Annotated in this window: 45 protein-coding genes and 1 pseudogene; 23 read left to right on the top strand and 23 right to left on the bottom strand. The window is 64.2% G+C overall.

The genetic code is table 11. The annotated features are described in order from the left end of the window. The 4 genes and pseudogenes from NKI73_RS27420 to NKI73_RS27405 all read left to right on the top strand — a co-directional run. Positions 1-677, top strand: a pseudogene (locus NKI73_RS27420) (hypothetical protein); the annotation flags it as partial. Between the two features lie 222 nt (positions 678-899). After that, complete coding sequence (rpe, locus tag NKI73_RS27415; protein WP_352634313.1) at positions 900-1,577, top strand: ribulose-phosphate 3-epimerase; 678 nt, start codon at positions 900-902, stop codon at positions 1,575-1,577. 333 nt (positions 1,578-1,910) lie between these two features. Continuing rightward, positions 1,911-2,657, top strand: a complete 747-nt coding sequence (locus NKI73_RS27410) for a GntR family transcriptional regulator (RefSeq protein ID WP_352634311.1) — start codon at positions 1,911-1,913, stop codon at positions 2,655-2,657. 172 nt (positions 2,658-2,829) lie between these two features. Then, the gene (locus NKI73_RS27405) at positions 2,830-4,344 is read left to right on the top strand and encodes a malonate--CoA ligase (protein ID WP_352634309.1); all 1,515 of its coding nucleotides are present in this window, start codon (positions 2,830-2,832) and stop codon (positions 4,342-4,344) included. Between the two features lie 131 nt (positions 4,345-4,475). Here NKI73_RS27405 and NKI73_RS27400 read toward each other — a convergent pair whose 3' ends face one another. The 5 genes from NKI73_RS27400 to NKI73_RS27380 are packed head-to-tail and all read right to left on the bottom strand — an operon-like array spanning position 4,476 to position 9,500. Further along, positions 4,476-5,588, bottom strand: a complete 1,113-nt coding sequence (locus NKI73_RS27400; RefSeq protein WP_352634307.1) for an NAD(P)/FAD-dependent oxidoreductase — start codon at positions 5,586-5,588, stop codon at positions 4,476-4,478. A 9-nt stretch (positions 5,589-5,597) separates the two neighbouring features. Then, the gene (gene nagA, locus NKI73_RS27395) at positions 5,598-6,776 is read right to left on the bottom strand and encodes an N-acetylglucosamine-6-phosphate deacetylase (RefSeq protein ID WP_352634305.1); all 1,179 of its coding nucleotides are present in this window, start codon (positions 6,774-6,776) and stop codon (positions 5,598-5,600) included. Next, complete coding sequence (locus NKI73_RS27390) at positions 6,773-7,807, bottom strand: SIS domain-containing protein (protein WP_352634317.1); 1,035 nt, start codon at positions 7,805-7,807, stop codon at positions 6,773-6,775. The genes nagA and NKI73_RS27390 overlap by 4 nt, the downstream gene beginning before the upstream one ends. A 32-nt stretch (positions 7,808-7,839) precedes the next feature. Next, positions 7,840-8,622, bottom strand: coding sequence for a GntR family transcriptional regulator (locus NKI73_RS27385; RefSeq protein ID WP_352634303.1), 783 nt, complete (start codon positions 8,620-8,622; stop codon positions 7,840-7,842). After that, complete coding sequence (locus tag NKI73_RS27380) at positions 8,619-9,500, bottom strand: glucosamine kinase nucleotide-binding domain-containing protein (protein WP_352634302.1); 882 nt, start codon at positions 9,498-9,500, stop codon at positions 8,619-8,621. The genes NKI73_RS27385 and NKI73_RS27380 overlap by 4 nt, the downstream gene beginning before the upstream one ends. A gap of 198 nt (positions 9,501-9,698) precedes the next feature. Here NKI73_RS27380 and NKI73_RS27375 point away from each other — a divergent pair, with 198 nt between their 5' ends. The 6 genes from NKI73_RS27375 to NKI73_RS27350 all read left to right on the top strand — a co-directional run bounded on the left by NKI73_RS27375 (position 9,699) and on the right by NKI73_RS27350 (position 16,442). Next, positions 9,699-10,658: an N-acetylmuramic acid 6-phosphate etherase gene (locus NKI73_RS27375; protein WP_352634301.1), complete on the top strand. Its 960-nt coding sequence runs from the start codon at positions 9,699-9,701 to the stop codon at positions 10,656-10,658. A 2-nt stretch (positions 10,659-10,660) separates the two neighbouring features. Then, positions 10,661-11,920 carry an ABC transporter substrate-binding protein gene (locus tag NKI73_RS27370; protein WP_352634299.1) on the top strand — a complete coding sequence of 420 codons (1,260 nt, stop codon included), beginning with the start codon at positions 10,661-10,663 and terminating at the stop codon, positions 11,918-11,920. 242 nt (positions 11,921-12,162) lie between these two features. After that, the gene (locus NKI73_RS27365) at positions 12,163-13,092 is read left to right on the top strand and encodes a carbohydrate ABC transporter permease (RefSeq protein WP_352634297.1); all 930 of its coding nucleotides are present in this window, start codon (positions 12,163-12,165) and stop codon (positions 13,090-13,092) included. A gap of 227 nt (positions 13,093-13,319) precedes the next feature. Further along, positions 13,320-14,159, top strand: a complete 840-nt coding sequence (locus tag NKI73_RS27360) for a carbohydrate ABC transporter permease (RefSeq protein ID WP_352634295.1) — start codon at positions 13,320-13,322, stop codon at positions 14,157-14,159. Then, positions 14,156-15,217 (top strand): Gfo/Idh/MocA family protein, encoded by a 1,062-nt coding sequence (locus NKI73_RS27355; protein WP_352634293.1) that lies wholly within the window; start codon positions 14,156-14,158, stop codon positions 15,215-15,217. The genes NKI73_RS27360 and NKI73_RS27355 overlap by 4 nt, the downstream gene beginning before the upstream one ends. Before the next feature lie 226 nt (positions 15,218-15,443). After that, positions 15,444-16,442, top strand: coding sequence for an ABC transporter ATP-binding protein (locus NKI73_RS27350; protein WP_352634291.1), 999 nt, complete (start codon positions 15,444-15,446; stop codon positions 16,440-16,442). Positions 16,443-16,591: 149 nt separating this feature from the next. Here the strand turns inward: NKI73_RS27350 and NKI73_RS27345 are convergent, their stop codons facing one another. From NKI73_RS27345 to NKI73_RS27325, 5 genes are all read right to left on the bottom strand, one after another. Continuing rightward, positions 16,592-17,437, bottom strand: coding sequence for a fumarylacetoacetate hydrolase family protein (locus tag NKI73_RS27345; protein ID WP_352634289.1), 846 nt, complete (start codon positions 17,435-17,437; stop codon positions 16,592-16,594). A gap of 261 nt (positions 17,438-17,698) precedes the next feature. Then, positions 17,699-18,430, bottom strand: coding sequence for an SDR family oxidoreductase (locus NKI73_RS27340; protein ID WP_352634288.1), 732 nt, complete (start codon positions 18,428-18,430; stop codon positions 17,699-17,701). 190 nt (positions 18,431-18,620) lie between these two features. After that, a complete protein-coding gene (locus NKI73_RS27335; protein ID WP_352634287.1) occupies positions 18,621-20,993 on the bottom strand; it encodes an aldehyde dehydrogenase family protein in 2,373 nt (790 codons plus the stop codon). 233 nt (positions 20,994-21,226) lie between these two features. After that, positions 21,227-22,273, bottom strand: coding sequence for a deoxyribose-phosphate aldolase (gene deoC / locus NKI73_RS27330; RefSeq protein ID WP_352634285.1), 1,047 nt, complete (start codon positions 22,271-22,273; stop codon positions 21,227-21,229). A gap of 153 nt (positions 22,274-22,426) precedes the next feature. Continuing rightward, on the bottom strand, positions 22,427-23,254 hold the full coding sequence (locus NKI73_RS27325; RefSeq protein ID WP_352634283.1) for a ferredoxin--NADP reductase: 828 nt from the start codon (positions 23,252-23,254) through the stop codon (positions 22,427-22,429). 220 nt (positions 23,255-23,474) lie between these two features. On the opposite strand from NKI73_RS27325, the gene NKI73_RS27320 reads away from it, so the two are divergent. The 4 genes from NKI73_RS27320 to NKI73_RS27305 all read left to right on the top strand — a co-directional run bounded on the left by NKI73_RS27320 (position 23,475) and on the right by NKI73_RS27305 (position 28,501). Beyond that, positions 23,475-25,559, top strand: coding sequence for a hydantoinase/oxoprolinase family protein (locus tag NKI73_RS27320; protein WP_352634281.1), 2,085 nt, complete (start codon positions 23,475-23,477; stop codon positions 25,557-25,559). A gap of 1 nt (position 25,560) precedes the next feature. Then, positions 25,561-27,303, top strand: a complete 1,743-nt coding sequence (locus tag NKI73_RS27315) for a hydantoinase B/oxoprolinase family protein (RefSeq protein ID WP_352634279.1) — start codon at positions 25,561-25,563, stop codon at positions 27,301-27,303. 84 nt (positions 27,304-27,387) lie between these two features. Then, positions 27,388-27,801: a hypothetical protein gene (locus NKI73_RS27310; RefSeq protein ID WP_352634277.1), complete on the top strand. Its 414-nt coding sequence runs from the start codon at positions 27,388-27,390 to the stop codon at positions 27,799-27,801. Then, positions 27,773-28,501, top strand: coding sequence for an aminomethyl transferase family protein (locus NKI73_RS27305; RefSeq protein ID WP_352634275.1), 729 nt, complete (start codon positions 27,773-27,775; stop codon positions 28,499-28,501). The genes NKI73_RS27310 and NKI73_RS27305 overlap by 29 nt, the downstream gene beginning before the upstream one ends. Before the next feature lie 285 nt (positions 28,502-28,786). Here the strand turns inward: NKI73_RS27305 and NKI73_RS27300 are convergent, their stop codons facing one another. From NKI73_RS27300 to NKI73_RS27275, 6 genes are all read right to left on the bottom strand, one after another. Beyond that, positions 28,787-29,443 (bottom strand): methionine ABC transporter permease, encoded by a 657-nt coding sequence (locus NKI73_RS27300; protein WP_352634274.1) that lies wholly within the window; start codon positions 29,441-29,443, stop codon positions 28,787-28,789. Beyond that, entirely contained in the window at positions 29,424-30,521 is a 1,098-nt protein-coding gene (locus tag NKI73_RS27295; RefSeq protein WP_352634272.1) for a methionine ABC transporter ATP-binding protein, read from the bottom strand. Before NKI73_RS27295 ends, NKI73_RS27300 begins: the two co-directional genes overlap by 20 nt. A 91-nt stretch (positions 30,522-30,612) precedes the next feature. Beyond that, positions 30,613-31,467, bottom strand: coding sequence for a MetQ/NlpA family lipoprotein (locus NKI73_RS27290; RefSeq protein WP_352634270.1), 855 nt, complete (start codon positions 31,465-31,467; stop codon positions 30,613-30,615). A 252-nt stretch (positions 31,468-31,719) separates the two neighbouring features. After that, complete coding sequence (locus NKI73_RS27285) at positions 31,720-33,207, bottom strand: aldehyde dehydrogenase (RefSeq protein ID WP_352634268.1); 1,488 nt, start codon at positions 33,205-33,207, stop codon at positions 31,720-31,722. Further along, entirely contained in the window at positions 33,204-34,406 is a 1,203-nt protein-coding gene (locus NKI73_RS27280; RefSeq protein WP_352634266.1) for a cytochrome P450, read from the bottom strand. The genes NKI73_RS27285 and NKI73_RS27280 overlap by 4 nt, the downstream gene beginning before the upstream one ends. 47 nt (positions 34,407-34,453) lie before the next feature. After that, a complete protein-coding gene (locus NKI73_RS27275) occupies positions 34,454-35,899 on the bottom strand; it encodes an APC family permease (protein WP_352634264.1) in 1,446 nt (481 codons plus the stop codon). A 155-nt stretch (positions 35,900-36,054) separates the two neighbouring features. On the opposite strand from NKI73_RS27275, the gene NKI73_RS27270 reads away from it, so the two are divergent. The 6 genes from NKI73_RS27270 to NKI73_RS27245 are packed head-to-tail and all read left to right on the top strand — an operon-like array spanning position 36,055 to position 42,500. Continuing rightward, on the top strand, positions 36,055-36,825 hold the full coding sequence (locus NKI73_RS27270; protein WP_352634262.1) for an IclR family transcriptional regulator: 771 nt from the start codon (positions 36,055-36,057) through the stop codon (positions 36,823-36,825). After that, a complete protein-coding gene (locus NKI73_RS27265) occupies positions 36,825-38,111 on the top strand; it encodes a Tm-1-like ATP-binding domain-containing protein (protein WP_352634261.1) in 1,287 nt (428 codons plus the stop codon). Before NKI73_RS27270 ends, NKI73_RS27265 begins: the two co-directional genes overlap by 1 nt. Beyond that, entirely contained in the window at positions 38,108-38,770 is a 663-nt protein-coding gene (locus tag NKI73_RS27260) for an HAD family hydrolase (RefSeq protein ID WP_352634259.1), read from the top strand. Before NKI73_RS27265 ends, NKI73_RS27260 begins: the two co-directional genes overlap by 4 nt. A 19-nt stretch (positions 38,771-38,789) precedes the next feature. After that, positions 38,790-40,139, top strand: a complete 1,350-nt coding sequence (locus NKI73_RS27255; protein ID WP_352634257.1) for an aminotransferase class III-fold pyridoxal phosphate-dependent enzyme — start codon at positions 38,790-38,792, stop codon at positions 40,137-40,139. A gap of 34 nt (positions 40,140-40,173) precedes the next feature. After that, on the top strand, positions 40,174-41,481 hold the full coding sequence (locus tag NKI73_RS27250; protein WP_352634256.1) for an aminotransferase class III-fold pyridoxal phosphate-dependent enzyme: 1,308 nt from the start codon (positions 40,174-40,176) through the stop codon (positions 41,479-41,481). Further along, on the top strand, positions 41,478-42,500 hold the full coding sequence (locus tag NKI73_RS27245) for a phosphotransferase enzyme family protein (RefSeq protein ID WP_352634254.1): 1,023 nt from the start codon (positions 41,478-41,480) through the stop codon (positions 42,498-42,500). The genes NKI73_RS27250 and NKI73_RS27245 overlap by 4 nt, the downstream gene beginning before the upstream one ends. Before the next feature lie 25 nt (positions 42,501-42,525). On the opposite strand, the gene hpaH is transcribed toward NKI73_RS27245, so the two are convergent. The 5 genes from hpaH to NKI73_RS27220 all read right to left on the bottom strand — a co-directional run bounded on the left by hpaH (position 42,526) and on the right by NKI73_RS27220 (position 47,349). Further along, a complete protein-coding gene (hpaH, locus tag NKI73_RS27240; protein ID WP_352634252.1) occupies positions 42,526-43,332 on the bottom strand; it encodes a 2-oxo-hept-4-ene-1,7-dioate hydratase in 807 nt (268 codons plus the stop codon). Further along, entirely contained in the window at positions 43,329-44,201 is an 873-nt protein-coding gene (locus NKI73_RS27235; RefSeq protein ID WP_352634251.1) for a fumarylacetoacetate hydrolase family protein, read from the bottom strand. The genes hpaH and NKI73_RS27235 overlap by 4 nt, the downstream gene beginning before the upstream one ends. Positions 44,202-44,438: 237 nt before the next feature. Then, positions 44,439-45,419 carry a 3,4-dihydroxyphenylacetate 2,3-dioxygenase gene (gene hpaD / locus NKI73_RS27230; protein WP_352634249.1) on the bottom strand — a complete coding sequence of 327 codons (981 nt, stop codon included), beginning with the start codon at positions 45,417-45,419 and terminating at the stop codon, positions 44,439-44,441. 14 nt (positions 45,420-45,433) lie between these two features. Further along, positions 45,434-46,951, bottom strand: coding sequence for a 5-carboxymethyl-2-hydroxymuconate semialdehyde dehydrogenase (gene hpaE / locus NKI73_RS27225; protein WP_352634247.1), 1,518 nt, complete (start codon positions 46,949-46,951; stop codon positions 45,434-45,436). An 11-nt stretch (positions 46,952-46,962) separates the two neighbouring features. After that, on the bottom strand, positions 46,963-47,349 hold the full coding sequence (locus NKI73_RS27220) for a 5-carboxymethyl-2-hydroxymuconate Delta-isomerase (protein WP_352634245.1): 387 nt from the start codon (positions 47,347-47,349) through the stop codon (positions 46,963-46,965). Between the two features lie 214 nt (positions 47,350-47,563). Here NKI73_RS27220 and hpaR point away from each other — a divergent pair, with 214 nt between their 5' ends. Further along, complete coding sequence (gene hpaR / locus NKI73_RS27215; protein ID WP_352634315.1) at positions 47,564-47,959, top strand: homoprotocatechuate degradation operon regulator HpaR; 396 nt, start codon at positions 47,564-47,566, stop codon at positions 47,957-47,959. A 273-nt stretch (positions 47,960-48,232) separates the two neighbouring features. On the opposite strand, the gene NKI73_RS27210 is transcribed toward hpaR, so the two are convergent. Beyond that, the gene (locus NKI73_RS27210) at positions 48,233-48,742 is read right to left on the bottom strand and encodes a flavin reductase (protein ID WP_352634243.1); all 510 of its coding nucleotides are present in this window, start codon (positions 48,740-48,742) and stop codon (positions 48,233-48,235) included. A 6-nt stretch (positions 48,743-48,748) separates the two neighbouring features. After that, positions 48,749-50,293, bottom strand: coding sequence for a 4-hydroxyphenylacetate 3-hydroxylase N-terminal domain-containing protein (locus tag NKI73_RS27205; RefSeq protein ID WP_352634241.1), 1,545 nt, complete (start codon positions 50,291-50,293; stop codon positions 48,749-48,751). Between the two features lie 91 nt (positions 50,294-50,384). On the opposite strand from NKI73_RS27205, the gene NKI73_RS27200 reads away from it, so the two are divergent. After that, complete coding sequence (locus NKI73_RS27200) at positions 50,385-51,254, top strand: helix-turn-helix domain-containing protein (RefSeq protein ID WP_352634240.1); 870 nt, start codon at positions 50,385-50,387, stop codon at positions 51,252-51,254. Positions 51,255-51,472: 218 nt separating this feature from the next. Then, positions 51,473-51,961 (top strand): hypothetical protein, encoded by a 489-nt coding sequence (locus NKI73_RS27195; protein WP_352634238.1) that lies wholly within the window; start codon positions 51,473-51,475, stop codon positions 51,959-51,961. Positions 51,962-52,097: the final 136 nt, after the last annotated feature.

The raw sequence follows: 52,097 nt of genomic DNA, 5'->3' as shown, positions 1-52,097 counted from the left end.
CCGAGCAGTGCACCATCCGGGGCCAGGTCCACAATTCGGACGGCGATTGTGTCTGCCCGAGAGGGACCGAGGTGCGCAATGGCGCCTGCCGTCCGATCCGGCCGAAGCCCGAGCAATGCACGATCCGTGGCCAGGTCCACAATTCGGACGGCGATTGTGTCTGCCCGAGAGGGACCGAGGTGCGCAATGGCGCTTGCCGTCCGATCCGGCCGAAGCCGGAGCAGTGCACCATTCGTGGCCAGGTCCACGACGCCAACGGCAATTGCGTCTGCCCGAGGGGTACCGAGGTGCAAGGCAATGCCTGCCGGCGCAAGCAGCCGACGCAGGAGCAGTGCGACATACGCGGCCAGGTTCATAACAAGCGCGGCGAGTGTGTCTGTCCGCGTGGGACCGAGGTGATCAACGGTGCATGCCGCAAGCCCAGGCAGGAGGTGGAATGCGCACCGGGCTCGCAGATGATCAATGGCCAGTGCCAGCCGATCATCAGGCGGCGCTGCCCGGAAGGCACGATCGGGCGCTATCCGAACTGCCGGCCGGTCCGCGGGCAACCGTCGCTGGAGCTCAATCCGGGCCTGCTGAACCCGAATGTGCTGCAGCTGCTGCCGCGGCGCAAGCCGCAGGTCGATCAGCAGCAGGATCCGGTTCCAGACAGAATCCTGAAACTCCAGCAGCAATAACCATCTGCTGGACGCCAGACCAGAAACCCGCCGGAGCAATCCGGCGGGTTTTTCTTTATGGCTCCGGGGCAAGCGGAAATTGGTCGCAACACGATCGGAGCCGCCGCAACGCCACCCCGGCCCATGCAGCCGCCACGCCTGCGCCCTCGACAAGTCGGCTGGAGCGCATTAGGCAGTCGATAGAGTGGCCTGACGAAAAGGGCGCTCGGAAAGGCCGCACCCATGAGCAAAAAGACCCTGATCGCACCCTCGGTGCTGGCGTCGGATTTTTCCAAACTCGGTGATGAGGTCGAAGCGGTGGTGGCGGCCGGCGCCGACTGGATTCATCTCGATGTGATGGACGGGCATTTCGTCCCCAACATCACCTTTGGTCCGCCGGTGATCAAGGCGATCCGCAACCGCACCAAGGCCTTCTTCGACTGCCATCTGATGATTGCCCCGGCCGACCCCTATCTGGCCGCTTTTGCCGAGGCCGGCTGCGATGGCTTGACGGTGCATGCCGAGGCCGGGCCGCATCTCGACCGCTCCCTGCAGACCATCAGGAACCTTGGCAAGAAGGCTGGTGTGTCGTTCAATCCGGCGACGCCGGAAAGCGCGGTCGAATACGTGCTCGACCGGCTCGACCTGATCCTCATCATGACCGTCAATCCGGGCTTCGGCGGCCAGGCCTTCATTCCGGCGATTGTCGACAAGGTGAAGCGGGTCAAGGCGCTGATCGGCAGCCGGCCGATCCGCATCGAGATCGACGGCGGGGTTTCGGCCGAAACCGCGCCGCTGGTCACCGCCGCCGGCGCCGACGTGTTGGTGGCGGGCGCCGCCATCTTCAAGGGCGGCAGCATCGAAGCTTACCGGGCAAACATTCAAGCGATCAGGACGGCAGCCGACAACGCAGCCGGCTAACTCACTGCCTTCTCCCTCGTCAATCCGGAGCTGCGATCTGATTCGATTCGTGGGTTCGCCGCCTATCGCACGGCAGAATAGATAATTGCGCGCGTACAAAAGGACGGATGATTCTGCGTGCATACAAAACATGTTAAGTTTCCGCAGGTTGTGAGAATGCGCGAAATTACAGCATCGCACGCCGGAATGCCGCATATTCCTTTGTGCTAAAGTACAATAGCGTGATCTTCTGCTTGAGCACGCGACGGCGCGCGTTATAGGGTACAAGTACGAAAAGGCCGATACTGTCGGACTCGAATTGCCCGAGACAAGTCTTGGGGACAAGGAGTCACTATGACATACGGAGCTGCCAATCTGAACGACGACGCTGCAGGACCCAAAAGCACACTTGCCAGCACGGTCTATCAGCAATTGCGCGACGATCTTCTCGGTGGTGTTCTTGAAGCCGAGAGCAAGCTGCGGGTCGAATGGGTGGTCTCCAAATATGGGGCTGGCGCGTCCCCGGTCCGCGAGGCTCTCAATCGCCTCGCCTCGGAAGGGCTTCTCGGCCGCCACGACCAGCGCGGCTTCTTCATCATGCCGATCAGCGCGTCTGAGCTTGAGGAGCTGACGCGCACCCGCTGCTGGCTCGAGGAGCGCGCGCTTCGCGAATCCATCGCCCACCGCACCGCCGAATGGGAAGAACAACTCGTGCTGGCGCTGCATCGCCTGGGCCGCGCCTCACGGCTTTCGCCGCAAAGTCTCTTCTCGCTCAATCCGGATTGGGAGCGGCTGCATCGTATCTTTCACCGGGCGCTGATCTCGGCCTGCCGGTCGCAATGGCTGGTCGGGTTCTGCGATCAGCTTTCCGATCACGCCTATCGCTACCGGCAAATGGCCAATGACGGCGAAGGCGTCCAACGCGATGATTTCGGTGAGCATCGCCTGATCGCCGAACGTGCCCTGGACGCCGATGCCGACGGCGCCGTCGAGGCATTGATCAACCACTACCAACTGACCGCCGCCATGTGCATGAAACGCCTCGAGCAGGACGAAGTTACAAAGGCGATCGCCGGCAAGGCCGAACGCGCCCGGCGATAGCAGTCATTTTTCCTGCGGTCTTTTACACCCCATTGCCGGCAAACCGGCCGGCGTGAACCGTGTCTGCGGGCTTGACGGCGCGGCCAGGAACCGCGAACTCTTCGCCGCCAAGGCATGCCGCTCCAGGCGCATGCGCCAGGCCCGCCGTTCCGCCATCCCAAGGGAAGCCTTCATGAGCAATCATCTGTTCGATGCGTTCCGGTCCCGGATGCCGGCGCCTGGGCGCCTGCTTATGGAAACCGATGACGGCCGCTCGCTCACCTATGGCGATATGCTGGAGCGCTCGGCACAGCTCGCGCATGCTCTTTTGCAACTGGATGTCGAACCCGGCGACCGGGTCGCCGTTCAGGTCGAGAAGAGCCCGGAAGCAGTCCTGCTCTATCTCGCCTGCCTGCGTGCCGGCGCCGTCTTCCTGCCGCTCAACATCGCCTACACACTGACCGAACTGGAGTATTTCTTCGGCGATGCCGAACCACGGCTGGTCGTCTGCGATCCGGCAAGGGCCGCCGACATCGGCGCGCTGGCGGAAGAAACGGACGCTGCCTCCGTCACGCTCGGGCGCAATGGCCAGGGATCGCTGACCGATCAGGCTTCTCGGCTGCCAACGGATTTTCATGACGTGGCGCGCGGGCCGGATGACCTCGCGGCGATCCTCTACACCTCGGGAACCACCGGCCGCTCGAAAGGCGCCATGCTCAGCCACGAGAACCTTGCTTCCAACGCGCGCGTGCTGGTCGAGCACTGGCGCTTCACCGGAGACGACGTGCTGATCCACGCGCTGCCGATCTTCCATACGCACGGCCTTTTCGTCGCCATCAACGTCATCCTGATGGCCGGCGCCTCGATGCTGTTCGAGCAGAAGTTCGATCCGGCCAGCATCGTCTCGCTTTTGCCGCGCGCCACGGCCCTGATGGGCGTGCCGACCTTCTACGTGCGCCTGCTGCAGCAGGATGGACTGGACCGTGAGGCGACGAAAAATATCCGTGTGTTCATTTCCGGTTCGGCGCCGCTGCTGGCTGAGACGCACAAGGCCTGGCGCGAGCGCACCGGCCACGCGATCCTGGAACGCTACGGCATGACCGAGACCAACATGAATACCTCGAATCCCTATGAGGGCGAGCGGCGCGCCGGTACGGTCGGTTTCCCCTTGCCCGGCGTCGCCCTTCGCATCGCCGATCCCGACAGCGGGGCAGCGCTTGCCCAAAGCGAGGTCGGCATGATCGAGGTGAAGGGTCCAAACGTCTTCGGCGGCTATTGGCGCATGCCGGAGAAGACCAAGGCGGAATTCCGCGCCGACGGTTTCTTCATCACTGGCGATCTCGGCATCATCGATGCCGACGGCTACGTCCACATCGTCGGGCGCGGCAAGGACCTGATCATTTCCGGCGGCTACAACATCTATCCGAAAGAACTCGAAAGCGAGATCGACGCGCTTGACGGGGTTAGCGAAAGCGCCGTCATCGGCGTTGCCCATCCGGATTTCGGCGAAGGCGTCACCGCTGTCGTCGTGCGGTCGCCGGCATCGCAGATCACCGGGGCCGAAATTCTCGGCGCCATCGCCGGGCGCGTGGCAAAATACAAGCACCCGAAGCGGGTGATCTTCGTCGACGATTTGCCGCGCAACACCATGGGCAAGGTGCAGAAGAACCTGCTGCGCGACACCTACAAAAACCTTTATGCCTCCTAACGCAATTCTAGGAACAGTGAAGCGCGGAGCGCTTCCCCTTGGGAATTGCGCGGAAACAAAGTGATAGAGCGGTAGGCGGGTCCGTGAAACGATGGATCGCTCTGGAATCGAGAGCCGCGTGGGCACTCGGGTCAGCCTGGGTACAACAGCTCGGAAACATGCTCGGCGATCGCTAGGCTGGCCGTCAGGCCGGGGCTTTCGATGCCGAACAAATTGACGATGCGGTCGGCGCCATGGTCGGCCGGACCCTGGATCGTGAAGTCGGCCGCCGGCTGGCCTGGCCCGGATAGTTTCGGCCTGATGCCGGCATAGGCCGGCTGCAGGGCGCCATCGGCAAGCTCGGGCCAGTAGTGCCGGATCGCCTCGTAGAAGACAGCGCTTCGGCGGGGACCGACCGTATAGTCGAGGTGGTCGATCCACTCGACATCCGGACCAAAGCGCGCGCTGCCGGCAAGGTCGAGGGTCAGATGCACGCCGAGGCCGCCATTGACCGGCACCGGATAGATCAGCCGCGAGAAGGGCGACTGTCCCGAGAGCGAAAAATAATTGCCTCGCGCCAGCCAGAGCGGTGGAACGAGACCTTGTGGAAACCCCTCGATCCGATTGGCCAGGGCTTGTGCATCGAGACCTGCCGCATTGACGAAGGCGCCGGCTTTCAACGTGAAGATCTCGCCCTTGGCATCGCGCGTACCGATCCGGATCCCGTCGGTTTCGATGGCCGCTCCGTCAACGTCGGTGAGGAAGACAAATGATGCGCCGGCCGCCTCCGCGTCGCCGCGCAGCGACAGCATCAGCGCCTGGCTGTCGACGATGCCGGTCGATGGCGACAGCAACGCGCCGGCGCATCTCAGCGCGGGTTCGAGGCTTTCGGCTTCTGCCTGTGTAAGCAGATCGAGATCGCCAACCCCGCAGCTCTGCGCATTGGCCCTGATCGCGCTCAGCCTGTCCAACTGATCCGGTTCGATGGCGACGATCAGCTTGCCGGTACGTTCATGGGCGACGTTGTGCTCGCGGCAATAGGCGTAGAGCCGCTCACGGCCTTCGGCGCACAGCCGGGCCTTCAGGCTACCCGGCGGATAGTGGATACCGGCATGGATGACTTCGGAATTGCGCGAGCTGGTGACCGTGCCGATCGTACCGGCCTTCTCGACCACCAGCACCTCGCGACCCGACAAAGCGACCGCCCTGGCAATGGCGAGCCCGACGACTCCGGCTCCCGCAATGACACAATCGATGTCATGCATGGCCCGATATTACCGAGCGGAGTCGGAGCCGGCTGCAAAAACCTTGTCGCCACCGATCCAGACCCCCTTCATGTCGAGATTGTCAGATAGCGAAACGATATCCGCCGCGGTGCCGTTGGCGAAGCGCCCAAGTCGGTGCGACTGGCCGATCGCCTGCGCCGGATAGAGTGAGGCCATGCGCAAGGCCTCGGAAAGCTCGACCCCGACGACGTGGTGGATGAAACGCACGGCCGAAATCATGTCGAGATCGGCACCCGCCAGCGTTCCGTCGGCGAGCCGCAGGCTGCCATCCCTGCGGTAGATGGTACGCCCGTTCAACGTGAACGAGGTCATGTCAGTGCCGATTGTCGCCATGGCGTCGCTGACCAGCACGATCTTGCCGGGACCTTGCTTGGCGCGCAGCGCGATCTTGATGGTGGCGGGATCGACATGGATGCCGTCGGCGATGAGCCCGGCGGACAGCACGCCGATATCGATGGCCGCGCCCGCCAGCCCGGGCTCGCGGTTGCCGATCTGGCTCATCGCGTTGAACAGATGGGTGACCATCGAGGCGCCGGCCGCGGCAAAGCTGCTGGCCTTGTCGTAGCCGGTGTCGGAATGGCCAAGACTGACGATGATACCAGCCTTGGCCAGCGCCGAGACCCGCGCCGGGTCGACGGATTCCGGGGCTATGGTGGTGAGCAGCACCGGCAGTTTTTGCCGCGCCGCGATCAGCATCGCCTGGTCGGCGTCCGTCATCGGCCGGATCAGCGCCGGATCATGCGCACCCTTGCGGGCGATCGACAGATGCGGGCCTTCGAGATGCAGGCCGAGAAAACCTGGCACCTTCCGCAGCGCCGCTGCTTCGCCGGCGGCGATAGCGGCGGCGGTGATGTCTGATGTGTCGGTGATCAGCGTCGGCAGCAGCGCCGTCGTGCCGAAGGGCGCATGTGCCTTGCAGATGGTTTCGAGCGAAGCGACATCGGGATGGTCGTTGAGCATGACGCCACCGCCGCCATTGACCTGGAGGTCGACGAAGCCCGGCGCCAGCACGCCGCCGCCGGTCTTGACGATGCGGATATCCGAGGGGAGGGCGCTGGTGGGCAAAATAGCCTCAACGAGGCCGTCGCGCACGACAAGTGCCGCGCCTTCGTGCCAGTCGTCGCCGTCGAAAATCCGGGCGCCAGTCAGGGCAAAACGATCGCTCATAGCGTCTCCGTCACCTTGCGAAGATTGCGTGGCGTGTCCGGGTCGAGACCGCGATGGCGGGCAAAGGCCTCGACGAACATGTAGAAGGAGACGATCAGCGTCAGCGGATCGGTCAGCGGATGGCCGGTGGCGACATGCGGCAGGCGCACGGCACGCAGCGCAAGTGCCGAGGTGACGAACACCGGCGCGCCTTTGGCCGCCAGGCTGTCGGCGGCCTCAGCGATGGACGGTTCGGACGCGTCGCGCGCGGCCAGCGCCAGCACCGGAAAATCGGGGCCGATCAACGCCAGCGGGCCATGCATGACTTCGGCGGCGCTATAGGCCTCCGCATGCATGCCGCAGGTTTCCTTGAATTTCAGCGCCGCCTCGTTGGCCATCGCCGCCGACGGGCCGCGGCCGAGGATGAACAGTGATTTCTGCTTCTCGATCGTTTCGGCCAGTAGCCCCATCCAGTCGCAGGCGATCGCCTTGCGAAAATGCTCCGGCAAGCGGGCCAGTGCCGCCAACAGCGCGTCGTCGCCGGTGGCATGCGCCATCAAAGCGAGGCCGGCAACGGCGGAATTGATGAAGGTCTTGGTTGCCGCCACGCTGCGCTCGGGGCCGGCCAGGATGTCGATGGCATAGTCCGAGGCACGCGCCAGCGGCGAATCTGCGGTATTGGTGATGGCGATGGTCAGCGCGCCACCGGCCCGCGCGGTTTCGGCCATGGCGACGATGTCGGGGCTCTTGCCCGACTGCGAGATCGCCAGGCAGGCCGAGCCGGCAAGCCTGAGCTTGCGGCCATAGATCGAAGCGACGGACGGTCCGACCGATGCGACGGCGAGGCCCGCAGTCAGCTCGACGGCATACTTCATGAAGGTGGCGGCATGGTCGGAGGAGCCGCGCGCCACGGTAACGACAAACTGCGGGTCGCGTTCCCTGATGCCGCGCCCGGCCTCGGTCAGCACCGCGCCGGAGCCGTCGAGCAGGCGGGCGACGGCTTGCGGAATCTCCTCGATCTCGCGCCGCATATGGGTCATTCCTGCCGACATGGTCGGCTCTGTCGACTTGGTCGGCTCTGTACTCATGGTCGGCCCTCTTCGCTCGGCCCTGTCAGCCGCAGTTCGGCGACGAAATCATAGGCGTCGCCCCGGTATATAGAGCGGGTGAATTCGATCACCTTGCCACTCGCCAGGTAGGAAATGCGTTCGATGTGCAGGCCGGCGATTCCCGGCGGCACTTCGAGCAGGCGCGCGTCGCTGTCACCGAGATTGGCGGCGGAAATACGCTGCACCGCCCGCACCGGCCGGTTGCCGGTCAACTCAAGCGCAGCATAGAGCGAGGAACCTATATCAGCCGGGTCGGGCAACACTCTCGCCGACAGCGAGGCGCGTTCGATCGCCAGTGGCGTGTCATTGGCAATGCGCAGGCGCGCCACCCGCGCCACCAGTTCGCTCGACGACAGGCCGAGCACCATCATTTCGTCGGGCGAAGGCGCATAAAGGCCGCGGTCGAGCCACGCCGAACGCACCACCATGCCGCGCCGCGCCATGTCCTCGGTAAACGAGGTCAGCCGCGACAGCGACTGCTCGACGCGCTCCATGCGCGGCGCCACGAAGGTGCCGGAACCATGGCGCTGGACCAGAATGCCGCCCTTGACCAGGTCCTGCACCGCCTTGCGCACGGTGACGCGCGAAATGTCGGCCTTGGTGGCGATGTCGCGCTCGGAGGGCAGCGCGTCGCCCGGTCCGATCAGGCCGCGATTGACCGCGTCCTCGATGCTCTTGCGAAGCTGTAGATAGAGCGGCGCGCCGCTCTGGGCCTGATGTTTCAGCATGGCGAATATCTGGTCGGCGGCCTCGCTCATCGAGCCGCCTCCGCGTGTCCGGCGAAAAGGCGGACCGCCATCTGCACCGCGCCGCCCAGCGCGTCGTCGAGCGGCGGCTTCAGCAGCGCCCGGTAGCGGGCCGACAGGCGCGGCGCATAGAGCGGAGCCAGCCCGCCGAGCAGGCAGAGCGGCGCGTCGTCTGAAAGGTCGAGCGCGCCGAGCGAGGCTTCGACGTCGGCGACCACCCTGTCGAGGATCCAGTTGGCGACGCTGTCGCCCTTCTCGGCATGCTCGAACACCTTGGGCGCGAAGCCGCCGAAATCGCCGGGCTTGGCATTGGTGGTGAATTCGACCACGTCCTCCGGATTGTTGCGGAAAACCGCCAGCATGCTCTGCGTCAGCGGCGAACCCGCGCGCACACCGTCATAGGCAAGCAGCGTCTGCTCCAGCAGGTCGCGGCCGATGCGGGCCCCGCTGCCCTGGTCGCCGACCTGAAAGCCCCAGCCGCCGATGGCGCGCGATTTGCCGTTCTTGCGCGCCATATAAGCGGTGCCGGTGCCGAGGATTGCCATGGCGCCGTCACCGGAGCCGACGGCGCCTTCCAGCGCGATCTCGGCATCGGTCTCGACGCGGCTGATGCTGAACGGCAGGATTGCTTCGAGCTGCTGCCGGTAGGTGCCGACATTGGCGCCGGCAAGGCCGAGAATAGCCGGCGTCTGCGGGATCAGCTCCGGATCCTGCGCGGCGGCGAGGAACGCCTGCTTCGCGGCCTCGACGATGTTCGACCGGGCACCGGTCAGGTCGGTGCGGATGTTGGCGGCGCCGCTCTTGGCGCGGCCAATGACGGTGCCGTCGGCTGTTGCCAGGGCGGCCCTGCAGCTGGTGCCGCCGCCATCGATTCCGAGCACGAAATTCACGCGATTTCTCCTCCCGGCGGATAATACCAATAAAATACCAATAGCCAAGGATTAATTTCCGTTTCAAAAAGATTAAGCCGTATTTTATTGAAAAAACTACGCATTTCGTTGGCTCGGGGATTTTGGGTCGGTGAGTTCGTTAATGCGTGTGGACAAGTGGTATTTTTTTGGTATTGTTCTGGTATTGGAGGGACCGGGATGGCCGAAACGCGCACCGAAGCGCTTCACCAGAATGCCGAGGGGCTGGATATCCAGGCCCCGGACGCCATCCTTTCCTATTTGGCCGATGCGCAGATCGACGCCGCCAAGGTGGTGCGTCAGGCTATTCCGTCTATCGCCAGAGCGGCTGAAATCATCGCTGGCAGGCTGAACAGCGGCGGCAAGCTTGCTTATGCGGCAGCCGGCAGCTCGGGTCTGATGGCGCTCGCCGATGCGCTGGAGTTGCCCGGCACCTTCGGCATACATCGCGACCGCATCGCCATCCTGATCGCCGGCGGCGACGAGGCCTTCCGCACGCTGGCCGGCGGGCCGGAAGACGATACCGAGGAGGCCGCGGCAGCGGTCGCCAATGCCGGCCTCGGCAAGGGCGACTGCCTGATCGCCATTTCCGCCAGCGGCACGACCCCCTATGCGGTGCGGGCCGTCGAGGAAGCCGCTCGCCGTGGGGCTGCCACCATCGGCATCGCCAACAACCGGAACTCGGCTCTGCTGCGGCAGGCCGAAACCGCTATCCTGCTCGAAACGCCGCCGGAGCTGATCGCCGGTTCGACGCGCATGGGCGCCGGCACCGCCCAGAAGATCGCGCTCAACATGCTGTCGACGCTGACCGCGGTCCATCTCGGCCATGTCCATGACGGCTACATGGTCAATTTGATGGCCGACAACATCAAGCTGCGCGACCGCGCGGCACGCATCGTCGCCGCCGTCAGCGGGCGCGGCACGGACGAAGCGGCCCGCCTGCTCGAGAAGAGCGGCGGCGCGGTCAAGACCGCCATTCTGCTCGCCGCTGGCGCCGACAGCGCCGATGCGGCGCGGAAGATACTGGAAGAGGCCGGCCAGAAGCTGCGGCCGGCCCTTTCCGCTATAGAGGGGAGCAAGGGGCGCACTGCCTCTGTTCTCATCAAAACCGAACCTGAAAAAGGTCAACAGGGAGACTGAGCATGACAACGAAACTACTGACGGCACTGCTTTTGGGCACCAGCATTCTCGGCTCGGCCGGGATGGCTTATGCCGACGACGTAACGCTCAACATCGAAAGCTGGCGCGGCGACGACCTTGCCATCTGGAAGGACAAGCTGATCCCGGCTTTCGAAGCCAAGAACCCAGGCATCAAGGTGGTGTTCGCACCGTCGGCTCCGACCGAGTATGACGCCGCACTCGGCGCCAAGCTCGCCGCCGGCTCGGCGGGCGACCTGATCACCTGCCGCCCGTTCGACAAGTCGCTTGAGCTGTTCAAGAAGGGCAACCTTGCCGACCTGTCGGCATTGCCCGGCATGGAGAACTTCTCGCCGGTGGCCAAGTCCGCCTGGCAGACCGACGATGGCAAGGCGAGCTTCTGCGTGCCGATGGCCTCGGTCATCCACGGCTTCATCTACAACAAGGACGCCTTCGACAAGCTCGGCATCAAGGTACCGGAGACGCGCGACGAGTTCTTCGCCGCGCTCGACAAGATCAAGGCCGACGGCACCTACATCCCGATGGCGATGGGCACCAAGGATCTCTGGGAAGCCGCGACCATGGGCTACCAGAACATCGGCCCGAACTACTGGAAGGGCGAGGACGGCCGCGCAGCGCTGATCAAGGGCGATCAGAAGCTGACCGACAAGGACTGGGTCGCGCCGTATGAGGAACTGGCCAAGTGGAAGCCATATCTCGGCGACGGGTTTGAAGCCCAGACCTACCCGGACAGCCAGAACCTGTTCACGCTTGGCCGCGCCGCCATCTACCCGGCCGGCTCGTGGGAAATCGGCCTCTTCAACACCCAGGCCCAGTTCAAGATGGGCGCCTTCCCGCCGCCGGTCGAGAAGGCCGGCGACACCTGCTACATCTCCGACCATACCGATATCGGCATGGGCCTGAATGCGGCTTCGAAGAACGCCGATGCGGCCAAGACCTTCCTGTCCTGGGTCGCCTCGCCGGATTTCGCCACCATCTATGCCAACGCGCTGCCCGGCTTCTTCAGCCTGAACTCCGCGCCGGTGAAGATGGAAGACCCGCTGGCGCAGGAATTCGTCTCCTGGCGCGGCAAGTGCAAGTCGACGATCCGCTCGACCTACCAGATCCTGTCGCGCGGCACGCCGAATCTCGAGAACGAGACATGGGTTGAATCGGCCAACGTCATCAACGGCACCGACACGCCGGAAGCTGCCGCCAAGAAGCTGCAGACCGGTCTCGACAGCTGGTACAAGCCGGCCAAGTAAGCGCTCAGGCTGAGCGCTGCTTGTCTCCCCCTCGAGGGGGAGATGTCGCCAAAGGCGACAGAGGGGGTCGGTAGAGGCAGGCTGCGACCTGATCGTTGCTGGAAAGCACGATCAAATGTCGATGGCGCACTGCCTTGACCGACCCCACCCGCCTCGCTTCGCGAGGCACCCTTCCCTCGAGGGGGAGGGAGGCGCCGCGCCTTTGGCGGCATTTGCCAACCTGATCGGCGGGGACCGAACTCATGGCCGCAGAAACACGACCGAAAAGACCGTTCCGCTGGCACATCGGCATCTTCCTGGCGCCGGCGGTGCTCGTCTACACGGCGATCATGATCCTGCCGCTCGCCGGCACGCTGCAGCTGTCGCTGTTCCGCAACATCGAGCAGCACCAGGTCTTCGTCGGGCTGCAAAACTTCCGCACCCTGTTCGGCGATCCCAACTGGTCGGTGGGCTTCTGGAACGCGCTCAGGAACAACACCTGGTTCTTCATCATCCACATGGTCGTGCAGAATCCGATCGGCGTCATGCTGGCCGCCCTGCTGTCCAGCCCCAAGCTCAGATTCGCGGCCTTCTACCGCACGGCGATTTTCGTGCCGACCATCCTGTCCTTCGTCATCGTCGGCTTCGCCTGGAAGCTTATCCTGTCGCCACTGTGGGGCGTGGCGCCGCATCTGATGGATCTTGTCGGCCTGAAAAGCTTGTTCACGCCGTGGCTGGGCAAAGAGCAATATGCGCTGACCGCGCTCAGCCTGATCTCGGTGTGGCAGTTCGTCGGCATCCCGATGATGCTGATCTATGCCGCCCTGCTGTCGATCCCTGAAGAGGTGATCGAGGCGGCCGAGTGCGATGGGATCACCGGCCTGTCGCAGTTCTGGAAGATCAAGCTGCCGCTGATCCTGCCGTCGATCGGCATCATCTCGATCCTCACCTTCGTCGGCAATTTCAACGCCTTCGACCTGATCTACACCGCGCAAGGCGCGCTCGCCGGGCCGAACTATTCGACCGATATTCTCGGCACCTTCCTCTACCGCGCCTTCTTCGGCTTCCAGTTGCAGGTCGGCGACCCCAATATGGGTGCGGCGATCGCCACGATGATGTTCCTGATCATCCTCGGCGGCGTCTGCGTTTACCTCTTCCTCGTGCAGACGCGCCTGCGTCGCTACCAGTTCTGAGGGGCGGATATGTCACGGCTAAACACCCCCCTCTGTCCTGCCGGACATCTCCCCCGCAAGGGGGGAGATCAGATGTCACTTCGGCCTTCGCCAATCCCCCGCATTGCAAGATGTGCGGTAAGGCCAACGCCGCCAATCTCCCCCCTTGCGGGGGAGATGCCCGGCAGGGCAGAGGGGGGTGCCTGGGCGCCGCTCTTAAAAATTGCAGCTCTTCAGGAGACGCTCCAATGAGCACCGCCACCCGTTCCGTGCCCCGCACCATCGGCGCCCACGCGATCCTGTTGACCTACACGGCGATCGCGCTGTTTCCGGTGATCCTCGTCATCATGAACTCGTTCAAGTCACGCGCTAGCATCTTCGGCGCGCCGCTGACGCCGCCGACGCCAAAAACGTTCGACCTGATCGGCTACACCACCGTGATCGGCCAGGGCGATTTCATCCACTATTTCCAGAACAGCCTCATCGTCACCGTCGCCTCGCTGTTCTTCGTGCTTCTGTTCGGCGCCATGGCGGCGTTTGCACTGTCGGAATACCGCTTTCGTGGCAACTCGCTGATGGGGCTCTATCTGGCGCTCGGCATCATGATCCCGATCCGCCTCGGCACCGTCGCCATCCTGCAATTGATGGTGGCGAGCGGGCTGGTCAACACGCTGACGGCCCTGATCCTGGTCTATACCGCGCAAGGCCTGCCGCTTGCCGTCTTCATCCTGTCGGAATTCATGAAGCAGGTGTCCGACGATCTGAAGAATGCCGGCCGTATCGACGGCCTGTCCGAATACACCATCTTCTTCCGGCTGGTGCTGCCGCTGGTCAGGCCATCGATGGCCACGGTCGCCGTCTTCACCATGATCCCGATCTGGAACGATCTGTGGTTCCCGCTGATCCTGGCGCCGTCGGAAGAAACCAAGACGGTGACGCTCGGCGCGCAGCTGTTCCTCGGTCAGTTCGTCACCAACTGGAATGCCATCCTGGCTGCACTGTCGCTGGCGATCATGCCGGTGCTGATCCTCTACGTCATCTTCTCGCGGCAGCTGATCCGCGGCATCACCTCTGGAGCCGTCAAGTGAGTTCTGAAACACCCCAGCGCGTTGTTGTCGCCGGTCTCGGCAATATGGGCCGCAGCCATGCGCTGGCCTATCATACCAACCCGGGTTTCCAGATCGCGGCACTCATCAACCGTTCCGACGTGCCGCTGCCGGACGGGCTGTCCGGCAACGGCATCAGGCGTTCCTTCGATGATGCCCTGCGTGACGAAAAGCCCGATGTCGCCTGCATCGCCACCTATTCCGACAGCCATGCCGACTATGCGGTGAAGGCGTTCGAGGCCGGCTGCCATGTCTTCGTCGAAAAGCCGCTGGCAACGACGGTCGCCGATGCAAAGCGCGTCGTGGCGGCAGCCAAGGCCAATGGCAAGAAACTGGTGATCGGCTATATCCTGCGCCACCATCCGTCCTGGATCAGGCTGATCGCCGAGGCACGCAAGCTCGGCGGCCCCTACGTCTTCCGCATGAACCTCAACCAGCAATCCTCAGGCCATACCTGGGAGACGCACAAGCAGTTGATGCAGACGACCTCGCCGATCGTCGACTGCGGCGTGCATTATCTCGACGTCATGCTGCAGATCACCGATGCGAGGCCGGTCGAGGTGCGCGGCATGGGCGTGCGGCTGACCGAGGAGGTCGCGCCCTCCATGTACAATTACGGTCACCTGCAGGTGCTGTTCGATGATGGGTCCGTCGGTTGGTACGAGGCCGGCTGGGGGCCGATGATTTCGGAAACGGCCTTCTTCGTGAAGGACGTCATCTCTCCCAATGGCTGCGTGTCGATCGTGATGAAGGAAGGCGTGAAGTCCGACGACATCGACACCCACACCAAGACCTCGACCATCTGCCTGCACAGTGCCGCGACCGGCGCGGACCGCAAATTCGCCAGGCCGGACGAAATGCTGTCGATGGAAGGCGAGCCCGGCCACCAGGACCTCTGCGATCTCGAACAGGCCTTCGTGCTGAAGGCGATCCGCGAGGATCTGGATCTCACCAAACACATGGACGACGCGGTCAAGTCGCTCGCCGTCTGCCTCGCCGCTGACGAGAGCGTGCGCAGTGGAAAGGCGGTGCGATTGTGACCGCAGAATTGTCGTCAGGGGTTGCGCTCTATGGCGCCCCCCTCTGGCCTGCCGGCCATCTCCCCCTCAAGGGGGGAGATCAGATGTCGGCACTGCCTTCGCTAACTATCAGCGTTGCAAAGCGGCGCGAGACCTTGAAGCTGCCAATCTCCCCCCTTGAGGGGGAGATGTCCGGCAGGACAGAGGGGGGTGCATTCGCGCCCACATTCCAATTTGGAGGATCGCCGTGGGCTCGCTGAACATCGAGAATGTGAAGAAGGCTTTCGGGCCGGTCGAGGTGCTGAAGGGCATCAACCTCGAGGTGAACGACGGCGAATTCGTCGTCTTCGTCGGCCCCTCCGGCTGCGGCAAGTCGACCTTGCTCAGGGTTATCGCCGGACTGGAGGATTCGACCTCCGGCCGCGTGGTCATCGACGGCGCGGACGTTTCCGCCACCCCGCCGGCCAAGCGCGGCATCGCCATGGTGTTCCAGACTTACGCGCTCTACCCGCATCTGACGGTGAAGAACAATATGGGTCTCGGCCTGAAGCAGGCCGGCACGCCGGCGGCCGAGATCGACCGGCGCATCGGCATCGCCTCGTCGATGCTGTCACTGGAGCCCTATCTCGAAAGACGACCGGCCGAACTCTCCGGTGGTCAGCGCCAGCGCGTCGCCATCGGCCGCGCCGTGGTCCGCGAGCCGAAACTGTTTCTGTTCGACGAGCCTCTGTCGAACCTCGATGCCGCGCTGCGCGTCAACACAAGGCTGGAGATCGCGCAGCTACACCGCCGGCTGAAGGCGACGATGATCTACGTCACCCACGACCAGGTCGAGGCGATGACGCTGGCCGACAAGATCGTCGTGCTCAATGCCGGCAGGATCGAGCAGATCGGTGGTCCGATGGAGCTCTACAATTCACCGGCGAACGAATTCGTCGCCGGCTTCATCGGTTCGCCGAAGATGAACTTCGTCGACGGCGCCCGCCTCGGCGAAACCGCCAAGACCATCGGCGTGCGGCCGGAACACCTGACCGTCGATCCGAAGTCAGGCGCCTGGAAGGGCACGGTCGTCCACGCCGAGCATCTCGGCGCCGACACCAACCTCTATCTCGACTGCGAGAAGGCGGGGCTGATCACCGTGCGGATTTTCGGGGTGTACGATGCAGAACCGGGCGCCACGCTGTATGCGACGCCGGATCCTGCGAAGACGTATAGATTTGGGGCTGATGGGAAGGCGCTGAAGTAGGCGGGCGCAGCCCCCCTTACCCAGCCTCCGCTTCGCTCGGCTGACCTCTCCCCGAGGGGAGAGGAGAATGTCAGCGCCGACGCTCACCTCTTCTCCCCAGCGGGGAGAAGGTGGCCGCGAAGCGGCCGGATGAGGGGGCAGCGCAACCTCTACACGTCAGCCTTGAACGTCTGCTTCTGCTGGCCCAAGCCTTCAATGCCCAGCTCCACCACGTCGCCGGCCTTCAAAAACACCGGCGGCTTCATGCCCAGCCCAACGCCGGGCGGTGTGCCGGTGGAGATGATGTCGCCGGGGTGCAGCGACATGAACTGGCTGAGATAGGACACCAGATACTTGACGCCGTAGACCATGGTCTTGGTCGAGCCGTTCTGCATCGTCTTGCCGTTGACCGTCAGCCACATCTTGAGGTTCTGCGGGTCGGCCACTTCGTCCTTGGTCACCAGCCATGGGCCCGTCGGGCCGAACGTGTCGCAGGACTTGCCCTTGGTCCATTGGCCCTGCCGCTCGGCCTGGAAGGCGCGTTCGGAGACGTCGTGGGCAACGCTGTAGCCGGCGACATAGTCTAGGGCGTCGGCTTCGCTGACATATTTTGCGGTCTTGCCGATGACCACGGCCAGTTCGACTTCCCAGTCGGTCTTGTCAGAGCCGCGCGGGATCAGCACGTCGTCATCCGGCCCGACAATGGCCGAACTTGCCTTCATGAAGATGATCGGCTCCGGCGGCACGGTGGCGCCGGTTTCGGCGGCATGGTCGGAATAGTTGAGGCCGATGCAGATGAACTTGCCGGTGCCAGTGACGCAGGCGCCGAGGCGCGGGCTGCCGGAAACCGCCGGCAGCGACCTCGGATCGAGCTTGGCCAGATCAGCCAGCGACGCCGGATCGAGTGCCTTGCCGCCGATGTCGGTGACGTGAGCGGACAGATCGCGAATGGTGCCGTCCGCATCGAGCAGACCTGGGCGCTCGCTACCCACCTCGCCATAGCGCAGCAGTTTCATGCATCTTCTCCTGATTGCGGCCAACGGCCGTTTACAATTTCGCTCCGTCGCCGCGACGACGTGGTTCCTGGGCGGGCGGAACCTAGCCAGTGGATGGGGGCCGGGCAAGCGTGGATGCCACGCTTGGTGTCGGGCGAACCATCATTTTCAGACCTTCGGAACAAGGTACCGATCTTCTTGAGCGCGAACTCGTTTCCGTCTTCCGCTCAAAGCGATCTTTTGTCCGAGCCAACTCTCATCTTCAGCCCCAGGGACGGCGCTCTAGATCGACCAGCCGCCGTCGATATTGTAGGCCTGTCCGGACGTATAGGTGGCGCCGGCCAGATAGACGGCGAGATCGGCGATTTCTTCCGGCGTGCCGAGCCGGCCCATCGGCTGGCGGGCGATGAAGGCGGCGCGGGCGGCATCGTAGTCGCCTTGCGCATGCATGCGGTCCTGCAGCGACGGACTCTCGACCGTGCCGGGGCAAATGGCGTTGCAGCGTATGCCCTTGCCGACATAGTCGGCGGCGATCGCCTTGGTCAGGCCGATGACGGCCGCCTTGGTCAGACCGTAGACGAAGCGGTTGGGCACGCCCTTGGTCGAGCTGGCCAGCGAGGCCATGTTGATGATCGATCCGTCGCCGCGTTCCAGCATACCGGGCAGCACAGCCCGGCTGGTTCGGATCATGGCGCGGACATTGAGGTTCAGCGCGAAATCGAGATCGGCGTCTTTCATCTCCAGGATCGAGCCCGAGTGGACGAAGCCGGCGCAGTTGAACAGCACGTCGACGACACCGATCTCGGCAAAGGCGGCGTTGACGGCCTCATCATTGAGCACGTCGAGCTTGCGGGTCTTGATGCCTGATGTCTTGGCGAGTTCCGCCAGCAGGGCCTCGTTGATGTCGGTGGCATGGACGACAGCACCTGCCTTGGCGAAGGCCAGCGCGCTCGCCTTGCCGATGCCTTGCGCCGCTGCCGTGATGACAACGACCTTGCCTGCCAGATCCGCCATGCTGTTCTCCTCATCCGCTTGGGTCGATCCGCATCTACCTGCGGCTGGCCAAGGCGTCATGTGCCAGTCACGCGCGATCATGCGGCCTGCGCCGTTGTCAGTTCACAGATAAAAATGTTTTTTCTCGTTAAAGAACATAGGTCCGGGCGTCAAGCCCCGAACACGATCACCATCGCGGCAGCCCCATGGCTCAATCGCCGTAGGGCACCCACACATTCTTCACCTCGACGGCGCGGCGCAGGAAGGCATCGCCGGCTGTCTCGTCGGACGCCCAGTCGAGGCCGCAGCCATTGCCGCTCCAGACGCGCTTGAGGTTGCCGATGGACTCGGCTTCCGCCTTGGCGCAGGTCTCGGCATCGGCGAACACCCACAGCCCGTCGACATCGTCGTGCTTGGCCAGCACGCCGGCAAGTTCGGCCGTGCGGCCGGTGACGATGTTGATGGCGCCGGCAGGAACGTCGGAATACTCGATGACCTGGTAGAGATCGGTCGCCAGCAGCGGATAGCGCTCGGACGGCACCGCGACCACCGTGTTGCCCATGGCCAGCGCCGGTGCGACCAGCGAGATCAGGCCGAGCAGCGGCGCGGTATCAGGCGCGACGATGCCGACGACACCGACCGGTTCATGCAGTGCCAACGTGACAGCGCGCGCCGGCGGCTGGTGCACGCGGCCCTCGAACTTGTCGGCAAGGCCGGCATAGAGGAACAGCCGCTCTATGGACTGTTCTACTTCTTCCCGGGCGGCCTTGGCGCTGGCGCCGGTCAGCTCGGTGAGGCGGGCGGCAAACTCGGCGGCGCGGCCGGAAAGGTTCTCGGCCAGATAATAAAGCACCTGCGAGCGGTTGTAGGCGGTCGCCTCCGGCCATGCCTTGCAGGCACGGGCGGCGGAGACGGCATCGCGAATATCCTTGCGGCTGCCGAGCCCGACTTCGCCGGCAAGCTTGCCCTTGGCGGTGGCGACGGCCAGCGAGTAATTGCCGTCCGGTCGTACCTGCTTGCCGCCGATGAACAGTTTTGCCGTGCGATCTATGGTCGAGCCGTCCGCCTGCTCGACGGGTTGCGCCGAGATCGTCGCCGGCTTGATCACCGGGCCAAGCGGCAGTTTCGCCGCGAGATACTCGAACATGCCCTCGCGCCCGCCCTCGCGGCCGAAACCGCTCTCGCGGTAGCCGCCAAAACCACAGGCGGCATCGAACATGTTGGTGCCGTTGACCCAGACGACGCCGGCCTTCAGTTGCGGCGCGACATGCAAAGCGAGGTTGACGTTCTCGCTCCATACCGAGGCGGCGAGCCCGTAGCGCGTGTTGTTGGCGAGCTCGATTGCTTCCTCGGTGTTGCGGAAGGTCATGGTCGCCAGCACCGGGCCGAACACTTCCTCTTGAGCAAGAATATTAGCCGGCGAAACACCGGCGGCGAGCGTCGGCAGATGATAATGGCCGGAGGACGGCAGCGCCGCATCCGGCTGCCAGCAGACGGCGCCTTGTCTGGCGCCTTCGGCGACCAGACCCTTGACCCGGTCGAGCTGGGTCAAATCGACCAGTGGGCCGATATCGGTGTTCTTGTCCAGCGGGCTGCCGACGCGCAGTCGGCTCATTCGCGTCTTGACCTTGGCGATCAGGGCGTCGGCGATGCCTTCCTGGACCAGCAGGCGCGAGCCGGCGCAGCAGACCTGGCCCTGGTTGAACCAGATGCCGTCGACCAGGCCTTCGACGGCGCTGTCGAGATCGGCGTCCTCGAAGACGATGAAGGCCGACTTACCACCGAGCTCCAGCGACAGTTTCTTGCCCGAGCCGGCGGTTGCCTTGCGGATGATCTTGCCGACCTCGGATGAGCCGGTGAAGGCGATCTTCTGGACGCCGGGATGGTTGACGATGGCGGCGCCGGCTTCCGGGCCGCCCTGAACGATGTTGACGACGCCTTTCGGCACGCCGGCGCGCTCGCAGATCTCGGCAAACAGGATTGATGTCAGCGGCGTGAATTCGGCCGGCTTCAGCACCACCGTACAGCCGGCGGCGAGTGCAGGCGCGATCTTCCAGGCCAGCATCAGCAGCGGAAAATTCCACGGGATGATCTGGCCGACGACGCCGACACCCTTGTGGCCGGGGAAATCTCTATCCAGCGCCTGCGCCCAGCCGGCATGATGGATGAAATGGCGGATCGCCAGCGGCACGTCGATGTCGCGGCTTTCGCGGATCGGCTTGCCATTGTCGATTGTCTCCAGCACCGCGAACAGGCGCTGATGGCGCTGCATGGCACGGCCAATGGCATAAAGCACCTTGGCGCGCTGATAGCCGGAGGACGCCGACCACTTCGGCAGCGCCTTGGCGGCGGCAGCAACCGCCGCGTCGATATCGGCGGCACTGGCGTCGGACACTTTCGCCAGCAGCTTGCCGGATGACGGCTCGCTGGTCTCGAAAGTCTTGCCGCCGGACGCTGCTTTCCAGGCGCTGTCGATGAACAGCGCCTTGCCGAAATCGCGCGCGGCAAGCCAGGCGTCGGCCTCGTTGCGGGCTTCCGGCGCCGGGCCGTAGTCCATGGCGTGATAGCGGTCGAGAATGTTCATGGATCGCTCCAGATTATTGTCTTGGAAGGCGTTCTTTCGCGCCCCCCTCTGTCCTGCCGGACATCTCCCCCACGAGGGGGAGATCGGCCTTCGCGCCTGTCGGCTCGCCTCCTGCAACCTCGGCAATTGGCGAAATCGTCGATGACGGCCAATCTCCCCACAAGTGGGGGAGATGTCCGGCAGGACAGAGGGGGGCGCGAAGGAACTCCACGTTCAAAGCCTTAGCCCGATCCCTATGCCATCGCGTGGCGATGATTGGCCGAATAGTGGCCGGTCAGATGGTGCTCCAGCTGGCGCTCGATGTCGGTCAAGAGGCTCGACGCGCCGAAGCGGAACAGCTCGGGCTCCAGCCATGGCCGGCCGAGCTCCTCCTTCATCAGAACCAGCCAGTCGAGCGAGGCCTTGGCCGTCGAAATGCCGCCGGCCGGCTTGAAGCCGATGAGGTAGCCGGTCTCCTCGAAATAGGCCCTGATGGCGCGCACCATGGCGAGGCCGACGGGCAGCGTCGCGTTGACGCTCTCCTTGCCGGTCGAGGTCTTGATGAAATCGGCACCCGCCATCATCGCCACCATCGAGGCCAGCATGACATTGCGCAGCGTGGCGAGGTCGCCGGTGCCCAGGATGACCTTCAGATGCGCGTCACCGCAGGCGGCGCGCATCGAGACGATTTCATTGTAAAGTTCCCGCCACTTGGCGCCGAACACCAGCCCGCGCGGAATGACGACGTCGATCTCGTCGGCGCCGTCGCGGACCGAGGCCTCGATTTCCTGCAGGCGTGTCGACAGTGGCGCTAGGCCATGCGGAAAGGCGGTGGAGACGGCGGCGACATGGATGCCGGTGCCGCGCACGGCCTCGACGGCGGTGGCCACGAAGGGATGGTAGACGCAGACGGCCGCGGGGCGGATGGTTTCACCCGCAATGCCGAGACCCTCGACGATGTCGCGGCGGAACGGATTGATCGCCTTGGCGCAGAGCCGGCGCACGCGCTCCTCGGTGTCATTGGAATTCAGCGTCGTCAAATCCATGCAGGCGACGGCGCGCAGCAGCCAGGCCGCCTGATTGTCGGCCTTGATCGATCGCCGCTTGGTCAGGCTGGCGACACGGCGTTCCAGCGCCGAGCGGTTGACGCTGCGCACCGATTCCATGAAGCCGAGGTCGAGCTTCATGCCTGGATTGCGCGCAATACGATGGTCGTGCGGGACGGGGGTATTGGCGGCGGCACGCGCGGGCAGCGGCGTCACCTTCGTGCCAAGATCGGCTTCGCGGATTGTGCTGCTCATCTCCTGCCCTTTCATTCAGCGACGTGCGCCGAAGATAGCCCGTGAATTGACGCTTCACGAGTCCTTAGGGCGCTCATAGCTGAAAAAGGCCACAAAAGCAGCTTGTTTTTTGACCGAAAGGTCAAAATCCGATTTCTGAGTGAGGCGAAGACCTCAGCCGACGAAGGCGCGCTCGACCACGAACGTCGCCGGATGATGCAGCGAACCTTCTTCGAAGCCGAGGCTTTCGGCCAGCTCCTTGACATCCCTGAGCATGTGCATCGAGCCGCAGATCATGATGCGGTCCGTTTCCGGATTGAGCTTCTCGATGCCGAGATCGGTGTAGAACTTGCCGGAGCCGATCAGCGCGGTGATGCGGCCCATGCGTGCCGACTCTTCCTGGGTCGTCGAATTGTAGAGCGTGACGCGGCCGCCGGTCAGTTCGCCGATCAGCGGGTCGCTTTCCAGCGCCGCCACCAGCTCCTGGCCGTAGGTCAGTTCCGCATTGTCGCGGCATGTGTGGGTCAGGATCACCTGCTCGAATTTCTCGTAAGTGTCGGGGTCGCGCAGCAGGCTGGCGAAGGGCGCGATGCCGGTGCCGGTCGAGATCATGAACAGCCGCCTGGCCGGGGTCAGCGCGTCGACCACCAGCGTGCCGGTCGACTTCTGGCGCATGATGACCGTGTCGCCGACCTGGATCTTCTGCAGCTCCGAGGTCAGCGGGCCGTCCGGCACCTTGATCGAGAAGAATTCCAGCTCTTCGTCCCAGGCCGGGCTTGCCACCGAATAGGCGCGGTACACCGGCTTCTCGGCATTGGGCAGGCCGATCATGACGAACTCGCCGGAGCGGAAGCGCAGCGACTGCGGACGGGTTATCCGGAACGAGAACAGCCGATCGGTGTAGTGCTTCACCGAGACGACGGTTTCGGCATAGACATTGGCCGGAATCGGGAATTGCAGCGGGCGGGCACCGGCGGTGTTGAGCGCGGATGTGGTGTTCATCAAATCCAACCTTCTGGCCCAACTGCGGACGTGGGCGCCAAACCTTCACCTGCGCGCCCGAACCATTCAGGTCCCGACGTGCTGTTTGCACACTCCAAAGCGGCAAGCTCTTGTGTCCCGAATTTATTAGTATACAAACGATATTTGCGTCAAGGTGCTCGCTTAAAACAGCTTTCCAAACTGACGCATATCCGTAGTCCGCGCATTTCGGGTTTCGACAATGGAAGAGAATTTTTCGGCGCAAGCGCATGATTCCCTGGGAAATGTCGTTGCCGGTATCGACGTCGGCGGCACCTTCACCGACCTGCTCCTGATCGACGGGCGCGACGGTGGCAGGGTGTATCTAGCCAAGACTCCGACCACGGTCGACAACCAGGCCTTCGGCGTCGTTTCAGCGCTCGGCGCCACCGGATTTGCCATCGACGGCATCGACCTCATCGTGCATGGCACGACCACCACCACCAATGCGGTGCTCGAGCGCCGGCTGGCGAAGACCGGCATGATCACCACGCGCGGCTTTCGCGACGTGATCGAGCTTGGCCGGCGGACACGGCCGCAGGCCTATGGCATGACCGGCAACTTTGTGCCGATCATTCCGCGCAATCTGCGGCTCGAAGTCTCGGAGCGCGTCGAAGCGTCGGGCGCGATACGCACGCCGCTTGACGAAGCGGAAATGCGCGAGGCGGTAAAGACGCTGATCGCGGCCGGCTGCGAATCCCTCGTCATCCATTTTCTGCATTCCTACGCCAACCCGACGCATGAGCGGCGCGCCGCCGAAATTGCCGCCGAATTCTGGCCGAACGGCTACATCACGGCGGGCCATGCGCTGCTGTCGGAAGCGCGCGAATTCGAGCGCGGCGTCACCGCCTCGGTAAACGCCTCGGTGCAGCCGATCCTTGAGCGCTATGTCGAGCGGTTGCGCAAGGAATTGGGCGCAAAAGGCTATGCCCGCGACTTCCTGATCATGAACGGCAATGGCGGCATGATCTCGGCCCGCTTCGTCACACGTGAATCGGCCAAGACGGTGATGTCCGGTCCGGCCTCGGGTGTCATCGCCGCTGCCTATACAGGCAAGCGCGCCGGCTTCGAAAACCTCGTCACCTATGACATGGGCGGCACCTCCACCGACGTGGCGCTGATCCGCAATGCCGAGCCGGCTGTGTCGAACGAGATCGAGATCGAATACGCGATGCCGATCCACGTGCCGATGGTGGCGGTGCACACGGTCGGCGCCGGCGGCGGCTCGATCGCCCGCGTCGACGCGGCCGGCCTGATCCAGATCGGTCCGGAAAGCGCCGGCGCCAATCCCGGCCCGATTTGTTACGGGCGCGGCGGCTTGGAGCCGACCATCACCGACGCCAACCTGGTGCTCGGCCGGCTGGCGCCGAAGAAATTGCTGGCGGTCGAAAACCCGGTCACATCAGAGCGCGTCACCGGCATTTTCGAGGACAAGATCGGCAAGGCGACCGGCTTGTCCGGCGTCGAGGCGGCGGGCGCGGTGCTGCGGTTGGGCAATATGAAGATGGCGGGCGCCATTCGTATGGTCTCGGTATCGCGCGGCCACGACCCGCGCGACTTCGCGCTGTTCGCCTTTGGCGGCGCCGGTCCGCTGCACGCGACCGCCCTGGCGCGCGAACTCGGCCTGCCCAAGGTGCTGGTGCCCGCGCGTCCCGGCATCACCAACGCGCTCGGCTGCGTCGTCGCCGATCTGCGCCACGACTTCGTCAACACGATCAATCAGCCAGTGTCGGTGCTCGACGAAGCCCGGCTTCACGCTGTATTGGAACGGCACCGAAACGAAGGTGAGGAGCTGATTGGCAAGGAAGCGGTGAAGCCGGAGACGATCCGCGTCACGCACTCCGCCGACATGCAATTCGTCGGCCAGACCCACATCATCAACGTGCCGCTGCCATCGTCATCGGTGACGCGGGCAACGCTGCAGCAGCTGTTCGAAAAGGCATATTTCGCCCGCTTCAAGGTCGAATTGCCGGAAATCCGCGCCAACCTCGTCAATCTCAACACCTCGGTGACCGGCGTGCGTCCGGCGATCGATCTTTCCCGGCTGATCGACCCGGCCGGACGCGCAACGACGCTCGACGAGGCGCGGCGCGAGATCCGGCCGGTCTGGTATGCCGGCCGCTGGCACGACACACCGGTGTATGCGCGTGAAAAGCTGCCGCTTGACGCGGTCATCGAAGGCCCGGCAATCCTCGAACAGATGGACGCCACCACCGTGCTCGAACCCGGCGACCGGGCGCGTTCGGACTCCGACGGCAACATCATCATCGACATTGGCGAGGCCTGATATGGCAAAACTCGACGCCATCACCCTTTCGGTCCTCCAGGCAGCGTTGCAGCAGGTCTGCGACGAGATGGACCTGACCTTTTCGCGCGCCGCCTTCTCGCCTGTGATCGCCGAGGCCAACGACCGCTCCGATGGCATTTATTCGGCCGTCGATGGCTCGCTGATAGCGCAAGGCAGCCAGGGCTTGCCGGTGTTCGTCGGCGTCATGCAGTATTCGACCAAAACGGTGATCGAAATGATCGCCGACGGCCGCTGCTTGGCCCCGGAGTCGGGCGACATCTACATCGTCAACGATCCCTATCTCGGCGGCACGCATCTGATGGATGTGCGCTTTGCCATGCCGGTCTACCGGGACGGCAAGATATTCTGCTGGCTGTCCAACACCGGCCACTGGCCGGATATCGGCGGTTCTGTGCCGGGCGGGTTTTCCGCATCGGCAACGGCTGTCGAGCAGGAAGGGCTGCGGCTGCCGCCGGTCAAACTGTTCAAGAAGGGCGTGCTCGACCCAGAGATCTACGCCATCATCTGTTCCAACATCCGTGTCGCCGACCAGCGCATCGGCGATATCCGGGCCCAGGCGGCCGCATTGCTGATCGGCCAGGACCGGCTCAACGGAATCCTAGATCGTTACGGCGACGAAACTGTTGTCGAGGCGATCGCCGAACTGCGCCGCCGCGCCGCGGAGCAGATGCGCGCCAACATCTCAGCCATTCCCGACGGCACTTACCATTCCAAGGCGTTTGTCGATTCCGATGGGGTGATCAACGAGCCGTTGACCATTGCGCTCGCCGTCGAGAAACAGGGCGACACGCTGACCTTCGACTTCACAGGCTCGTCAAAACCCTGCGCCGGACCGATGAACAGCGTGCTGGCGACCACTTTGTCGTCCGTGTATCTGGCCATGCGTCACATTTTCCCGGATGTGCCGATCAGCGCTGGCGCGTTTGAGCCGCTGATCGTCAAACGGCCGGAAGGCACTTTCCTCGACGCGAAATACCCGCGCCCCGTCTCGGGCTGCGCCGCCGAAGTGTCGCAGCGCATCGCCGAGGCGGTGTTCGCGGCCATGGTGCAAGCAGTGCCGGACAAGGTGACGGCGGCTCCGGCCGGCTCCAGCGGCAATTTCGCGCTCGGCGGCAACGATCCGGCGCGGGGCCGCGACTACGTCATGTACCAGATCTCCGGCGGCGGCTACGGCGGCAATTCAGGCCATGATGGGCTGACAAATGGCTGCTCGACCATCGGCATTTCCAAGTCGCCGCCGGTCGAGATCATGGAACAGGCATTCCCGGTGCTTTACCGCCGCTACGCTTTGCGTCAGGGATCCGGCGGCGCAGGCAAGCATCGCGGCGGTTTTGGCCTCGCCTATGAGGTCGAGATCCTGCGCGGCGATGCCCGCGCCTCCTTCGTCATGGACCACGGCCGTTTCGGCCCGCAAGGCGCGCTCGGCGGCAAGGACGGCGCGGTCAACACAGTGACCGTTTTCCGCAACGGCGAGGAACATGTTCCGCCGCACCTCTCCAAGGAGCAGGATATTGCGCTGAAGGCGGGAGATCGCGTATGCGTCGGCACGCCGGGCGGCGGCGGCTATGGCGATCCGCGTGAGCGCGATCCCGATCTGGTGCTGCGCGACGTGGCGTTGGGCTATTACACGCCAGAGGAAGCCAGCGAAAAATTTGGGGTGGTCTTGTCGGCAGGCGAACTCGCCATCGCCCGGAAAGCGACGGACAAGCAGCGCGCCGGCTGATGCACCGCCAAGGCATGTCGTTTCCGTCTCTGCTGACGATGCAAAAGCTCGTATTTTTCCCGTCGGCAAACAATGGAGACTTCGTTGGCTGAGCGGCGCTCCCCCTTCTATAGCAGCATCGTCGGACTGGGCGCGACCATGGGTCGGGTCGGCGGCGATTTCATCTCGGCCAAATATTACTCCGGCATTGCTGACGAGCACCTGAACACCCGCAGAAATGTCGGCGTGCAGGATCTCAGCACGATGGGCAAGATGGACATCAAGGGGCCGGATGCCGAGGCGCTGGTCAACCATGTCATCGTCAATGACGCCGCGGCGATGAAGCCGGGCCAGGTCCGCTACTCCACCGTCTGCCGCGAGGATGGTGGCATCATGGATGACCTCACCGTGTTCCGGCTGGCGCCGGAGCATTTCATGCTGGTCACCGGCTCCGTCAACCGCCTCAAGATGCTGCCCTGGCTGTTGCATCTTGCGCAGGCGCAAGGCCTATGTCACTGACATCACAGCTGCCATCGCTTTCCCGACCATCCAGGGACCGCGCTCGCGCAATCTGCTGAAGGCGCTGGTTGCGGATGCAGATCTGGATGGGTTGAAGCGCTGGTCGTTCACGTCAGGCCATATCAACGGCACGCGGGTGCTGATCTCGCGCACCGGCGTCACCGGCGAACTTGGCTTCGAACTGTTCATACCGGCCGACGAGGCAGCCTCCGTCTGGGAGGCACTGATGCGTACCGGTCGTGACTTTGGCCTGAAGCCTTACGGCGTGCTGGCGATGTTCACGCTCGGGCTGGAAAAGGCCTATCCGGCGCATGGCATCGACATGGACGAGAGGCGCACGCCGTTCCATGTCGGCCTCGACCGCTGGATCAAGTTCGACAAGGGCGATTTCGTCGGCCGCGAAGCGCTGCTCAAGGTCCGCGACAAGGGCCTTGACGAGCAATGGGTCGGGCTGATCCTCGACGGTGACAGGCCGGCCGCGACCGACGCCAGGGTCCTGGCCGATGGCGAGGACGCCGGTGTGGTCACCTACAGTGACCACGGTTATTCCCTCGGGAAGGTGCTGGCCACGGCGCATCTGCGGCTGCCCTTTGCTGCCCTCGGCACAGAACTCAGCATCGACATCGATGGCAGGCCGACACGCGCGGTCGTGGCGCAGATCCCGTTCTTCGATCCGGAGGGGGTTAGGTTGCGCGGCTAGACGCTTGGCCGGCGGGCCGCGGACCTTCGCGATTAGCTAAAACGCGCTCATCGCTTCGTCATCCACGGGCGAAGCAAGGAGCGTAGCGACGCAGCGCAGACCCGAGGATCCATGCCGCGACTCCAACGCGTCACCACGGTGCAGAATTCTGCTCGGCTGCGTTCCACGACTAAGGTCGCGGCATGGATCCTCGGGTCTCCGCGACGTCGCTTCGCTCCTGCTTCGCCCGTGGATGACGAAGTCGTGGGGCCTCGCCCCCATCCTGTCCGAGCCTAATTAGCGGGCTCACCCCCTCCGGTCCAGCCTCGCCACCAGACGATCCCCTACCCACTGGATGCCGCAGACCAGGATGATCAGCACGATCACCACGGCGATCATCACCGAGGTCTCAAAGCGCTGGTAGCCATAGCGGATGGCGAGGTCGCCGAGGCCGCCGGCGCCGATGGCGCCGGCCATGGCCGACGCGCCGATCAGCGTCACCAGCGTGACCGTGAAGCCGGCGACGATGCCGGGCAGGGCTTCGGGCACCAGCACCTCGCGGATGATCGTCCAGCGGTTGCCGCCCATGGCGCGCGCCGCCTCGATCAGGCCGTGGTCGACCTCGCGCAGCGACACTTCGGCGATGCGCGCATAGTAGGGCGTGGCTGCGATCGACAGCGGCACGATCGCCGCCCATGTGCCGATCGAGGTGCCGACGATCAGTCGCGTCACCGGGATCAGTGCCACCAGAAGGATGATGAAAGGCACCGAGCGGAAGCCGTTGATGACGGCGCCGAGCGCCCGGTTCACCCATAGGCTCTCGGCAATGCCGCCGCGTTCGGTGGCGATCAATGCGAGCCCGAGCGGCAGGCCGAACACCAGTGAGATGAAGCCGGAGGCGGCGGTCATCAGCACGGTTTCCCAGATCGAACGCAGCAGAAGCTCAAACAGGACTGGCGACATGGCCAAGCACCTCCACCCGCGCCTGGCGGGCCTTCAGGAATGTGATGATTTCGGCGAGATGGGTTGCATCGCTGCCGGGAACAGAAAGGAACAGTGTGCCGACGGGCTGCTGCTGGATATGGTCGATGCCGCCATGGACGAGGCGGAAAGAGCCTGGAACAGCAGTGGCAAGATCGGACAGCAGCGGGCCGCTTGCCGCCTCGCCAGCCACGTCGACGCGCAGGATCGTCTCGGCGCCGGCCGCGGGCAGCAGCCGGGCTGTCAGCTCGGCCGGCAGTTGCGGCCTGATGGCGCCAAGCAGGCTTCTGGTGACGTCCGAGCGCGGGTCGGCGAACACCGACCAGACCGGGCCTTCCTCGACGATGCGCCCGGCATCGATCACCGCCACGCGGTCGGCGATCGAGCGGATCACCTCCATCTCGTGGGTGATCAGCAGGATGGTCAGGCCGAGCTGCCGGTTGATATCCTTGAGCAGCGCGAGGATCGACCGCGTCGTCTCCGGGTCGAGTGCCGAGGTCGCCTCGTCCGACAGCAGCAGCGCTGGCCGTGCGGCGAGCGCCCGGGCGATGCCGACACGCTGCTTCTGGCCGCCCGACAGCGACGCCGGATAGGCTTTTGCTTTCTCGGACAGGCCGACGAGATCGAGCAGTTCGGCGGCGCGTGCCAGTCGTTCGGCTTTGGGACGCCCTTCGATCTTCAGCGGCAGCGCCACATTGTCCTCGACCGTCTTGGCCGACAGCAGGTTGAAATGCTGGAAGATCATGCCGATGCGCCGCCGCAGCGGCTGCAGGTCGCGCTCGCCGAGCCGGCTGATCTCGCGGCCTTCGATGAACACCTCGCCGGAATCTGGCCGCTCCAACCCGTTCAGGCAGCGGATCAGCGTCGATTTGCCGGCGCCGCTGCGGCCGATGATGCCGAGGATCTCGCCCTTGCGCACGGTCAGCGAGATGCCGTCGAGCGCCGCCGTCACACCGAAGCGGCGCTTCAGATCGACAAGGCGCACGACGTCCTGAGACGCACCGGGCCGGGCATGGGTCGGATCGGCGGTCTCCCCGGATGCCGTGATATGCTGGTTCATGAATGTTCCTGTTCTCGAAAACGCAATCGCGGCCCGCGCCTGGGCGCGGACCGCTGTTGCTCTCGAACCGGGCTTCCGGCCGAGGATCGGATCAATAGGCGCTGAGGCCGGTGCCCTTGTAGACCTTGTCGAACTCGGCCTTCACAGCCTCGTTCTGATAGGAGGCCACCAGCGTCTTCACCCAGGCCTCGTTTTCATTGCCGGCCTTCACCGCGATGAAGTTGCGGTAGGGGTTGTCGGCAATGGGCTCCTGTGCGATCCGGTTTTCCGGCGTCAGGCCGCTTTTCAGCGCCCAGTCAGTGTTGACCACGGCGGCGTCGAGATCCTCTACCGAGCGGCCGACGATGCCGGCGTCGAGTTCCTTGATCACCACCTTCTTCGCATTCTCGGCGATGTCGGCGGTGGTGGCCAGAATGCCGGTGCCGTCCTTCAGTTTGATCACGCCCTCGTTCTGCAGCACGCGCAGCGCCCGGCCTTCGTTGGACGGGTCATTCGGCACGCCGATGACCGCGCCCTCGGGCAGGTCGGCGACCTTGGTGTACTTCTTCGAGTAGAGGCCGATCGGCCAGACGCCGGTGTAGCCGACGCGGACGATGTGATAGCCTTGCGTCTTGATCTGGTTGTCGAGATAGGGCTGGTGCTGGAAGGCGTTGGCGTCGATCTCGCCCCGCTCCAGCGCCTCGTTGGGCTGGGTATAGTCGTTGAACACCACGGTCTCGATGGCGAGGCCCTTTTCGGCCGCCTGGGCGACGACGACGCGCCAGACATCCTCATCCTCGCCGCTGATGATGCCGACCTTGATCGCCTTCTTGTCTTCGGCGAACGACGCATTGGGCGCCATCAGGCTGCCGATCGCGACGGCCGAGGCAAACAGCAGAGCAAGGCCACTGCGCCGGTTGAGGGGTGACCAAAGGGAAGATGGCAAAGTGTCTTTGAAGTCGGTCATGATTGATCTCTGCGGTTGTGAAGTCATGCGGCCAAGCCGACTGCCTAGCCTTGGTTACATCGTCAGAAATTCTATCGATTATATCAAAGAACGTGTTTCGCCGTTCTCGTCAAAGCCGGGAATATTCTCTCAAAAATTTCAACGAAGAGAGAACAAGACCGGCGCTCGGCGGACCGCAGCCGGATGCAAGGCGATCCCGGGCATCTCGGTGAGAAGGTCAGATTCGGAAGGAGATCAGCGCTGCGGTCGGTCTCAAAGCGCGATCCACGCGGTCTTGAGCTCCAAATATTTCTCCAGCGCGTGCAGCGACTTGTCGCGGCCGAAGCCGGACTGCTTGACGCCACCGAGCGGCACGGTGATGTCGGCGCCGCCATAGGTGTTGACGTGGACGACGCCGGCATTGATGGCCCGCACCATGCGGTGCGCGGTGGAAAGGTTGGCGGTCCACACCGCCGAGGCAAGCCCGTAGACGGTCGAATTGGCAAGCCGCACGGCCTCCTCCTCGGTCTCGAAGCGCATGACGCCGAGCACCGGCCCGAACACCTCCTCGCGCGCAAGCTGCATGTCGTGCGTGACGTTCTCGAATATGGTCGGCGCCATGTAGCTGCCGCCGGTCTCTGTCAGGATGCGTTCGCCGCCGGTGACCAGATGGGCACCTTCCTCGGTGGCCTTGACGACGAAGCGGAGATTCTTCTCCAATTGTTCGGCGCTGGACACCGCGCCGACGTCGCTGGCGAGGTCGAGCGGATCGCCGACTTTCAGCCGCGTGGTTGCCAACAGCAGTTCGTCCATGAAACGATCATAGACGGCCGCCTGGACCAGAAGGCGTGAGCCGGCGACGCAGACCTGGCCGGAGTTGCGGAAGATGCCGTTGGCCGAGACGATCGCCGCCTGCTTCAGGTCCGGGGCGTCGGCAAACACGAGGTTGGGCGACTTGCCGCCGAGTTCGAGGAAGACGCGCTTCAGATTGGACCGCGCGGAGTATTCGAGCAGCCGCCGGCCGACCGGCCCCGAACCGGTGAAGGCGATGGCGTCGACATCCATATGCAGCCCGAGCGCCTCGCCGGTGACCGCGCCACGGCCGGTGACGACATTGAGGACGCCGGCGGGAAGCCCCGCCTCGCTGGCCAGCTCCGCCAGCCGAAGCAGCGTCAGCGAAGCAATCTCCGGCGGCTTGACCACCACGCAATTGCCGGCGGCCAGCGCCGGCGCGATCTTCCAGGCGCCGATCATCAGCGGAAAATTCCATGGCACGATGACGCCGACGACGCCGAGCGGCTCCTTGTGGATCAGCCCGAGCACATTGTCGGCCGTCGGCGCGATCTCGCCATAGATCTTGTCGATCGCCTCGGCGTAGTAGCGGATGGTGCCCGCCGCGGAGAGCGGTTCGGCCTTGTAGGCCATGCCGATCTCGGTGCCGTTGTCGCGCACACCGAGCACGGCGAGTTCATCGGCATGCTGTTCGACCAGTTCGGCAAACCTCGTCAGCACCTTTTTGCGGAAGGCGGGTGCTGCGCGCGACCACGAACCCTTCTCGAACGCCTTGCGCGCCGACTTGACGGCACGGTCGATGTCGGCGGCATTGCCGTCGGCGATGCTGGCAAAGGGCCGGCCGTCGATCGGCGACGTCACCGGCAGAGAGGCGCTACTTGTTGCCTCGGTCTGTGCGCCATCGATGAACAAGCCCCGCGCGCCGATCTCCGTCTTGCGCAGCGTGTCGATGGCATTCTGACTGATCATTGGCGACGGACTCCCAGGGAAACATGCAATGTGGTTGGCGCCCGGAACTCCCAGCCGCGAAACACCGGTTCCTGGCCCGGCACCAGGCTGAGATCGGGGAAGCGCAGGAGCAGCAGCCTTACCGCAAGGCACATCTGCTCGCGTGCGAAAAACCGGCCCGAACAGAAATGATGGCCGAAGCCGAAGGCGGCATGGTTGCCTTCGTCGCGGTTGATGTCGAAGCGGTCGGGATCGGCAAAGCGGCTCTCGTCGCGGCTTGCCGAGGAGACAAGTGCCGCGACGGCGGCTCCTGCCGGGATCGTCACGCCGCCAAGCTCGACCGCCCGCGTCGTCTGCCGCGTCTGCGTGCCGATCGGCGCCACCCAGCGCAAGCCCTCGTCGACAGCCTTGGGCACGAAGGTCTCGGGATTGTCCAGCACCTGCCGCAACTGCCCGGGATGCGCCAGCAGGCCGGCGAGGATCGAACCGGCGCCATGTCCGGGCTCCTGCATACCGCCAAGCAGGATGACCTTGATGCTCGGCATCAGGAAGTCGATCGGCCGTGTCGTGCCGTCCGGCATGCCGTCATGCAGCATATGCGACAGCGCGGAGTCGTCAGGCGCACGCGCAAGCCTCTCCAGCGTCGGCAAGATGGCGTTCCCGACCTCGGCGCTGATCGCATCGGCGATTTGCTGCCGCTTCGGGTCGTTCTCGAAATTGATGGCGCCTTGGGCGAGGCCATAGAACCAGCGGCGCAGCGTCAGCATGTCGATGTCGGCAAGGCCCAGCGAGCGCGCCAGGCTGAGCGTCGACACCGGCTCGAAATAATCGGCCATCAGCTCGGCCGAACCGCGCTCCGCAATTTGGTCGAGAAAAGGTTCGGCGATCGACCGCACGAGGTCGCCGGCATAGGCGGCGACGGTGCGCGGCCGGTATTTAGGATCGACGCCCTGTCGCAATTGCTTGTGCGTCTCGCCATCGGTGGTCAGGATGGTCGGCTTGCCGAAGGAGCGCTCGACCGGCGACGAACCGACGACGGCGGAGAAGATGTCGGGAGACTTGGCGACGCTCTCGACATCCTTCCAGCGGGTGACGAACCACAGATTGACCGCCGGCACGAAGGCGACTGGCGCGCTGCGCCTGAGCTCGGCATAGATCGGGTAGGGATCGGCTTCCAAGGCCTCGACGGTGATATTCTCGGCAAAGCTCAAGGCCGCCACTCCTTTGCGGTGAGGAGGGCGGCTTAACCGCCCCTCCTCTGCTTCCGTCAATCCTTCAGCGGCTGGCCGAGATTTTCGAAGGCTTTGGGATCGCGGCTCTTCAAGGCACTGGCCAGCAGCAGGCCGACCACCGCGGCGATCAGCACCAGTCCTGGCAGGAATACGCCGAGGAAGCCGCCGGCTCCCGACAGGCTGCCGAAATTGATGACGATCAGGTAGATGATGATGACGAAAGCAATGAAGGTCAGCCCGGGCAGGATGGTGGTCTTCAGCGCGTTCTCCTGGGCCGGATTGGCACGGAAGAACATCACCACGGCAAGCGAGGCTACCGCCATCATCACGATGACGCCGAGCGTCGCGACATTGGTCAGCCACGAAAACAGCGCCAGCACCGGATCGAGGCCTAGCACCGCGAACAGCCCGACGACGATTGCGGCGAGTACGCTCTGGATGACCGAGGCGACATGCGGGCTCTGGTGCACCGAATGCGTCACGCCTATCGTCTGCGGCAACAGCTTCTCGCGGCCCGAGACATAGATGTAGCGGGCAACCGCATTGTGGAACGCCAGCACGCCGGCAAACAGGCTCGACACGAACAGGATGCTCATCGCCTGCGACAGCACCGTTCCGGCGTAGCGGTCGGAGAGGCCGAACAGGAAGGTCGTCGGATCCTGCAGCCCCTGCAGCGTCGGCAGCAGCTTGTCAACGCCGGCGCCGACCGCCATCAGCCATGCCGTAAGCATATAGAAGACGCCGATCAGCAGGACGGAGAAATAGGTGGCGCGCGGAACCGTGACTTCGGGCTCACGGGCTTCCTCGGCATAGATGGTCGTCGCCTCGAAGCCGATGAAGGCGGCAAAGCAGAACAGGATGGCGATGGCCGGCGCGCCTGATGTGATCTGGTGCCAGCTGAACGGTGCCGCCGACAGGCCGCTATCGCCACCGGTCTTGAGGATGGCGATGTCGAGGACCAGCACCACCAGATATTCGCACAACACCAGCACCGTCAGGATCTTGGCCGACAGATCGACCTGGCGGTAGCCGAGCACGGCGACCAGCGCGATGGCGATGAAACTCCACACCCACCAGGGCAGGTTGATGCCCCAGCCGGCGAACAGGCCTGATGTGGCCGCACCCAGCAAGCCCATGACGCCGATCTGCATGGCGTTGTAGGACAGGATGGCGATCAGCGCCGTGGCGCCGCCGGCCAGGCCGCCAAGCCCGCGTGCCGCATAGGCATAGAAAGCGCCGGCATTGCCGACATGACGCGACATCGTCACATAGCCGACCGCGAACAACAGCAGCAGGATGGTGACGATGAGATAAGTGCCGGCAAAGCCGGCGCCATTGCCCATCAGCATGCCGAGCGGCGTGCCGCCGGCGACTGCCGTGAGCGGGGCTGCCGCCGAAATCACCATGAAGGTGATGGCGCCGACGCCAAGACTGTTCTTACGCAGCCTGTTGGCCGGCGCCTGTTCCGCAACTGCTGACATTGGTCCCTCCTGTTGATGGCCGATCGGCCTGTCCCACGCGCTCTGGATATCGGTTCATTATTTGAACCCTTATTTTGAATATAGACTTGCAAACAAAGCGACTTCCTGTCAAGTTAATTCACACGTTAAATGATTGCAGAAGTTTGGAGGCTGAGTTGGGCACCGTCGGCAAGGCGATTTCACTTCTGGAGCTGTTCACCGTCGACGAGCCCGAACTCGGACTGTCCGAACTGGCGCGCCGCTCGGGCTTCGACAAGGCAACGACGCGGCGGCTGCTGATGTCCCTGACCGGCCATGGTTTCGTCGAGCAGGATGCCGGCACGCGGCATTATCGCCTCGGCGCCGGCCTGTCGCGGCTGGCGCGCATTCGCGAGGCGCGCTTCCCCTTCCTGCAGACAGCGGTCCCCCTCGTGCGCGACCTCGCAAGCTCGACGGCCGAGACCGTGCATCTATCGGAATTCGGCGTCGAGACGCTGGTCACCGTCCATGTCGAACATCCCGCGCGGTCAAACCGGGTCAATGTCGATATCGGCCAGCTTCTCCCCTTGCATTCGACCGCCTCTGGCATCGCCTATCTGGCCTTCGCCCGAGCCGAAACCGTCAGGGCATGCCTGACGGGTTCGCTCAATGCCTTCACCGCGCATACGCTGATCGAGCCGGCCGACATTTCCAGATCCATTAGCGAGACGCGCGATCGCGGCTACTCGATCTGCGATCAGGGTTTTGAAGAGGGCGTCATCAGCGTCGCGGCGGCAATCCGTGCGGCGGATGGGTTTGCACTCGGCACGATCGCGGTGGCCGCTCCAAAGGCCAGGACAAATGCGGCTGACATCGCGGAGCGAGGGCTTGCAGTCATGACCGCGGCACGGGAGATTTCGATGCGCCTCAATGGCGAAAACCTGCAAACACTGAGGAGGCAGGCCTGATGTCTGCAGACACGGCAACGGCGCCCCGTATCCTGGTCATCGGCACGGGTGACACCAAGGCCGACGAACTCAAGTTGATGAGAGAGTGCATCGAGGCATCGGGTGGCAGCGCCGTGATGATGGATGTCAGCGTGCTGGGCGACCCGCCCTACAGCCCGGATCACGACAAGCACGCCGTTGCCCGCGCGGTGGATGTGACGATATCGGAGATCGTCTCGAGCGGCGACGAGAACACCGCCATGACGCTGATGGCCGGCGGCGCCGTGCAGCTGGCGCGCAAGCTTCACCAAAGCGGCGAAATCGACGCCTTCATCGCCATCGGCGGATCGATGGGAACCGATCTGGCGCTCGACGTGGCGCTTTGCCTGCCGCTCGGCGTACCGAAATTCGTCGTCTCGACCATCGCCTATTCGCACCTCATCCCGCCCGAGCGTGTCGCCCCCGACCTGATGATGATCCTCTGGGCGGGTGGGCTGTACGGTCTCAACAGCATCTGCAAGCTGGTCCTGTCGCAGGCCTGCGGTGCGGTCGTCGGGGCGGCCAGGATCGTTCTTGCGTCGCGCGCCGCGGCGCAGGCTACGGGGCCGACCATCGGCATGACCTCGCTCGGCAGCAGCTGCCTGCGCTACATGAAGACACTGAAACCAGCGCTTGAGCGGCGCGGCTATGACGTGGCCGTGTTCCATACCACCGGAATGGGCGGCCGCGCCTTCGAATCGATTGCAGGACAAGGGCATTTCTGCGCCGTCTTCGACTTCAGCCTGCAGGAAATCACCAACCATCTCGCCGGTTCTGTCGTCAGCTCCGGTGCCGACCGGCTGGAGAATGCCGGCGCCCGCGGCATTCCCCAGATCGCCGCCCCTGGCGCAGTCGATATGGTCGACCTGCCGACCTGGCAGGATTTGCCGGCTAAATTCTCGCAACGACCGTTCCATGCCCACAACAGGCTTATCGGCTCGGTCACTGTCGATGCCGACGATCGCCGTCAGGTCGCCAGGACCATTGCCGCCAAGCTCGGCGCCTCGAAAGGGCGCTCAGCCTTCATCCTGCCATCCGGCGGTATCCAGGAATGGGACGTGCAGGGCGAGCCGCTTTACGAGCCCGAAGCTCTCGCCGCCTTCGCTGATGAGATGCGCAGGGCCATTCCCGCCGACGTCGAGTTCCACGAGATCGACGCCCACATCAACAGCGATGACTTCGTGGTCAAGGCGCTCGAGATCTTCGACCGCTGGGTCGAGGAAGGCATCATCCCGCGCGGCATTCCGGTGAAGGGGGTGGCCGCGTGAGCGGTGTTGCGGCCCAGGCGCTGGTCCTCGATTTCGGCGGCGTCGTCACCCGCACGCTGTTCGAGACGCATGCCTTGACCGAACAGGCGCTCGGCCTCGCGCCGGGGACGCTGCAATGGCGCGGGCCGTTCGATCCCGACAGCGATCCGCTGTGGCGTTCGATGCAGGCCGACGAGATCAGCGAGCGCGACTACTGGCGCACGCGGACGAGCGAGGTCGGCAGGCTCGTCGGCGAGGACTGGCAGGCGATGGAGACCTTCGTCCAGCGCGCGCGGGGTGCCGAGCCGGAAAAGGTGGTGCGGCCAGAGGCCGACCGCGCCATCCGCGCCGTCCACGCGGCCGGTTTTCGCCTGGCGATCCTGTCCAACGAGCTCGACCTGTTCTACGGCGCCGACTTCCGCCGACGCCTGCCGTTGCTCGACCTGTTCGACACAGTCGTCGACGCCAGCTACACCGGTATCCTCAAGCCCGACCCGCGCGCCTATGGCTTCGTCACCGAGGCGCTCGGTCTGCCTGCCGGTGCTTGCGTCTTCGTCGACGACCAGCAGCGCAATGTCGACGGAGGTCGCGCCGCCGGCATGCGCACGGTTCATTTCGACGTTGCCCGGCCAGCACTTTCCTATGCCGAAGCCCTCGGCCATTTCGACCTCGTCCTCTGAGACCACTGCGGAGCCTGCCATGCGCGATATCAATTTCCTCACCGAGACGAACGCCAAGCCGATCTGGCATCCGATGGCGCACCCGGCCGAGATGCGGGCCAACCCGCCAAAGGTGATCATGAAAGGCGAGGGCGTCATGGTCACCGACATCGCCGGCAACATCGTGCTCGATGCCGTCGGCGGCTTGTGGAACGTGAATCTCGGTTACAGCTGCGACCCGATCAAGAAGGCGATCGCCGACCAGCTTGGCGTGCTGCCTTACTATTCCGGCTTTCGCGGCACCTCGACTGGGCCGTCGATAGAGCTCGCCTACGAACTCGCTGAATGGTTCGAACCTGAAGGCATGGTGCGGACCTTCTTCACCTCGGGCGGCTCGGATTCGGTCGAAACGGCACTGCGGCTGGCCAGGCAATATTGGAAGATCCGCGGCCAGGCCGACCGCACCAAATTCCTTGCCCTGAAGAAGGGCTATCACGGCACGCATTTCGGCGGCGCCTCGGTCAACGGCAACGCCAATTTCCGTCGCAACTACGAGCCGCTGCTGCCCGGCGTCTTCCACATTCCCGCACCCTGGACCTTCCGGAACCCCTTCGACGAGACCGATCCGGCGCGGCTGGCAAGACTGTGCGCCAGGGCGCTGGAGGACGAGATCGCCTTCCAGGGCGGCGACACCATCGCCGCTTTCATCATGGAGCCGGTTCTCGGCGCCGGCGGTGTCATCGTTCCGCACGAAACCTTCATGCCGCTGGTGCGCGAAATCTGCGACCGCCACGAGATTCTTTTGATCGCCGACGAGGTGGTGACGGGCTTCGGCCGCACCGGTGCATGGTCGGGCTCGCGGCTGTCCGGCGTGAAGCCGGATTTCATGACCATCGCCAAGGCGATCACCTCGGGCTACTTCCCGCTCGGCGCCACACTGATTGGCGCCAAGGTGGCCGACGTCTTCGAGGCGGATAAAACGAGCTTCGGTGCGATCGGTCACGGCTATACCTATTCCGGTCACCCGGTCGGCTGCGCGGCGGGGCTGGCTGCCCTTGCCGAAACCAAGCGCTTGCGCCTGAACGAGAACGCGGCTGCGCGGGGTATCGAACTGGCGGCTGTGCTGGAAGGGCTGAAGGCGAAACACGCCATCGTCGGCGACGTCCGCTACAAGGGCCTGATGGCGGCGCTGGAATTGGTCTCGGACCGAGCGACGAAAAAGCCCGCCGACAAGAACACCATGGCCTTGGTTTCGGAGGCGGCCTACGAAGCCGGCGTCATGCTGCGTGTCTCCGGCAACGCCATCATCCTGTCGCCGCCGCTCATCATCAGCGCCGCCGATGTCGCGAAGATCGGCGAGGCGCTGGACGCGGGCCTGTCGAAGGTCTGACGGTTAGCTGACACAACGGGGTTTCGATACGCAAATGGTTAGATCGCAGGAAAAAATAGCCGAGGAAGCGCTGGTTAGCCGGCGTTCCCGACTGCTCGGCGCAAAATCGCAATTGTTCTATAACGAGCCCGTGCATCTGGTGCGCGGCGAAGGAGTCTGGCTCTACGATGCCGACGGTCGCAGATATCTCGACGCCTACAACAATGTTGCCCATGTCGGCCACTGCCACCCGCATGTGGTCGAGGCCTTGTGCCGGCAGGCAAGCCTGCTCAACACCCACACGCGCTACCTGCACACCGCCATCCTCGACTATGTCGAGCGGCTGACCGCGACCTTCGATGCCAGACTGTCCACAGCCATCCTGACTTGCACCGGCAGCGAGGCCAACGACATCGCGCTGCGCATGGCGCAGGCGACATCAGGCCAGATGGGCATCATTGCCACCGACGCCACCTACCACGGCAACACGACGGCGGTTTCGCAGCTCAGCACCCGCATGCCGCCGGTCGGCGGCCGCGCCCGCCATATCAGGCTGGTGCCGGCGCCGGACAGCTATCGCCACCCGGATGCGATGGCCAACGGCAAGGCCTTTGGCGACGCGGTGCGCGAAGCGGTTGCCTCGCTGGAGCAGGACGGCATCGGCTTGTCGGGCATGATCCTGTGTCCACTGCTCGCCAATGAAGGCTTCCCGGCGCTTCCCAACGGCTTCTTCGACGACGCCGTTGCGGCGGTGCGCCAAGCCGGCGGCCTGGTCATCGCCGACGAGGTGCAGCCCGGCTTCGGCCGCACCGGCAGCCATTTCTGGGGCCATCAGCGCGCCGGCTTCGTTCCTGACATCGTCACCATGGGCAAGCCGATGGGCAATGGCCATCCGGTCGCCGCCGTGGTCACATCAAGGGAGATATTGGCAACCTTCCGCAACGCCTTCCGCTACTTCAACACCTTTGGCGGCAATGCGGTCTCCTGTGCGGTGGCCAATGCCGTTCTCGATGTCATCGAGCAGGAAGATCTCCTCCCCAACGCATGCGACGTCGGCGCCTATGCCCTCGGCCTGCTGCGCCCCTTGGCCGACCGGCATGAATGCATCGGCGAGGTCAGGGGCGCTGGATTGTTCTTCGGCGCCGAGCTGGTTCATGACCGCGAGACGCGCGAGCCGGCACCCGACATTGCCGAGCAGGTCGCCAACCGGATGCGCCATCGCGGCGTGCTGATGGGCAAGACCGGCATCCATGGCAATGTGCTCAAGATCCGCCCGCCGATGCCGTTCTCGCGCGACAATGCCGCCTTCCTGATCGGCGTGCTCGACGAGGTGCTTGGCGAAGTCGGCGGAGTGTCGGCGTGAACGCTGTTTCCACGCAATCCGAGCCCGAGACAGAAGCCGATGTCACGGCGCTTGCCAGGCGTGCGCTCGAATATTGGGGCGTTCATGAGGGCGAGCCGGAGCTGCTGAAATTCCGCGAGAACGCGGTCTTCCGCATCCGCTTGCCCGATGGCCAGCCGGCCGCCATGCGCATTCATCGGCTTGGTTATCACACAGATGCCGCCCTGCGCTCGGAACTGCAATGGATGGGTTTTCTGCAATCAGCCGGGATCGCCACGCCGTCTCCGGTCGCCACGCCGGCCGGCGATCTGTTCGTGCTTGTCAGCGCGAACGCTTCGGCCCAACCCCGGCAAGCCGATTGCCTGAGCTGGTTGGAAGGCCGCGCCGTAGGGGCGCGAGGCGTGCCGCTGGACTATACGCCTGAGCAGGCAAGACAGGTCTTTACCGAGATCGGGCGAACCATCGCCCACATGCACAATGTCACAGCAGCCTGGACGCCGCCCGCCGGCTTTGCCCGTCATGCCTGGGACTTTGACGGCTTCTTCGGCGCCAACCCGACCTGGGGCCGTTTCGAGACCTCGCCCTTCCTCGACGGTCCCCGCCGCGAATTGGTTTTCCAGGCACGGGAAAAGGCCGTGAAGGCGCTGTCGGATCATGAACGCAGCGCCCGTAATTTCGGCATCATTCACGCCGATCTGGTGCGCGAGAATGTGCTCGTCCATGACGGCGCGATCCGCATCATCGACTTCGACGATTGCGGCTATGGCTGGCACATGTATGACCTTGCGGTCGCGCTATACCAGAACCGCGAGGAGGCGATCTATCCGTTGATCGAGGCCGCTCTGCTCGACGGCTATCGGCGAGAGCGGGCGCTGACGGCGCAGGACATCGCCGCGCTGCCGCTGTTTTCGGCCTTGCGCGCCTTCGCCTTCCTCGGCTGGGTGCAGAGCCGCATCGAGGGCGACATCACCAGGGATGTCGGCATGCGCATGTCGGCGATCGCTGCCGATGTGGTGATTGCCTATCTGCGCGGCGGATAGCGACGACAGGTCCAGCCGGTGGCCGTCATCCCTTCGCGAAGTGAATGCTGACGGTTCCCGAACTGCCGAAATCGGCAACGATGGTGTCGCCGGGCCGCGCCTCGACCGGGCGCACGAACGATCCCGACAGCACCACCTCGCCGGCCGCGATCGACATGTCGTAGCGGGCGAGCCTGTCGGCCAGCCAGGCAACGCCCATCGCCGGATGGTTGAGCACGCCGGCGCCGAGCCCGGTTTCCTCGACTTCGGCATTGCGCGAGACGATGGCGCCGATCCAGCGCATGTCGGCTTCATCAAGCCGTTGCGGGCGGCCGCCGATGACGATGCCGGCATTGGCGGCATTGTCTGATATCGTGTCGAAGAAGCTGCGCACCTTCTTCGTCTCGGCATTGACGCGCTCGATGCGCGTGTCGAGGATTTCGAGCGCCGGGGTGATGTAGTCGGTGGCGTTGAGCACGTCGAAGATCGTCACGCCGGGACCCTTCAGCGGCGCCTTCATGACGAAAGCAATCTCGGCCTCGACCCGTGGCTGGATGAAACGGCCGGCAGGCACCGTTGCGCCGTCACTGAAGAACATGTCGTCGAACAGCACTCCCGAATCCGGTGTGTCGATTGCAAGCGCATATTGCATCGCCTTGGAGGTCAGGCCGATCTTCCAGCCCTTCGGCTTTAGCCCGGCATCGATCTTGCGCGTCACCAGCGCCGCCTGCACGCGATAGGCGTCCTCCATCGTCGCCTCGGGAAAATCGAGGCTGAGCAGGCGGATCTGGCGGCGCGAACGCTCGGCCTCGAACAGTCTTGCCGCGGCGTCTTCCACCTGTTCCGGGGTCATTGTGCTGCCTCGTCGACGACGCCGTTTTGCAGCACGCCGATGCCGTCGGCCTCTACTTCGATCACATCGCCAGGCGTCAGCCAGATCGGCGGGTCGAAGCGGGCGCCGGCACCCGTCGGCGTGCCGGTGACGATGACGTCGCCCGGCACCAGCGTGGTGAAGGTCGAGATGTAATTGATGATCTTGCGGAACGGGAAGATCATCCGGCTGGTGCGGTCCTGCTGCCGGACCTCGCCATTGACGCGTGTAGTGAGTGCGATGTCGGCGATCTGCGCCTCGTCGGTGAATGGCACCAGCCAGGGGCCGATCGAGCCGCTGCGGTCGAAATTCTTGCCTTGCGTCACGTTGAACTTGGCATGCCGCACCCAGTCGCGAATTGTGCCCTCATTGCACAGCGACAGTGCCGCGATGTGGCCGAGCGCGTCGGTCTCCGCGATGCGCCGGCCGGCCTTGCCGATGACGATGACGACCTCGCCTTCATAATCGAGCTGTGGCGATTCCGGCGGCCGCACCAGCGCAGCGCCATGGCCGACGAAGGAGCGGGGGAAGCGGATGAACAACGACGGATTCGAAGGTGCCGCCTGGCCGTCCTTGTACTCCTCGTTGCGGTCCGGATAGTTGACGCCGACGCAGATGATCTTTTCCGGCGATGGAATGGGAATCTCGTAGGCGATGGCGTCGAGCGGAAAATCGGCGGCGAAGGCCTCGGCCTCTTCCGCCAGCCGCCTCAAGGCGCCGGCCTCGATCACTTCGCGCAGCGTCGGCCACTGGCCGTAGCGCGCCGACAGGTCGACGACGCCCTTGCCTGATATCGCGCCATAGCGCGCCTTGCCGCCGACGGTGAAGGTGGCGAGCCGTGAGGGGGTCATGTTGCGGCTCCACCGCTGATTACGGGCAAGGTTGGAGCTCTACGGCGCCCCCCTCTGTCCTGCCGGACATCTCCCCCACGAGGGGGGAGATCGGCTGGCCGCGCGGTCGGCGCTTTTCTTGCAGCATTGAAAATTGGCGAAGGCAGCGATGATATCCAATCTCCCCCCTCGTGGGGGAGGTGTCCGGCAGGACAGAGGGGGGCGCGAAGGAACGCTGTCATCGATTAAAATCCCGGTTTACGGCGCAATGATCGGCGATGCCGCCAAATCCGGCTGGCGTGCCTTGGCGCCCGCAAACACACTGCCCTCCTCGAACCAGCTTTTCGGCGCCGGCGCGCCCCACAGCGTCTGGCGCTGCGGGTCCTTGAGGTCCCACTTGATCGGCTCCAGGTCTGGATCGACCGTCTGGTAATCCGAACAGTAGATCTCGATGCGGTGGTTGTCGGGATCTCTGACATAAAGGAAGAAGGCGTTGGAAATGCCATGCCGGCCGGGGCCGCGTTCGATGTTCGGCAGATAGCCGGTCGTCGCCATCAGGTCGAGCAGGTCGATGATGTTGAGCGGCGTCGGCACCCAGAAGGCGACGTGATGCAGGCGTGGCCCGACGCCGTTGGTGAAGGCGATGTCGTGCACGCCGCCCTTGCGATGCGTCCAGGCTGCCCACAGCTTTCCGGTTGCAGCGTCCTCGGTGTATTCGGTCACCCGGAAGCCGAGTTCGCTGTAGAAGGCGACGGACTCGTCGACATTGGGCGAGAAGCAGTTGAAGTGGTCGATGCGCAGCGGTTTCACGCCCTTGTAGAGAGCATATTTCTGATGGATCGGCGGCAATCGTTCCATCTGGGCATAGAATTCGAGCGGAATGCCGTGCGGATCACGGGTGCGGAAGGTTCGCGACTGGTAAGGTCGCTCGACCCATTCCACAGGCAGGCCCTTGCCCCTGAAGAAGTGCTCGGCCTTGTCCAGATCCTCGTCCGAGAAGACCTTGAAGCCAAGGTCGCGCGCCTCGGCTGCTGCCGCCTTCTTCAGCACGATGCAATGGTGCCCGCGCTCCTCCAGCGCCCTGAGGTAGATGGTGTCTGATGTCTCGTCGGTGATCTGCAGGCCGAGCGTGTCGACATAGAAGGCGCGGGATTTGGCGAGGTCGGTGACCGCCAGCTCGACATGGCTGAGGCGCACTATGTTGAAGGCGGGATAGAGATTGGGCTTGGGCAAAGGCATCTGATTTCCTCCGGTCAGCCGCCGAGTTTCTGGATCGCGTGCGCCGTCGTCGCGAAGGCTATGTTCTTCGTCTCCATGTAGAAATCGAAGGAGTGATCGCCGCCGTCGCGGCCGATGCCGGAATTCTTGACGCCTCCGAATGGGGTCGGCAAATGCCGCACATTCTCCGAATTGACCCAGATCATGCCGGCATCCAGCGCATCGGTGAAACGGAAGGCGCGGGTCACGTCCGAGGTCCAGAGATAACCGGTCAGGCCGTATTGCGTATCGTTGGCCAGCGCCAGCGCCTCGGCTTCGTCGCTAAATGGAATGGCGCTCAGCACCGGTCCGAAAATCTCCTCCTGCGCGATGCGCATGCCGTTCGAGACGTTGGTGAACAGGGTCGGGCCGACATAGCAGCCGCCGCCCGGCCCATCGACCTTGCCGCCGCCGACAGCGAGCGTAGCCCCTTCCGACCTGCCGATGTCGATATAGGACAGCACCTTCTTTTCATGCACCGGATGGATCAGCGGCCCAACCACCGTTTTCGGATCGAGCGGGTGGCCGACGACGATGCGCTTCGCCCTCTCCGCGACTTTGGCGATGAAGCTCTCATAGACCGAAGCTTCGACCAGCAGGCGCGAGGACGAGGTGCAGCGCTCGCCATTCAGCGAATAGATCATGAAAACGGCGGCGTCGGCGGCGCGCTCGAGATCGGCATCGGCAAAGACGATCACCGGGTTTTTGCCGCCGAGCTCGAAATGCACGCGCTTCAACGTGTCGGCGCCCTGTTTCATGATCATCGAGCCGGTGCGGCTTTCGCCGACAAAACCGATCGCCTTGATGTCGGGATGTTCAGTCAGCGCCTTGCCGGCATCTTCGCCCAGGCCGTTGACCAGGTTCCAGACGCCTTTCGGCAGGCCGGCCTCCTCGGCAATCTCGACCAGCAGGCGGGCGGTCAGCGGCGAGAATTCAGCCGGCTTATGAACCACGGTGCAGCCGGCCGCCAGCGCCGGCGCGATCTTCCAGGTCGACAGCATGAACGGCGTGTTCCACGGCGTGATGATGCCGACCGGGCCGATCGGCACCCGCGTGGTCATGTTGACCTGACCGGATGTCCGCAGCGTCTCGCCGTCGCGCGCCTCGGGCGCGCGGTCTGCGAAGAAGCGGAAATTCTCGGCGCCCCGCAACGCCGCCTTGGCCATGAACTTCAGCGCCTGGCCGGTGTCCATGCATTCGACGAAGGCGATTTCCTCGGCACGCGCTTCGATCGCGTCGGCGATTTTGTGCAGCAGCTTCTTGCGCGCTTCACCCGGCATGGCGGCCCAGGCCGGGAACGCCGCCTTTGCCGCCTTGGCGGCGCGGTCGATGTCGGCGGCACCGCCGCGCGCGACGCGTGCCAGCGGCTTCAGGTCGACCGGCGACAGCGTTTCGAATGTCGCGCCGTCGAGTGCCGGCACCGCTTCGCCGCCGATCTGGTTCAACACGCCATCGCGCTTGAAGCGGGCCAGATAGGCCTCGGCCTTGTTCAGATTGCCTTGCAGGTCGGACATATCGGGTTCCGTCACTTGCCGCGCAGTCGCGGGTGGATTGCGTTTTTCTTCCAGCTCTGCACCGGGTCGATTTCCCGGATCTCGAGCGACAGGGCGAAATGCGGCGTTTCGAACAGCGCGGCCAGATATTCGCTCACCGCCGCGAAGACGGCATCGCCGGTCCGCTTCTTGTCTTCAGCGCTGCGCCCGCTTCCGATGCGAAACGACATGTCGAGGAAGGCGTTTTCCGGCAGCCTGTCGGCAATCGCGTATGCATCGGCGCGAAAGGCCCGCACCCGCACGGCGCCGATCTCGAACAGCCCGGTGTTCAGCACGGTGCGCAACACCAGCGCGCACAATTCGCCCATATCGACCTCGGCATCGAGATTGGCCGAATACTCGATGGAGAAGTGAGGCACGGCGTTTCGTTTCCCTGGCTTATCGCTTTGTTGTAGTTAACGCGTTAATTACATGCAGCGTCGGCGAAGTCAAGTCTTGCATCGGGCCTGGCGCAACGATACGGGATGGAAAGGTCGGGTTTAGCGCGCGGTCCATGCTGGCCAAGTCCCCGTTGATGACCGCGATAATGGGACGTTCTTCTTGCTGCCTGAAAACACTCGTCGTTCCCTGCCGATGGCGTTGCTTCATGCCCGCGAAGCGGTGATGGCGCGGTTTCGCCCGATGCTTGCGGCGCATGACGTGACCGAACAGCAATGGCGTGTGCTGCGTGTGTTGAGCGAAGCCGGTCCCGTCGAGGCTACGGAGCTTGCCGATCGCGCCTCGGTGCTGCCGCCCAGCCTGACGCGCATCATCAAGGCGCTCGAGGGACGCAAATTCATCACCCGCAACAAGGCCGAAGGCGACGGTCGCCGCGTCGTGCTGACCATCGCACCGGCCGGCTCCGCTCTGATCGATGCGCTTTCGCCCGAGCGTCGCGTCATTTATGACGACATTGAACAGCGCTTTGGCCACGACAGGCTGGAACAGCTGCTCGACCTGCTGGAGAGCCTGATCGACGGCGAGAGCTGAGCCTTATACATAGCCTCGGATATTGGCGAGACCCCATCGATTCGTCATCCTATGGCGGAGCAAGGAGCGAAGCGACGCGGCGCAGACCATAGGATCCATGCCGGGATTCCTGAGCGCCGCCACGGTTCAGAATTCTGCACCGCTGCGCCCTACGACTGTGGTCGCGGCATGGATCCTCGGGTCTCCGCGACGGAGCTTCGCTCCTGCTTCGCCCGTGGATGACGACGTTAGGAAGGCTTCGCCTCCATCCTCTGTCAATGCCGTCAATTGCGCTCACCCGCCAAAGCTGCCAAGCCGCGTCGGCTGCGTATAATTGCGATCGACATAGAGCAGGGCCGAGCTGCCGCTGCCGTGCCGGACATCGATGACGCGGCCGATCATGACATTGTGCGTGCCGACGACATGCACATCCTCGATCTCGCAATCGAAATTGACGATCGCATCCGACAGCGCCGGCGTGCCGGAGGTCAGCGTCTGCCACCGCGCCGCGGAGTAGCGTGCTTCCATGTCCCTGGTTGCGCCTGCGAACTTTCCGGCCAGGTGCATGTGGTCATGCGTCAGCACGTTGACGCAGAAGCGCCGGTTGGACAGGAACAGGGCGGCCTGTGTCGAACGTCCGTTCATGCACACCAGCAGCGTCGGCGGCTCGTCGGAAACGCTGCACATGGCGGTGGCGGTGAAGCCTCCGCGTCCTGCCGGCCCGTCGGTGGTGACGATGTTGACCGGCGCGCAGACCCTCGCCATGGCGTCGCGGAAATCGGTTTTCGAAATCTGCGTGGCCATCTGATTTCACCCGGCCGGGGAGGAAAGCGGATCGTGCCAGGTGTCTCCCGTCCAGCCGTTCTCGTCATAGTCGGCCATGCAGGTATCGACCAGTTCCTCCATCGCCTTCAGCCTGCCGCCGCGCTCGGCGCCCTTCAGCACCTGCAGCCGCACCTCTTCCGGCGCGCCGGCATAGTTGAGTTCGTAGAGTGCGTGGCGGCCGCCGAACTCGGTGCCGGTCGCGTCCCACAACAGCTTCATGATCTTGATGCGTTCGATGTGGCCCATGTCGTTGGAACCGCGCACATATTGCGCCAGATATTTGTCGATCTCGGGATTGTTGAAGTCGCGCACCGACGACGGCAAGTAGATCAGCCCCGAGGCGATCACCCGGCGCACGGTGTCGATGACGCGCGGATAGGCTTCCGACATGAAGGTCCGGTAGGCAAGCGCCGCCTCCAGATTGGGCAGCACCGCGCCATTCGCCCACGGGATCGGATTGTAGGCCATGGCGTTGGAAAAGCTCCAGAACATGTGCCTGAGCGCGATGACCTCGCCCAGTGCCGCCTGGTTACCGCGGAAGGCATCCCCGCCGGTGGCGCGCAGCGCCTTCGCCAGCAGGCCGGCGAGGAAGTCGAGCTTGACGGCGAAACGCGTGCAGCCCTGAAAACAATAGCCATGCATGAAGCCGGACGCCGGATGGAAGGACAGGATCTTTTGCGCGTCGCGCAGCACCAGCACGTCCTCCCAGGGGATGAAGACATTGTCGAGCACCAGGATCGCGTCGTTCTCGTCGAAGCGCGACGACAGCGGATAGTCGAAGGGCGCCGCCACCGTGTTGGCCGTCTGCTCGTAGGAGACGCGGCAGAACATCTTGATGCCCGGCGCATTCATCGGCACGATGAACATCACCGACAGCGACGGATCCTCGGTCACCGTCGCTGACCCTTGCGCCAGGAAATTATAATGGGTCAGCGCCGAGGACGTCGCCACCACTTTGGCGCCGGACACGTAGATGCCGGCGTCGGTCTCTTTGGTGATGTGAACGAAGACGTCCTTCACCTGTTCGGCCGGCTTGTGGCGGTCGATCGGCGGGTTGACGATGGCGTGGTTCATGAACAGTGCGGCTTCCTGCGCACGTCTGTGCCAGGACAGAGCGTTGTCCTTGAACGGCCCGTACCAGTCGGCATTGGCGCCGAGCGTGTTCATCAGAGCCGCCTTGTAGTCGGGCGTGCGCCCCATCCAGCCATAGGACATGCGCGACCACTCGGCGATCGCCGTTTGCTGGGCGACAAGCTCGGCCGAGGATTTGGCGGCGCGGAAATACTTGTGGGTGTAGCCGCCCGAGCCGGTGTCGGTCGGCGAGGTCAGCGTGTCCCCCCGCTTGGCGTCATGCAGCGCGTCGTAGAGGCGCGCCAGCGACCGCGCCGAATTGCGCATCGAAGGGTGCGTGGTGACGTCGGCAATGCGTTCGCCGTTGATATAGACCTCGCGGCCGTCGCGCAGGCTCTCCAGATACTCGGCCCCGGTGAACGGGCGCCCCTTGTCGGTACGGAAATCTTCTGACCGCATGATGCTCCTCCTCTTGAGGAGCAACCCTAGCGCCCCGTGCATGGATCGGTTATGGACGGAACGGCAAAACGATTGGACTTTTTCCGGCGCCATGAGCCAGAGTTCCATCCCCGATTTCTTCGTCTATGGCGAGCCGGTGCGGCCGCTCGATGTGGGTTTCCTGCATGTCGAGACGGTTCTTGCCCGCAGCAATATCCATCTTGGTCAGGTCGCAGCGCACAAGCACCCGCAGATGGGCCAGATCACCTACTGGACCAGCGGCTCCGGCACCTACCGCATCGAAGACCGGTCCTGGGACTTTTCGGCGCCCGCCGTCAGCTTCGTGCCGAGCATGATCGTGCATGGCTTCTCGATCGGGCCCGGCACCGACGCGATCGTCGTCTCGGTCGCCGACGACGCGCTCGCGGCAATCGCCAGTCACAGCCTGCTGCCGCTGGACCGGCCGGTCTTTGCCGACGGCCTGCCGCAACACGCGGCGTGGACGAGACTGGCAGCGGTGCTGGAGATGATCGCCGCCGAATACGCCGAGGCGCAGGCCGGCAATGACAGGGTCCTGCCGGCGCTGATCGCCGTCGCGCTCTCCCACATCGCGCGCCTCAGTCCCGGCGGGACCGCCTCCGCAGCCTCTTCCGATGCTTCGCTGGCGCTGGAGCTGCGCCGGCTCGTCGATGCGCATTTCCGCGACAACTGGTCCGTCGACCGCTACGTCGAGGCGCTGGCCACGACGCCGCATCTCCTCGACAAGGCTGCCCGCGCGGTACTGGGCACCGGCGTCAAGCGCGTCGTCAGCGAGCGGCGGCTGCTGGAGGCCAAGCGGCTGCTGCTGTTCACCGTGCGTACGGTCGAGGACATCGCCTACGAAATCGGCTTCGACGACCCGGCGTATTTTTCAAGGTTCTTTCGTGAGCGGGCCGGCGATGCGCCTGCCGCCTGGCGGCGGAAGCAGTTGCAAGGGCATTGACCAGATGATCATTGGATGCGGCCCTTGCAACTCGCATCCGGGTTCCGACCACCGCCCCCGGCGCACTTCCCGCTTCTTGCGCCATGGCGCGTTAGGCTCCCGGCCGCCGGCCATGATGCAGCCGTGGCCACGTTTTCGTGAGGCTGCACGGGTTGATCCAAGCGCCTGTTTGCCTAGGTAAAAGGAGCGGCGGGCGCCACGCAAATCCCACAGTCGGTATGACATTTTCCTATATTCGAAAGCTTGCACTTCCTGTTCTCTTCGTCGGTGTCCAGTCCTCCTGCGTCATTCCCGACGATACGTCGCGCATCGCCAAGGTTGACCCCACGGTGGCGGCGGCTCGTAAGGAGATGGTCGGCCTCAGCGAAGCCGACGTCCGGATGTGCGCGGGGTTTCCGACCGCTACCGCGGACGCTGGCCGATCGAGCCAGATCTGGACCTATAAGCGCGTCGTTCAGCGCGGCAATCTCAGCGTTGTCGTCCCGACCCTGGCGGTCGGTGCGATCCCGGCGGTCGGCGGCTCCGTCAATGTCGCTCCAGGCGGTTATTGCGACACGCAAATTCGAATGGTCGACGGCCGCGTCGCCGAAGTTGCCTATGCCGGCGACAACAATCTGCCGAACAGCCGCGACGCGCTTTGTGTCAGCACGGTGGATGCCTGTGTGGCCTATGCCCGCCAACACAGTCAGAGGCCGGCGGCCAGATAGCTGGCGGCAACGAGACAGCGATGGCAGGCAGTGGATGATGCATGCGGACATCCAGGGGAATCGCTTCAGGTTAACGTTGATTTTTGACGGATGAGATTTTCGAGATAATCGGCGTTGAGATTGGCGAGTTTTCGTC

The organism is Mesorhizobium sp. M0496, assembly GCF_040321205.1.
GTDB lineage: Bacteria > Pseudomonadota > Alphaproteobacteria > Rhizobiales > Rhizobiaceae > Mesorhizobium.
This window is presented reverse-complemented; position numbering and strand designations above follow the sequence as displayed.

Bases quoted from the DNA above. Each gene is read 5' to 3' on its own strand.
- rpe (WP_352634313.1), top strand. From the start codon at position 900: ATGAGCAAAAAGACCCTGATCGCACCCTCGGTGCTGGCGTCGGATTTT.
- NKI73_RS27410 (WP_352634311.1), top strand. From the start codon at position 1,911: ATGACATACGGAGCTGCCAATCTGAACGACGACGCTGCAGGACCCAAA.
- NKI73_RS27405 (WP_352634309.1), top strand. From the start codon at position 2,830: ATGAGCAATCATCTGTTCGATGCGTTCCGGTCCCGGATGCCGGCGCCT.
- NKI73_RS27400 (WP_352634307.1), bottom strand. From the start codon at position 5,588: ATGCATGACATCGATTGTGTCATTGCGGGAGCCGGAGTCGTCGGGCTC.
- nagA (WP_352634305.1), bottom strand. From the start codon at position 6,776: ATGAGCGATCGTTTTGCCCTGACTGGCGCCCGGATTTTCGACGGCGAC.
- NKI73_RS27390 (WP_352634317.1), bottom strand. From the start codon at position 7,807: ATGTCGGCAGGAATGACCCATATGCGGCGCGAGATCGAGGAGATTCCG.
- NKI73_RS27385 (WP_352634303.1), bottom strand. From the start codon at position 8,622: ATGAGCGAGGCCGCCGACCAGATATTCGCCATGCTGAAACATCAGGCC.
- NKI73_RS27375 (WP_352634301.1), top strand. From the start codon at position 9,699: ATGGCCGAAACGCGCACCGAAGCGCTTCACCAGAATGCCGAGGGGCTG.
- NKI73_RS27370 (WP_352634299.1), top strand. From the start codon at position 10,661: ATGACAACGAAACTACTGACGGCACTGCTTTTGGGCACCAGCATTCTC.
- NKI73_RS27365 (WP_352634297.1), top strand. From the start codon at position 12,163: ATGGCCGCAGAAACACGACCGAAAAGACCGTTCCGCTGGCACATCGGC.
- NKI73_RS27360 (WP_352634295.1), top strand. From the start codon at position 13,320: ATGAGCACCGCCACCCGTTCCGTGCCCCGCACCATCGGCGCCCACGCG.
- NKI73_RS27345 (WP_352634289.1), bottom strand. From the start codon at position 17,437: ATGAAACTGCTGCGCTATGGCGAGGTGGGTAGCGAGCGCCCAGGTCTG.
- NKI73_RS27340 (WP_352634288.1), bottom strand. From the start codon at position 18,430: ATGGCGGATCTGGCAGGCAAGGTCGTTGTCATCACGGCAGCGGCGCAA.
- NKI73_RS27335 (WP_352634287.1), bottom strand. From the start codon at position 20,993: ATGAACATTCTCGACCGCTATCACGCCATGGACTACGGCCCGGCGCCG.
- deoC (WP_352634285.1), bottom strand. From the start codon at position 22,273: ATGAGCAGCACAATCCGCGAAGCCGATCTTGGCACGAAGGTGACGCCG.
- NKI73_RS27325 (WP_352634283.1), bottom strand. From the start codon at position 23,254: ATGAACACCACATCCGCGCTCAACACCGCCGGTGCCCGCCCGCTGCAA.
- NKI73_RS27320 (WP_352634281.1), top strand. From the start codon at position 23,475: ATGGAAGAGAATTTTTCGGCGCAAGCGCATGATTCCCTGGGAAATGTC.
- NKI73_RS27315 (WP_352634279.1), top strand. From the start codon at position 25,561: ATGGCAAAACTCGACGCCATCACCCTTTCGGTCCTCCAGGCAGCGTTG.
- NKI73_RS27300 (WP_352634274.1), bottom strand. From the start codon at position 29,443: ATGTCGCCAGTCCTGTTTGAGCTTCTGCTGCGTTCGATCTGGGAAACC.
- NKI73_RS27295 (WP_352634272.1), bottom strand. From the start codon at position 30,521: ATGAACCAGCATATCACGGCATCCGGGGAGACCGCCGATCCGACCCAT.
- NKI73_RS27290 (WP_352634270.1), bottom strand. From the start codon at position 31,467: ATGACCGACTTCAAAGACACTTTGCCATCTTCCCTTTGGTCACCCCTC.
- NKI73_RS27285 (WP_352634268.1), bottom strand. From the start codon at position 33,207: ATGATCAGTCAGAATGCCATCGACACGCTGCGCAAGACGGAGATCGGC.
- NKI73_RS27275 (WP_352634264.1), bottom strand. From the start codon at position 35,899: ATGTCAGCAGTTGCGGAACAGGCGCCGGCCAACAGGCTGCGTAAGAAC.
- NKI73_RS27265 (WP_352634261.1), top strand. From the start codon at position 36,825: ATGTCTGCAGACACGGCAACGGCGCCCCGTATCCTGGTCATCGGCACG.
- NKI73_RS27255 (WP_352634257.1), top strand. From the start codon at position 38,790: ATGCGCGATATCAATTTCCTCACCGAGACGAACGCCAAGCCGATCTGG.
- NKI73_RS27250 (WP_352634256.1), top strand. From the start codon at position 40,174: ATGGTTAGATCGCAGGAAAAAATAGCCGAGGAAGCGCTGGTTAGCCGG.
- hpaH (WP_352634252.1), bottom strand. From the start codon at position 43,332: ATGACCCCGGAACAGGTGGAAGACGCCGCGGCAAGACTGTTCGAGGCC.
- NKI73_RS27235 (WP_352634251.1), bottom strand. From the start codon at position 44,201: ATGACCCCCTCACGGCTCGCCACCTTCACCGTCGGCGGCAAGGCGCGC.
- hpaD (WP_352634249.1), bottom strand. From the start codon at position 45,419: ATGCCTTTGCCCAAGCCCAATCTCTATCCCGCCTTCAACATAGTGCGC.
- hpaE (WP_352634247.1), bottom strand. From the start codon at position 46,951: ATGTCCGACCTGCAAGGCAATCTGAACAAGGCCGAGGCCTATCTGGCC.
- hpaR (WP_352634315.1), top strand. From the start codon at position 47,564: ATGGCGTTGCTTCATGCCCGCGAAGCGGTGATGGCGCGGTTTCGCCCG.
- NKI73_RS27210 (WP_352634243.1), bottom strand. From the start codon at position 48,742: ATGGCCACGCAGATTTCGAAAACCGATTTCCGCGACGCCATGGCGAGG.
- NKI73_RS27205 (WP_352634241.1), bottom strand. From the start codon at position 50,293: ATGCGGTCAGAAGATTTCCGTACCGACAAGGGGCGCCCGTTCACCGGG.
- NKI73_RS27200 (WP_352634240.1), top strand. From the start codon at position 50,385: ATGAGCCAGAGTTCCATCCCCGATTTCTTCGTCTATGGCGAGCCGGTG.
- NKI73_RS27195 (WP_352634238.1), top strand. From the start codon at position 51,473: ATGACATTTTCCTATATTCGAAAGCTTGCACTTCCTGTTCTCTTCGTC.